At 66.2% G+C, this 56,502-nt stretch carries 52 protein-coding genes, 1 tRNA gene and 1 pseudogene (1 of these 54 cut by a window edge); 38 read left to right on the top strand and 16 right to left on the bottom strand.

Going from position 1 to position 56,502, the window contains the following annotated elements; translation table 11 throughout:
- Positions 1-56 precede the first annotated feature (56 nt).
- The gene (locus AC2A1N_RS10950) at positions 57-554 is read left to right on the top strand and encodes a pyridoxamine 5'-phosphate oxidase family protein (RefSeq protein WP_005416015.1); all 498 of its coding nucleotides are present in this window, start codon (positions 57-59) and stop codon (positions 552-554) included.
- Between the two features lie 112 nt (positions 555-666).
- On the opposite strand, the gene AC2A1N_RS10945 is transcribed toward AC2A1N_RS10950, so the two are convergent.
- Together AC2A1N_RS10945 and AC2A1N_RS10940 are read right to left on the bottom strand one after the other, a co-directional pair.
- Positions 667-1,326, bottom strand: coding sequence for an exopolysaccharide biosynthesis protein (locus AC2A1N_RS10945; protein ID WP_053501113.1), 660 nt, complete (start codon positions 1,324-1,326; stop codon positions 667-669).
- Positions 1,310-2,614 (bottom strand): hemolysin family protein, encoded by a 1,305-nt coding sequence (locus tag AC2A1N_RS10940; protein WP_005416017.1) that lies wholly within the window; start codon positions 2,612-2,614, stop codon positions 1,310-1,312. The genes AC2A1N_RS10945 and AC2A1N_RS10940 overlap by 17 nt, the downstream gene beginning before the upstream one ends.
- A 292-nt stretch (positions 2,615-2,906) precedes the next feature.
- On the opposite strand from AC2A1N_RS10940, the gene AC2A1N_RS10935 reads away from it, so the two are divergent.
- Both AC2A1N_RS10935 and AC2A1N_RS10930 read left to right on the top strand, forming a co-directional pair.
- Positions 2,907-3,533, top strand: a complete 627-nt coding sequence (locus AC2A1N_RS10935; protein WP_484372245.1) for a DUF47 domain-containing protein — start codon at positions 2,907-2,909, stop codon at positions 3,531-3,533.
- Between the two features lie 13 nt (positions 3,534-3,546).
- On the top strand, positions 3,547-4,668 hold the full coding sequence (locus AC2A1N_RS10930) for an inorganic phosphate transporter (protein ID WP_014646691.1): 1,122 nt from the start codon (positions 3,547-3,549) through the stop codon (positions 4,666-4,668).
- A gap of 381 nt (positions 4,669-5,049) precedes the next feature.
- Here the strand turns inward: AC2A1N_RS10930 and AC2A1N_RS10925 are convergent, their stop codons facing one another.
- The 3 genes from AC2A1N_RS10925 to parE all read right to left on the bottom strand — a co-directional run bounded on the left by AC2A1N_RS10925 (position 5,050) and on the right by parE (position 9,279).
- The gene (locus tag AC2A1N_RS10925; protein WP_061478451.1) at positions 5,050-6,546 is read right to left on the bottom strand and encodes a S10 family peptidase; all 1,497 of its coding nucleotides are present in this window, start codon (positions 6,544-6,546) and stop codon (positions 5,050-5,052) included.
- A gap of 111 nt (positions 6,547-6,657) precedes the next feature.
- On the bottom strand, positions 6,658-7,236 hold the full coding sequence (locus tag AC2A1N_RS10920) for a GNAT family N-acetyltransferase (protein WP_061478450.1): 579 nt from the start codon (positions 7,234-7,236) through the stop codon (positions 6,658-6,660).
- Between the two features lie 153 nt (positions 7,237-7,389).
- Complete coding sequence (gene parE / locus AC2A1N_RS10915) at positions 7,390-9,279, bottom strand: DNA topoisomerase IV subunit B (protein WP_061478449.1); 1,890 nt, start codon at positions 9,277-9,279, stop codon at positions 7,390-7,392.
- A gap of 170 nt (positions 9,280-9,449) precedes the next feature.
- Here parE and AC2A1N_RS10910 point away from each other — a divergent pair, with 170 nt between their 5' ends.
- The 10 genes from AC2A1N_RS10910 (at position 9,450) to truD (ending at position 17,349) form a co-directional block, all read left to right on the top strand.
- Complete coding sequence (locus tag AC2A1N_RS10910) at positions 9,450-9,683, top strand: hypothetical protein (RefSeq protein WP_019658885.1); 234 nt, start codon at positions 9,450-9,452, stop codon at positions 9,681-9,683.
- 400 nt (positions 9,684-10,083) lie between these two features.
- Positions 10,084-11,748, top strand: coding sequence for a CTP synthase (locus tag AC2A1N_RS10905; protein WP_484372242.1), 1,665 nt, complete (start codon positions 10,084-10,086; stop codon positions 11,746-11,748).
- Between the two features lie 89 nt (positions 11,749-11,837).
- Positions 11,838-12,668 (top strand): 3-deoxy-8-phosphooctulonate synthase, encoded by an 831-nt coding sequence (gene kdsA, locus AC2A1N_RS10900; RefSeq protein WP_049412800.1) that lies wholly within the window; start codon positions 11,838-11,840, stop codon positions 12,666-12,668.
- Positions 12,665-13,012, top strand: a complete 348-nt coding sequence (locus AC2A1N_RS10895) for a hypothetical protein (protein ID WP_484372240.1) — start codon at positions 12,665-12,667, stop codon at positions 13,010-13,012. Before kdsA ends, AC2A1N_RS10895 begins: the two co-directional genes overlap by 4 nt.
- The gene (locus tag AC2A1N_RS10890) at positions 13,012-13,347 is read left to right on the top strand and encodes a hypothetical protein (RefSeq protein ID WP_484372238.1); all 336 of its coding nucleotides are present in this window, start codon (positions 13,012-13,014) and stop codon (positions 13,345-13,347) included. The genes AC2A1N_RS10895 and AC2A1N_RS10890 overlap by 1 nt, the downstream gene beginning before the upstream one ends.
- A gap of 96 nt (positions 13,348-13,443) precedes the next feature.
- The gene (eno, locus tag AC2A1N_RS10885) at positions 13,444-14,736 is read left to right on the top strand and encodes a phosphopyruvate hydratase (protein ID WP_134968047.1); all 1,293 of its coding nucleotides are present in this window, start codon (positions 13,444-13,446) and stop codon (positions 14,734-14,736) included.
- A gap of 4 nt (positions 14,737-14,740) precedes the next feature.
- Entirely contained in the window at positions 14,741-15,094 is a 354-nt protein-coding gene (gene ftsB, locus AC2A1N_RS10880) for a cell division protein FtsB (RefSeq protein ID WP_005416028.1), read from the top strand.
- Positions 15,091-15,789: a 2-C-methyl-D-erythritol 4-phosphate cytidylyltransferase gene (ispD, locus tag AC2A1N_RS10875; RefSeq protein WP_005416029.1), complete on the top strand. Its 699-nt coding sequence runs from the start codon at positions 15,091-15,093 to the stop codon at positions 15,787-15,789. Before ftsB ends, ispD begins: the two co-directional genes overlap by 4 nt.
- A 34-nt stretch (positions 15,790-15,823) precedes the next feature.
- Positions 15,824-16,321, top strand: a complete 498-nt coding sequence (gene ispF / locus AC2A1N_RS10870) for a 2-C-methyl-D-erythritol 2,4-cyclodiphosphate synthase (protein WP_061480165.1) — start codon at positions 15,824-15,826, stop codon at positions 16,319-16,321.
- Entirely contained in the window at positions 16,318-17,349 is a 1,032-nt protein-coding gene (gene truD, locus AC2A1N_RS10865) for a tRNA pseudouridine(13) synthase TruD (protein ID WP_061480164.1), read from the top strand. The genes ispF and truD overlap by 4 nt, the downstream gene beginning before the upstream one ends.
- Positions 17,350-17,419: 70 nt before the next feature.
- On the opposite strand, the gene AC2A1N_RS10860 is transcribed toward truD, so the two are convergent.
- Entirely contained in the window at positions 17,420-17,959 is a 540-nt protein-coding gene (locus AC2A1N_RS10860; protein ID WP_072166690.1) for a Smr/MutS family protein, read from the bottom strand.
- A 209-nt stretch (positions 17,960-18,168) separates the two neighbouring features.
- On the opposite strand from AC2A1N_RS10860, the gene surE reads away from it, so the two are divergent.
- From surE to AC2A1N_RS10840, 4 genes are read left to right on the top strand one after another with little or no spacing between them, the layout of a single operon-like run.
- The gene (surE, locus tag AC2A1N_RS10855; protein ID WP_061480162.1) at positions 18,169-18,948 is read left to right on the top strand and encodes a 5'/3'-nucleotidase SurE; all 780 of its coding nucleotides are present in this window, start codon (positions 18,169-18,171) and stop codon (positions 18,946-18,948) included.
- Positions 18,945-19,622, top strand: coding sequence for a protein-L-isoaspartate(D-aspartate) O-methyltransferase (locus tag AC2A1N_RS10850; RefSeq protein ID WP_061480161.1), 678 nt, complete (start codon positions 18,945-18,947; stop codon positions 19,620-19,622). Before surE ends, AC2A1N_RS10850 begins: the two co-directional genes overlap by 4 nt.
- An 18-nt stretch (positions 19,623-19,640) precedes the next feature.
- On the top strand, positions 19,641-20,255 hold the full coding sequence (locus tag AC2A1N_RS10845) for a YqaA family protein (RefSeq protein WP_005416033.1): 615 nt from the start codon (positions 19,641-19,643) through the stop codon (positions 20,253-20,255).
- Positions 20,252-21,034 (top strand): peptidoglycan DD-metalloendopeptidase family protein, encoded by a 783-nt coding sequence (locus AC2A1N_RS10840; protein ID WP_005416034.1) that lies wholly within the window; start codon positions 20,252-20,254, stop codon positions 21,032-21,034. The genes AC2A1N_RS10845 and AC2A1N_RS10840 overlap by 4 nt, the downstream gene beginning before the upstream one ends.
- Before the next feature lie 138 nt (positions 21,035-21,172).
- Here the strand turns inward: AC2A1N_RS10840 and AC2A1N_RS10835 are convergent, their stop codons facing one another.
- Together AC2A1N_RS10835 and yhbY are read right to left on the bottom strand one after the other, a co-directional pair.
- Positions 21,173-21,547, bottom strand: a complete 375-nt coding sequence (locus tag AC2A1N_RS10835) for an Mth938-like domain-containing protein (protein WP_061480160.1) — start codon at positions 21,545-21,547, stop codon at positions 21,173-21,175.
- Positions 21,548-21,560: 13 nt separating this feature from the next.
- Positions 21,561-21,866, bottom strand: a complete 306-nt coding sequence (gene yhbY / locus AC2A1N_RS10830) for a ribosome assembly RNA-binding protein YhbY (RefSeq protein ID WP_057495897.1) — start codon at positions 21,864-21,866, stop codon at positions 21,561-21,563.
- Between the two features lie 65 nt (positions 21,867-21,931).
- Between yhbY and rlmE the strand changes: the two genes are divergently transcribed.
- The 15 genes from rlmE to AC2A1N_RS10755 all read left to right on the top strand — a co-directional run bounded on the left by rlmE (position 21,932) and on the right by AC2A1N_RS10755 (position 37,268).
- Entirely contained in the window at positions 21,932-22,564 is a 633-nt protein-coding gene (gene rlmE, locus AC2A1N_RS10825) for a 23S rRNA (uridine(2552)-2'-O)-methyltransferase RlmE (RefSeq protein WP_006431652.1), read from the top strand.
- Between the two features lie 69 nt (positions 22,565-22,633).
- Complete coding sequence (ftsH, locus tag AC2A1N_RS10820; protein ID WP_005416038.1) at positions 22,634-24,568, top strand: ATP-dependent zinc metalloprotease FtsH; 1,935 nt, start codon at positions 22,634-22,636, stop codon at positions 24,566-24,568.
- 102 nt (positions 24,569-24,670) lie between these two features.
- A complete protein-coding gene (locus AC2A1N_RS10815; RefSeq protein ID WP_061480158.1) occupies positions 24,671-24,856 on the top strand; it encodes a hypothetical protein in 186 nt (61 codons plus the stop codon).
- A gap of 588 nt (positions 24,857-25,444) precedes the next feature.
- On the top strand, positions 25,445-26,341 hold the full coding sequence (gene folP / locus AC2A1N_RS10810) for a dihydropteroate synthase (protein WP_242891888.1): 897 nt from the start codon (positions 25,445-25,447) through the stop codon (positions 26,339-26,341).
- Positions 26,341-27,294 carry a tRNA (adenosine(37)-N6)-dimethylallyltransferase MiaA gene (gene miaA / locus AC2A1N_RS10805; protein WP_242891886.1) on the top strand — a complete coding sequence of 318 codons (954 nt, stop codon included), beginning with the start codon at positions 26,341-26,343 and terminating at the stop codon, positions 27,292-27,294. Before folP ends, miaA begins: the two co-directional genes overlap by 1 nt.
- A 97-nt stretch (positions 27,295-27,391) precedes the next feature.
- Positions 27,392-27,667, top strand: coding sequence for an RNA chaperone Hfq (gene hfq, locus AC2A1N_RS10800; RefSeq protein ID WP_004152891.1), 276 nt, complete (start codon positions 27,392-27,394; stop codon positions 27,665-27,667).
- A gap of 14 nt (positions 27,668-27,681) precedes the next feature.
- Positions 27,682-28,992: a ribosome rescue GTPase HflX gene (hflX, locus tag AC2A1N_RS10795; protein WP_154350533.1), complete on the top strand. Its 1,311-nt coding sequence runs from the start codon at positions 27,682-27,684 to the stop codon at positions 28,990-28,992.
- A gap of 122 nt (positions 28,993-29,114) precedes the next feature.
- Complete coding sequence (locus AC2A1N_RS10790) at positions 29,115-29,609, top strand: CinA family protein (RefSeq protein WP_484372232.1); 495 nt, start codon at positions 29,115-29,117, stop codon at positions 29,607-29,609.
- Positions 29,610-29,643: 34 nt separating this feature from the next.
- Positions 29,644-31,326 carry a 2-polyprenylphenol 6-hydroxylase gene (gene ubiB / locus AC2A1N_RS10785; RefSeq protein ID WP_242891962.1) on the top strand — a complete coding sequence of 561 codons (1,683 nt, stop codon included), beginning with the start codon at positions 29,644-29,646 and terminating at the stop codon, positions 31,324-31,326.
- Between the two features lie 182 nt (positions 31,327-31,508).
- Entirely contained in the window at positions 31,509-32,144 is a 636-nt protein-coding gene (lexA, locus tag AC2A1N_RS10780) for a transcriptional repressor LexA (protein ID WP_005416045.1), read from the top strand.
- Positions 32,145-32,348: 204 nt separating this feature from the next.
- Entirely contained in the window at positions 32,349-33,386 is a 1,038-nt protein-coding gene (recA, locus tag AC2A1N_RS10775) for a recombinase RecA (RefSeq protein ID WP_005416046.1), read from the top strand.
- A 110-nt stretch (positions 33,387-33,496) separates the two neighbouring features.
- On the top strand, positions 33,497-33,988 hold the full coding sequence (gene recX / locus AC2A1N_RS10770; protein WP_061480154.1) for a recombination regulator RecX: 492 nt from the start codon (positions 33,497-33,499) through the stop codon (positions 33,986-33,988).
- A gap of 109 nt (positions 33,989-34,097) precedes the next feature.
- The gene (alaS, locus tag AC2A1N_RS10765; RefSeq protein ID WP_242891884.1) at positions 34,098-36,746 is read left to right on the top strand and encodes an alanine--tRNA ligase; all 2,649 of its coding nucleotides are present in this window, start codon (positions 34,098-34,100) and stop codon (positions 36,744-36,746) included.
- Between the two features lie 147 nt (positions 36,747-36,893).
- Positions 36,894-37,097, top strand: coding sequence for a carbon storage regulator CsrA (gene csrA, locus AC2A1N_RS10760; RefSeq protein ID WP_004152909.1), 204 nt, complete (start codon positions 36,894-36,896; stop codon positions 37,095-37,097).
- Between the two features lie 78 nt (positions 37,098-37,175).
- A tRNA-Ser gene (locus AC2A1N_RS10755) sits at positions 37,176-37,268 on the top strand.
- A gap of 119 nt (positions 37,269-37,387) precedes the next feature.
- On the opposite strand, the gene AC2A1N_RS10750 is transcribed toward AC2A1N_RS10755, so the two are convergent.
- Positions 37,388-39,718 (bottom strand): TonB-dependent receptor, encoded by a 2,331-nt coding sequence (locus tag AC2A1N_RS10750; protein ID WP_242891882.1) that lies wholly within the window; start codon positions 39,716-39,718, stop codon positions 37,388-37,390.
- A 223-nt stretch (positions 39,719-39,941) separates the two neighbouring features.
- Here AC2A1N_RS10750 and AC2A1N_RS10745 point away from each other — a divergent pair, with 223 nt between their 5' ends.
- Positions 39,942-40,424, top strand: coding sequence for a hypothetical protein (locus AC2A1N_RS10745; protein ID WP_061480151.1), 483 nt, complete (start codon positions 39,942-39,944; stop codon positions 40,422-40,424).
- 68 nt (positions 40,425-40,492) lie between these two features.
- Here AC2A1N_RS10745 and aceE read toward each other — a convergent pair.
- Positions 40,493-40,790 (bottom strand): annotated as a pseudogene (aceE, locus tag AC2A1N_RS10740) (pyruvate dehydrogenase (acetyl-transferring), homodimeric type); the annotation flags it as partial.
- A gap of 245 nt (positions 40,791-41,035) precedes the next feature.
- Complete coding sequence (locus AC2A1N_RS10735; RefSeq protein ID WP_242891878.1) at positions 41,036-41,434, bottom strand: hypothetical protein; 399 nt, start codon at positions 41,432-41,434, stop codon at positions 41,036-41,038.
- Between the two features lie 38 nt (positions 41,435-41,472).
- On the opposite strand from AC2A1N_RS10735, the gene AC2A1N_RS10730 reads away from it, so the two are divergent.
- The 4 genes from AC2A1N_RS10730 (at position 41,473) to AC2A1N_RS10715 (ending at position 47,694) form a co-directional block, all read left to right on the top strand.
- Entirely contained in the window at positions 41,473-41,988 is a 516-nt protein-coding gene (locus AC2A1N_RS10730; RefSeq protein WP_134967737.1) for an RNA polymerase sigma factor, read from the top strand.
- Entirely contained in the window at positions 41,985-43,007 is a 1,023-nt protein-coding gene (locus AC2A1N_RS10725) for a FecR family protein (protein WP_242891877.1), read from the top strand. Before AC2A1N_RS10730 ends, AC2A1N_RS10725 begins: the two co-directional genes overlap by 4 nt.
- 141 nt (positions 43,008-43,148) lie before the next feature.
- Positions 43,149-46,088: a TonB-dependent receptor gene (locus AC2A1N_RS10720; RefSeq protein ID WP_484372229.1), complete on the top strand. Its 2,940-nt coding sequence runs from the start codon at positions 43,149-43,151 to the stop codon at positions 46,086-46,088.
- 10 nt (positions 46,089-46,098) lie between these two features.
- The gene (locus AC2A1N_RS10715) at positions 46,099-47,694 is read left to right on the top strand and encodes an alkaline phosphatase D family protein (protein ID WP_242891872.1); all 1,596 of its coding nucleotides are present in this window, start codon (positions 46,099-46,101) and stop codon (positions 47,692-47,694) included.
- A 109-nt stretch (positions 47,695-47,803) separates the two neighbouring features.
- On the opposite strand, the gene AC2A1N_RS10710 is transcribed toward AC2A1N_RS10715, so the two are convergent.
- The 4 genes from AC2A1N_RS10710 to AC2A1N_RS10695 all read right to left on the bottom strand — a co-directional run bounded on the left by AC2A1N_RS10710 (position 47,804) and on the right by AC2A1N_RS10695 (position 54,684).
- Entirely contained in the window at positions 47,804-49,912 is a 2,109-nt protein-coding gene (locus AC2A1N_RS10710; protein WP_242891864.1) for a phosphocholine-specific phospholipase C, read from the bottom strand.
- Positions 49,913-49,920: 8 nt separating this feature from the next.
- Positions 49,921-52,299: a TonB-dependent receptor domain-containing protein gene (locus AC2A1N_RS10705; RefSeq protein ID WP_242891862.1), complete on the bottom strand. Its 2,379-nt coding sequence runs from the start codon at positions 52,297-52,299 to the stop codon at positions 49,921-49,923.
- Positions 52,300-52,414: 115 nt separating this feature from the next.
- Positions 52,415-53,341, bottom strand: coding sequence for a c-type cytochrome (locus tag AC2A1N_RS10700; protein ID WP_242891860.1), 927 nt, complete (start codon positions 53,339-53,341; stop codon positions 52,415-52,417).
- Complete coding sequence (locus tag AC2A1N_RS10695) at positions 53,338-54,684, bottom strand: c-type cytochrome (RefSeq protein WP_242891858.1); 1,347 nt, start codon at positions 54,682-54,684, stop codon at positions 53,338-53,340. The genes AC2A1N_RS10700 and AC2A1N_RS10695 overlap by 4 nt, the downstream gene beginning before the upstream one ends.
- Before the next feature lie 185 nt (positions 54,685-54,869).
- On the opposite strand from AC2A1N_RS10695, the gene AC2A1N_RS10690 reads away from it, so the two are divergent.
- The gene (locus AC2A1N_RS10690) at positions 54,870-55,988 is read left to right on the top strand and encodes an alpha/beta fold hydrolase (RefSeq protein ID WP_242891856.1); all 1,119 of its coding nucleotides are present in this window, start codon (positions 54,870-54,872) and stop codon (positions 55,986-55,988) included.
- Positions 55,989-56,069: 81 nt separating this feature from the next.
- Here AC2A1N_RS10690 and AC2A1N_RS10685 read toward each other — a convergent pair whose 3' ends face one another.
- Positions 56,070-56,502, bottom strand: partial view of an MFS transporter gene (locus tag AC2A1N_RS10685; protein ID WP_151354883.1) — the final stretch only. 707 nt of this gene lie beyond the right edge of the window; 433 of the gene's 1,140 nt are visible here — the last part of the coding sequence; its start codon lies beyond the right edge, outside the window; the stop codon is at positions 56,070-56,072.

The following is a 56,502-nucleotide window of genomic DNA, read 5'->3' as shown; positions in this document are numbered from 1 at the left end:
GGCCCGTTGCGGCCGATCCGCGTCTGATGGGAGCTCCCCTTTCTGGAGTTCCCACCATGGCCGAGACCCGTGCCGAACACATTGCCCAGCTGGCTGAACTGATCAAGGACGTGGAGGTGGCGATGTTCACCACCACCGGCGTCGACGGGCGACTCTACAGCCGGCCGTTGGCCACCCAGCAGGTCGCCTTCGACGGTGACCTGTGGTTCGTGATCACCGCCGACAGCCCGAAGGTGGCCGAGATCGCGCTCGACCCGCGCGTCAATGTGGCCTATGCCTCGCCATCGAAGAACACCTATGTGTCTGTGGCGGGGCGGGCGCGGGTTGTCGATGATCGCGCGAAGATCGAAGAGCTGTGGTCGCCGGCGATGAAGCTGTTCTTCCCCGCCGGCAAGGAAGACCCCAACCTTCGCCTGATCCACGTGCGCGCCGATAGCGCCGAATACTGGGATGGCCCGGGCACCTTGCTGGGCAAGGCATTGAGCTTCGTGCTGTCGGCGGTGCAGGACGATCCGGCACCGCTGGCGGACAACGGATTCGTCGACCTTCGGTGATTGCCGCATCCACGCGTTGCGTGGATCTAGCGGATGCCGGTAGTGCCGGCCGTTGGCCGGCGACCCTGGAAACGTGGCAGCCGGTCATCGGCCGGCTCTACCGGATGCCGCTTCAGAACCAGCGCTGGAAAAGTTCCACTGTATAGCCCACCAGCTGCCCCGAACTGAAGCCGAAGAACGCGATCGCCACCAGCGCTGCGATCCAGTTGAACAGCATCAATGCACCATCGCGCTCCAGCAGCGCCAGCGAGAACAGCAGCAGCTGGAAGCCGAACAGGAAGTTGGTGAACGGAATCGGCAATGACAGCAGGATGCCCAGCAGCACCAGCAGCAGGCCGCTGAAGGCGTGCGCGGGCAGCGGTGTCAGCAACTGCGGCAGGCGAGGTTTCAGCATCCTGTCCAGCCGCCGCAACGGGCGATCGATACGGTCCAGGAAGCGGTGCATGGTGCCGCGCTTCGGCCCGCGTCGGGCAATGAAACCCGGCAGCCAGGGCCGGCGCAGGCAACACAGCATCTGCAGTCCGATCAGGACCACGAGTGGGCCGCTGACCGCACCCCCCATGCCCGGGATCGGGATGAACGAGGGCAGGATCGCCACGAACAGGAACACGCCAAACGCGCTCTGCTGCAGGTTGCTGAGGATCTGGCCAAGCGGCATGTGCTCGGCAGGATCGCCGGAGGCGAACATCTCCAGCAGGGTGCGGATGCCCTCGTTGCGGTAGGTCGGGCGCTGCGCGCCCTGGCCCTGGCCGGCCTCAGGCGGTGAGCTCATCGGCCTGCTCGTCGGATAACGTGCGCAGCAGCAGCTTGTCCACCCGCGCACCGTCCAGGTCGACCACCTCGAAGCGCCAGCCGGCCCAGTCGAAGTACTCGCCTGCGTGCGGGATGCGGCCGAAGTAATGGATGCACATGCCGGCCAGCGTGTAGTAGTCGCCATCCTCGGCATCGGGCAGGTCGTTGCTTCCGATCAGCTCGCGCAGGTCTTCGATCGGCAGCGAGCCGTCGACCAGCAGCGAGCCGTCCTCGCGGGTCACCACCAGTGCGTCTTCATCGGCATTCTCCACCGCCTGCAGGCGGCCGACCACGGCGCCCATCAGGTCGCTGATGGTCACCAGGCCCTGGATCTCGCCGTACTCGTCCACCACCAGCGCCATCGACTGCTGCTCCTCGCGGAAGATCTCCAGCAGCTTCATCGCGTGGGTCGATTCGGAGACGTACAGCGGTTCGCGCAGGGTCTGGAACAGCGCGTTGTCGCCGCGCGCCATGCGCGTGGCCAGCGATTTCAGCTCCAGCACGCCGACCACGTCCATGTCGTTGTCGCGGTACACCGGGTACCGCGAGAACTCGTGCTCGGCCATGATGTCCAGATTGCGCTCCAGCCCGGCCTGGGTGTCGAGCCAGGCAATGCGGTTGCGCGGGGTCATCAGGCTGTCGGCGGTGCGGTCGCCCAGGCGCATGACGCGGTTCATCATGTCGCGCTCGTGGGCGTCGATCACGCCAGCTTCGTGGCTCTCGGCCACCAGCATCCGGATCTCTTCTTCAGTCACCTGCGCGGCCTCGTCCTTGCCCAGGCCCAGCACCTTCAGTACCAGCTGGGTGGTCTTGGACAGGAGCCAGACGAAGGGCAGGGCCAGCCTGGCCAGCCAGCTCATCGGCATCGCGACCAGGCCGGCAATGGCCTCGGAGCGGGTCAGGGCCAGACGCTTGGGCACCAGTTCGCCGAAGATCAGCGTGATGAAGGTGATCAGCGAGACCGCCAGGGCGGTGCCCACTTCGCGCGCGTACGCAAAGCCGGGCATCAGGCCCTGCAGCCAGCCGGCGATCGCGTCGCCGATCGCATCACCACCGAGGTAGCCGGTCAGCACGCCGATCACGGTGATGCCGATCTGCACGGTGGACAGGAAGCTCTCTGGCTTCTCCGAAAGCTCCAGCGCCTTGGCGGCGCGCTTGGAGGTGGCGGCCATCTGCTTCAGGCGGCTCTTGCGCGAGGTCATGACCGACATCTCGGACATGGCGAAGAAGCCGTTCAGTAGAACCAGCGCGAAGACAATCAGGATCATTTCAAACACGGGCGTCGTCCCCGGTTGGTGGCAGGGAGGGCGGGTGCTTGCGATGGCGGCTGGCGCTCAGGAACAGGGTCCGGCGCGGCGCAGGGGGATAAGGGTCGTCGTCCATAAGGTGCGCCCGGAGGCGCGCTGGCATCTTAGCAAAGGGGCGTGGCAGGGTGGCAACCGCCTGTTCAGGTTGGGGGTCCCAGAGCCCGGAAAGGGCGCGGGGATACCCGTGATGGTCATCTAGCCGTCATAATTCGCTCTGGTGCCGTCCTTCCCGCGACGGCTGACAGGTTTCTCAATGTTCTCTCTGCAGACCATTTTCGGTTCCGGCAAACAGTTCTACACCCTGCTCGATGAGGCTGCCGTCGCGGCTTCCGATGCCGCCAAGGCGCTGCATTTCATGCTGCGCGAGGCCGACCGCCAGCCCGCGCTGGACGCCTTCAAGCTGGCCCGCCTGCGCGAACGCGCGGCCTCGGACAAGATCAGCCAGGCGCTGGTGGACAGCTTCATGACCCCGATCGAGCGCGAAGACATCGAAGCGCTGGGTTCGGCCCTGTACAAGATTCCGAAGCAGATCGAGAAGTTCGCCGATCGCTATTCGCTGGCCACGACCCACCTGGAGCACATCGACTTCGCGCCGCGCGCGGCGATGCTGGAACAGGCCGCCGGCGTGGTGGTGGAGATGGTGGCCGACCTGCGCCACATGAACCTGGACCGGATGACCGCGCTGAACGAGAAGCTGCGCTCGCTGGAGAACGAGGCCGACCGCCTGATGCTCGAGCTGTACCGCGACATCTACTCCGGTCGCCTGGACAACCTGCAGATGTTCCTGCTGAAGGAATTCTTCGAGATCCTGGAAAAGGCCATCGACCGTTGCCGCGAGGCCGGCGTGGTGGCGTACCAGATCGTGTTGAAGAACAGCTGACGGACGCCGCCGCATGTTGACCCTTGTCCTGGTGGTGATCCTGGCCGCGCTCGTCTTCGAGTTCATCAACGGCTTCCACGACACTGCCAACTCCATTGCCACCGTAGTGGCGACCAAGGTGCTCTCGCCCGGCTGGGCGGTGATGCTGGCCGCCTTCATGAACCTCATCGGTGCGCTGACCGGTACGGCGGTGGCGCTGACCATCGCCTCGGGCCTGCTCAACACCAACGTGGTCGAGGTTACTCCGCAGGTGATCCTGTGCGCCCTGCTGGGCGGCATCATCTGGAACCTGATCACCTGGTGGAAGGGCCTGCCGTCCTCGTCTTCGCACGCTCTGATCGGTGGCCTCTGCGGCGCCGGCCTGGCCGCGGCCCACAACAACTGGGACGCGCTGATCTGGTCCGAGCGCCTGGGCAGCTGGGCGCAGAACAAGGGCCTGCTGTGGAAGGTGTTCGTGCCGATGATCACCTCGCCGATCGCCGGTTTCCTGCTGGGCATCGTGGTGATGGTGCTGCTGTGGGCGCTGATCGCCGGCCTGGCCAAGATCGGTGGCGCCATCGGCCGCCTGGCCCGTCCGCGCATCGTCAATGCCTTCTTCGGCAAGGCGCAGATCGCCTCGGCGGCCTACATGGGCTTTGCCCACGGCCACAATGACGCGCAGAAGACCATGGGCATCATCGCGATGACCCTGATTGGTGCCGAAGCCACCGGCGCACTGAACGATCTGCCGTCCTGGCTGGCCTTCATGCACCCGGACGCGCACGCCGGAGACGGCATCGCCATGTGGATCGTACTCACCTGTGCGGTGGTGATGGCTGCCGGTACCGCCTCGGGTGGCTGGAAGATCATCAAGACCCTGGGCCACAAGATGGTCAAGCTGCACCCGATCCACGGCTTCGCCGCAGAGACCAGCTCGGCCACCATCCTGACCCTGGCGGCCCACTTCGGCATGCCGGTCTCGACCACGCATAGCATCTCCACCGCGATCATGGGCGTCGGTTTCGCCAAGAACCCGCGCTCGCTGAAGTTCGGCGTGATCGAGCGCATCGTCTGGGCTTGGATCCTGACCATTCCCGCGGCAGGCGGCTGTGCGTACCTGATCCTGAAGCTGTTCGAGCTGTTCGGCTGGACCTGATCGCCACGCCAAGGTGCACACGAAAAAGCCCGCCGACTACCGGCGGGCTTTTTTCATGGGCAGTGAATCCTTCCGGACACATCGTGTCGACCAAGGTCGACACCTTGCCAGAGCAGAAACAGGGATCCGATCCCGTGCCGACCAACGGTCGGCACCCACCAACAGCGCACGGAAACTGTCGAAGGCGGGGTGGGATGGGCAGGCGGGGGCGCAGAGCGCCATGGATGGCGCTCTACGAGGCACGCAGGAGCAGTTTTTGCCGTCCCCCGCCTGCCTATCCCACCCCGCCAACCCACGGAAACCCTGCTTTTGCCGTTGCAGTAGCAGTTGCAGTTGCCGTTGATCCGGCGGGTGCCGGGCCGCAGGCCCGGCCGACCGTCCTCAATTGCGTTGGAACAGCGCCTGCACATCCCTGCGGAACGCCGCCTGGCTGTCCGCCCGGCTGTAGAACATGTGCCCGCCCGGGTAGCTCCGCACCTGCACCCGGTCCGGATTGCTGCCCATCGTCGGCATCTGGTCCACGGTCAGGATCGAACCCATGAACGGGCACGACAGGTCATTCCAGCCATGCACGATCAGCACCTGCAGGTTCGGGTCGATCGCCACGGCCTGGCGCAGCTGGGTCACCGCGCCATCGCGCAGCTCGCCATTGCGGTCCCACAGCCGGTTCACGTCGTAGTTCAGCGCCTGGTACCGCGCATCCACCTTCCAGCCGACCACGCGCGTCACGAAGTCGACCATCGCCGTGGTGGTCGGCGCAATGATGCTGTCCAGCAGCGGATCGTTGGCGCGCTGCTCCGGATCGTTCGGGAATGGATCGAACGCGGTCACGTTGGAATCGTAGCGGCTGCCCAGCGTGCCCTTGTCGCGGAACACTTCACGCAGGTAGGCCTGGGTTTCCAGCCGGCCACCGGCACGGCGCACGAACTGCGGGTCCAGCCCGGTCAGTTCGGTCACCCGGCGCAGCATTGCCTCGGTCGCCTGCGGATCGCTGCGGCCCTTCATCAACGCGGTGGCGTAGTCGCCACGGGTGTACTCCACCACGTCGCGCATCGCTGCATCGGTCAGCTTGCCCTGGCGCTCCAGGTGCGCGGCGGCGATCGACGGCAGGGTCTGCATCCACGCCATCGGCGAGACATCGGCGTTGTCTTCCAGGGTCGGGCTCAGGTACGGCGAGACCAGTACCAGGCCGTTCATCGCAACTCCCAGCCGGGTCTGCAGGTAGTGGGTGATGCGCGGGCCACGGTAGCCGCCGTAGCTCTCGCCGGTCAGGTACTTGCGCGACGCCATGCGCTGGTTGCGCAGCAGCCAGTCGTAGATCGAGCGTGACAGGTATTCGATGTCGGCGCTGGGGTTGTACAGCGCCTTCTTCGCTTCGTCGTCGCCGATGCGCGCGCGGCTGAAGCCGGTGCCGACCGGATCGATGAACACCAGATCGGTGAAGTCCAGCCAGGTGCCGGGGTTGTCGTGCAGCGTGGCCGGCGCCGACGCGCTGTCACCCTCGGAGCCGAAGGTCACCACCTTGGGCCCGATCGCGCCCATGTTGAGGTAGACCGAAGATGCCCCGGGGCCGCCATTGAGCGCGAAGGTCACCGGCCGGTCCTTGCCCGGCATCGTGTAGGCGGTGAACACCACGTCGGCGATCACCTTGCCCTTGGCATCGCGTACCGGCAGGGTGCCGACGGTGGCGGTGTAGTCCAGGGTGCGGCCGGCCAGGCGCATGCTCTGGCGGGCCGAGGCGTCTGCGGGCAACGCAGGTGCCTCGGTCTTGTCGTCTTTCGGATCGGGCTTGGCGTCGGCATCAGGCGCGGCCAGCACGCTGGCTGGGGCGATGAGCAGGCCGACGCAGAGCGCGGCAGTGTGCAACAGGGACTTCATGGCACCGGCTGGGCAGCGGAAGGGGATTCCGATGCTAGGCCGGTGGCGGCCCATGCCGTATGTGTCCAAAGGCATGGCCCAGGCGTTGCGGCCGCGATTGGCCAGCTTGGGTCAAGCGGGCAGGGCGGCTGCCGCTTTGTCATCGGCAAGCAGGCCGTAGACGGCCGAGTCGGCCAGTTCCCCCTGGATGCGCCAGCGCTGGCGCAGCACTCCCTCGCGGCGGAAGCCCAGGCGTTCGAGCACGTGCGCGGAGGGTGCGTTGCGCGGGTCGATCTCGGCTTCCACGCGGTGCAGGTGGAGGGTGCCGAACAGGTAGGCCAGTACCTGCTGCAGGGCCTCGTGCATGTAGCCCTGGCCCTGGCGATCCGGTGCCAGCAGGTAGCCGATCTCGGCGCGGGCTGCAGTGCGGTCCACTGCAAACACCACGCAGATGCCCAGCAGTGGACCTTCCAGTGATTCGCGCACGGCCAGCTTCAGCTGGGTACCGATGGCATGGGCTGCGAGATCATCGTCGATCTGCTCGCGCGCCTCGGCCTGTCGCGTCCAGGCCGGATGATTCCACCAGCGCATCACATCGGGATTGGACTGCAGCGTAAACAGCGCGGCGGCGTCGTCACGGCGGATCGGGCTCAGGACCAGCCGTGCACTGTGCAGCGGCAGGTCGGGGAACAGCAGCGAGTGGCTGGCCAATACGGTGGTCCACGCGGATGGACGCGCATTATGGCGCCGCCGGGTTTGCCGATGGGGGTGGGATCTCTGTAGAGCCGAGCCGATGCTCGGCTGCCCGGCACGGCGCGGAATGCAGCCGAGCGTGGGCTCGGCTCTACAGGAGGGCTGCGGGAGTCAGACTTCCAGCGAAGCCAGGTCGCCCTTCGACTCCAGCCAGCCCTTGCGGTCGGACGCGCGCTTCTTGGCCAGCAGCATGTCCATCAGCGAGCGGGTCTGCTCGCCATCGTCCACGGTCAGCTGTACCAGGCGGCGCGTATCCGGGTGGATGGTCGACTCGCGCAGCTGCGGCGGATTCATCTCGCCCAGGCCCTTGAAGCGGGTCACGTTGATGGCGCCCTTGATCTTCTCGCGTTCGATCTTGTCCAGCATCGAGCGCTTTTCTTCTTCGTCCAGGGCATAGAACACCTGCTTGCCTACGTCGATGCGGAACAGCGGCGGCATCGCCACGAACACGTGGCCGGCATCGACCAGCGCCGGGAAGTGCTTCAGGAACAGCGCGGTCAGCAGCGTTGCGATGTGCAGGCCGTCGGAGTCCGCGTCGGCCAGGATGATCACCTTGCCGTAGCGCAGGCCGCTGATGTCGTCCTTGCCCGGATCGCAGCCGATGGCGATGGCCAGGTTGTGTACTTCCTCCGAGGCCAGCACGCTGTTGGACGAGACTTCCCAGGTGTTCAGGATCTTGCCACGCAGCGGCATGATCGCCTGGAAATCCTTGTCGCGGGCCTGCTTGGCGCTGCCGCCTGCCGAGTCACCTTCCACCAGGAACAGCTCGGTGCGCGACAGGTCCTGGCTGATGCAGTCTGCCAACTTGCCGGGCAGGGCCGGGCCCTGGGTGACCTTCTTGCGGACGACCAGCTTCTCGGTCTTCAGGCGCGCGCTGGCACGCTCGATGGCGATCTGCGCGATCTTCTCGCCCAGCTCCACATTCTGGTTGAGCAGCAGGCTGAAGGCATCATGGGCGGCACCTTCGATGAAGCCGGCCGCCTGGCGCGAGGACAGGCGCTCCTTGGTCTGGCCGCTGAACTGCGGGTCGGTCATCTTCAGCGACAGCACGAACGACACGCGGTCCCACACGTCTTCCGGGGCCAGCTTGACGCCACGCGGCAGCAGGTTGCGGAAGTCGCAGAACTCGCGCAGCGCCTCGGTCAGGCCGGTACGCAGGCCGTTGACGTGGGTGCCGTGCTGGGCGGTGGGGATCAGGTTGACGTAGCTTTCCTGCACCAGCTCGCCTTCCGGCAGCCAGGCCACTGCCCAGTCCACGACCTCGGTGTCCTTCTTCAGGCTGCCGACGAACAGCTCTGCCGGCAGCATCTCGCGATCACCCAGCTCCAGCTTCAGGTAATCGCGCAGGCCGTCTTCGTAGTACCAGGTATCGACTTCACCGGTGGCTTCATCGGTCAGCTTCACAGTCAGGCCCGGGCACAGCACGGCCTTGGCGCGCAGCAGGTGCTTGAGCGCGCGCACCGCGAACTTCGGCGTATCGAAGTACTTCGGGTCCGGCCAGAAGCGCACGCGGGTACCGGTGTTCTTCTTGCCGACGCTGCCGACCACTTCCAGCGGCGTGGCACGGTCACCGTTGCGGAAGGTGATGCGGTGTTCGGCACCGTCGCGCTTGATGTGCACCTCCACCAGGGTCGACAGCGCATTGACCACGCTGACGCCGACGCCGTGCAGGCCGCCGGAGAAGGTGTAGTTGTTGTTGCTGAACTTGCCGCCCGCATGCAGGCGGGTGAGGATCAGCTCGACACCCGGGATCTTCTCTTCCGGGTGGATGTCCACCGGCATGCCGCGGCCGTCATCGCTGACCTCCACGCTGCCGTCCTTGTACAGGGTGATCTCGATCGAACGGGCGTGGCCGGCGAGGGCTTCGTCCACCGAGTTGTCGATCACTTCCTGCGCCAGGTGGTTCGGGCGCGCGGTGTCGGTATACATGCCGGGACGGCGCTTGACCGGGTCAAGGCCGGACAGGACTTCAATATCGGCGGCGTTATAACGGGCGTTCATCTGTCTTCGAAAGCTTGGAGCGACGGGCAAGTGTGGGGTCTGGCACGGGATTTTGCACGCCTGCGGTTCAGTCTCGGCGACGCAGAGGGGGTAAAATGGCAGCCGCTGGAATCTGAACGCCGGCGCTCCGTTGGATCAGAACGTCCAAGCCATACCGCGAGGAGGACTCCATGAAGAAGTTGCTGACCATTGCGATCCTGGCCGCTGCCGCTGTTGCAGTGCCGCTGGTGGTGGCGCAGAACGCCGGCCAGTCGGCCCCGCAACAGGGTGATCAGGCCGACAAGGCCCAGGCCGAGGCCGATGCCAAGGCCAAGCGCCGGGCCCAGGCCAATGCCCAGATGAAGGCGCAGGGCCAGCCGGCCCCGCAGCAGGAAGAGGAAGAGGAAGCGCGCAAGAAGCGCTGATCCTGCGGCCTGCCAGGCGCCCTTGCGACAAGGGTTGCGCTCCGGAACGCCCCGCTCAGCGGGGCGTTTCTTTTTAGGAACGTGGCGTCAGCCTCTTGGGTTGGCGGCCATCAATCTGTAAACTATGGCTTTCCGGGAGTAAGTGCGTGTCCACCCTTCGCGAATGGGCTGGAGCGGCCAAGCGTGGCTTCCAGCAAGGCGGGTCGCAGGTGACGGTCGATTTGACCGGCACGGCCGCCCCGACCTCGCACGATGGTTCCCGTCCGGCCCCCGCTGCCGCACGGATCCGCACCTCCCTCGCTGCCTCAGCGAACCGGAAAACCCCCTCTGAGCACCATGCCCGCCCTCCGGGGGCGCGTGGTGCTGCCGTTTTCCATTTCCAGACAGGATGCTTGCAGCCATGACTCCCTTGATTTTCGTAACCGGCGGCGTGGTGTCCTCGCTCGGCAAAGGCATTGCCGCCGCGTCGCTGGCCGCCATTCTCGAAGCCCGTGGCCTGAAGGTCACGATGATGAAGCTCGACCCGTACATCAACGTCGACCCGGGCACCATGAGCCCGTTCCAGCACGGTGAGGTCTATGTCACCGACGACGGCGCGGAGACCGACCTCGACCTGGGCCACTACGAGCGCTTCGTGCGAACCCGCCTCAGCCGCAAGAACTCGGTCACCACCGGCCGCATCTACGAGAACGTGATCCGCAAGGAGCGCCGCGGCGACTACCTGGGCGCGACCGTGCAGGTCATTCCGCACATCACCGACGAGATCCGTCGCTGCATCGACGAAGCCACCGAAGGCTACGACGTGGCACTGGTCGAGATCGGCGGCACCGTTGGCGACATCGAGTCGCTGCCGTTCCTGGAGGCGATCCGCCAGGTGCGCACCGAACGTGGCCCGGAGAAGGCGCTGTTCATGCACCTCACTCTCGTGCCGTACATCGGCGCCGCCGGTGAGCTGAAGACCAAGCCGACCCAGCACTCGGTGAAGGAGCTGCGTTCGATCGGCATCCAGCCGGATGTGCTGCTGTGCCGCTCCGAGCAGGCGGTGCCGGATTCGGAGCGCCGCAAGATCGCCCAGTTCACCAACGTTTCCGAGCGTGCGGTGATCAGCGTGCCGGACGTGGACGTGCTGTACCGCATCCCGTCCGGCCTGCATGCACAGGGCCTGGACGAAATCGTGGTGAACCAGCTGAAGCTGGCCGACAAGGCCGGTCCGGTCGATCTGTCGATGTGGGAAGACGCGGTCGATGCGACCCTGCACCCGCTGGACGAAGTGACCATCGCCGTGGTCGGCAAGTACGTCGATCACCAGGACGCCTACAAGTCGGTCGGCGAAGCACTGAAGCACGGCGGCCTGCGCCAGCGCACCAAGGTCAACCTGAAGTGGCTGGAAGCACAGGACCTGGAAGGCACCGACATGGCCGCACTGGCCGATGTCGACGGCATCCTGGTGCCGGGTGGCTTCGGTGACCGTGGTTTCGAAGGCAAGGTGCTGACCTCGAAGTTCGCCCGCGAGCAGCAGGTGCCGTACTTCGGCATCTGCTACGGCATGCAGGCGGCGGTGGTCGATTACGCGCGCAACGTGGTCGGGCTGGAAGGTGCCAACAGCAGCGAGAACGATCGCCAGTCGCCGAACCCGGTGATCGGCCTGATCACCGAATGGCGCACCGCCAGCGGCGATGTCGAGAAGCGTGACGACAAGAGCGACCTCGGCGGCACGATGCGCCTGGGCCTGCAGGAGCAGCGCCTGAAGCCGGGCACGCTGGCCCGCGAGCTGTACGGCAAGGACGTGGTCGCCGAGCGCCACCGCCACCGCTACGAGTTCAACAACCGCTACCGCACCCAGCTGGAAGATGCGGGCCTGGTGATCGCCGGCAAGTCGATGGACGACACCCTGGTGGAAGTGGTCGAGCTGCCGCGCGACGCCCACCCGTGGTTCCTGGCCTGCCAGGCGCACCCGGAATTCCTGTCCACGCCGCGTGACGGCCATCCGCTGTTCATCGGTTTCATCCGTGCCGCGCGCGAGCGCAAGGCCGGCGGCAAGCTGCTTTCCGAAGCGCGCGCCTGACTTGTGAATGGGGGCTTCGGCCCCCATCCTGCATGCTTCAACCCCCAGCGCACCGGCCTGTCCGGTGCTGCGGACAACAAGGAAACGCCATGAAACTGTGTGGATTCGAGGTCGGGCTGGACCAGCCCCTGTTCCTGATCGCCGGCCCCTGCGTGATCGAGTCGATGCAGCTGCAGCTCGATACCGCCGGCAAGCTGAAGGAGATTACCGACAAGCTCGGCGTCAACTTCATCTTCAAGTCCAGCTTCGACAAGGCCAACCGCACTTCGGGTACCGCCTTCCGCGGCCCGGGCATGGAAGAGGGCCTGAAGGTCCTGGCCGAGGTCAGGAAGCAGATCGGCGTGCCGGTGCTGACCGACGTCCACGAGTACACCCCGATGGACGAAGTGGCCTCGGTGGTGGATGTGCTGCAGACCCCGGCGTTCCTGGTCCGCCAGACCGACTTCATCCGCAAGGTGTGCTCGGCCGGCAAGCCGGTCAACATCAAGAAGGGCCAGTTCCTGGCGCCGTGGGACATGAAGCCGGTCGTGGAGAAGGCCAAGGCCACCGGCAACGAGCAGATCATGGTCTGCGAGCGCGGTGCCAGCTTCGGCTACAACAACCTGGTCAGCGACATGCGTTCGCTGGCGGTGATGCGCGAGACCGGTTGCCCGGTGGTGTTCGACGCCACCCATTCGGTGCAGCTGCCGGGCGGGCAGGGCACCAGTTCCGGTGGCCAGCGTGAGCACGTGCCGGTGCTGGCCCGTGCCGCCGTGGCGGTGGGTATCTCCGGCCTGTTCGCCGAGACTCATCCGGACCCGTCCAAGGCGCTGTCCGATGGTCCCAACGCGTGGCCGCTGGACCAGATGGAGGCCCTGCTCGAGACGCTGATGGAACTCGACGCGGTGACCAAGAAGCACGGTTTCTCGCGCTTCGCGTGAGTCGTGACCCGTGGCTGGCGCTGGAAACCCAGCGTCACCGCCGGCACTGGAGACAGTGGCCGTGGGGCCTGATCGCGCTGGGGCTGTCCGTGGTGTTCACCGTGGGCATGTTCTGCCTGGTGCTGATCGGTGCTGCATCGGTGCGGCCACCGGGTGATGGCAGCAGCGCGCCCGATCTTCGGGCGTACTTCATTGCGCTGCTGGTGGCAGAGCTGGTCGGCGCCGTGGGGTGCGTCGCTGCCGCCGTACTGGCCTGGCGCCTGGACCGTGGCAAGGTGGCCGCCGGGTTGGCGATCGTCCTGCTGTCGCTGTGGCTTGGTGCCCTGTTCTACGGGCTGTTCTGATGAATGCGACCCTGGCAACCCGTGATCGGCCCTGGGGCCTGATCGCGCTGGCGCTGGCTGTTCTTGCCTGGGCCGGCCTGATGGCAGCTGTATTCGCCTTCGCCGCCAGTTTCGGTTCGCCCGGGGATGGCAGCCATGGCATGCAGGCCATGCAGTACTGGATCCTGGCTGCACTGACCATGCTCGTGCTGTCCTTTGTTGGCAGCCTGGTGGCGATGGTGATGGCCTGGCGTTGCCGCCGCGGCGGCGTATTGGCCTTGGCCGCCATTGCCGGTGGCCTGCTGGTGGTACTGGTGTCGTTGATCCTGATGGTGATCGGGGCCACTCTGGCCTGACGGCGCCTGCGCCATTTGGCAAGTGGCGGGCAGCCGGGGATAATCACGCGGCATTCGTTTTGTCGCCCCCTCTCCAGACAGGTAACCGGCCCGACCATGAGTACGATCCGCAGCATCCACGCCCGTGAAATCCTCGACAGCCGTGGCAATCCCACGCTGGAAGCCGAAGTCATCCTGGAGGACGGTTCGTTCGGTCGCGCCGCGGTTCCCTCCGGCGCCTCGACCGGTACCAAGGAAGCGGTCGAGCTGCGTGACGGCGACAAGACCCGTTACCTGGGCAAGGGCGTGCGCAAGGCCGTGGACAACGTCAACACCACGATTGCCGCCGCGCTGAAGGGCTTCGAAGCCACCGACCAGGCCGGCCTCGACCGTCGCCTGATCGATCTGGACGGCACCGAGAACAAGGGGCGGCTGGGTGCCAACGCGCTGCTGGGTGTTTCGATGGCCGCCGCGCACGCCGCCGCCGCATCCAGCAAGCAGGCGCTGTGGCAGTACCTGGCTGCCCGGACCGGCGTGGCGCCGTCGCTGCCGGTGCCGATGATGAACATCATCAACGGCGGCGCGCATGCCGACAACAACGTCGACTTCCAGGAGTTCATGGTGCTGCCGGTGGGCTTCACCTCGTTCTCCGAAGCATTGCGCGCTGGTACCGAAATCTTCCATTCGCTGAAGTCGGTGCTGAAGGGCCACGGCCTGAGCACGGCGGTGGGCGACGAAGGCGGATTCGCGCCGGACTTCCGCAGCAACGTCGAAGCGCTGGACACCATCCTCGAAGCGATCGGCAAGGCTGGCTACACCGCCGGTGAAGACGTGCTGCTGGGCCTGGACGTGGCCTCCAGTGAGTTCTTCGAGAACGGCAAGTACAACCTGGTCGGCGAGAACAAGCGCCTGACCTCCGAACAGTTCGTCGACTTCCTCGCCGACTGGGCCGCGCAGTACCCGATCATCACGATCGAAGACGGCCTGGCCGAGAACGACTGGGCGGGCTGGAAGCTGCTGACCGACCGCATCGGCAAGAAGGTGCAGCTGGTCGGTGACGACCTGTTCGTGACCAACCCGAAGATCTTCCAGGAAGGCATCGACTCGGGCACCGCCAACGCGATCCTGATCAAGGTCAACCAGATCGGCACCCTCAGCGAAACCCTGGAAGCGATCGCCATGGCCGACCGCGCCGGCTATGCCGCCGTGGTCTCGCACCGCTCGGGCGAAACCGAAGACACCACCATCGCCGATATCGCGGTGGCCACTACCGCCACCCAGATCAAGACCGGCTCGCTGTGCCGCAGCGATCGCGTGGCCAAGTACAACCAGCTGCTGCGCATCGAGGAAGCCCTCGGCGCCGGCGCGCGTTACGCCGGTCGTGACGCGTTCGTTTCGCTGAAGCGCTGAGCCGATGCGCGACTGGCGCTGGATGCTGCTGGTGCTGGCCCTGTTGCTGGGCTGGCTGCAGTACCGCTTCTGGTTCGGTCCGGGCAATTCGGGTGAAGTGATGATGCTCGAAGCCCAGGTCGCCAACCAGGAGCGGGACAATGAGGGCCTGCAGCAGCGCAACGACGCGCTGGCCGCCGAAGTGAAGGACCTCAAGGAAGGCCAGTCCGCCATCGAGGAACGCGCGCGCAGCGAGCTGGGCATGATCAAGCCCGGCGAGAAGTTCTACCGCGTGGTCGAGGATGCGCCGGTCCGTCCGGCGCAGCCCGCTGCAGGCGTCACTGTCCAGGCCGGCGATCACCCGGCGGACGTTCCATGAGCGCGGCGATCTGGGTGGTGGTTCCGGCTGCCGGCCGTGGCGCCCGCTTTGGTGCGCCGCTGCCCAAGCAGTACCTGCAGGCGGGCGGGCAGATCCTGCTCGCCCATACCCTGGACGCGCTGCTGGCGCATCCGGCCGTGGCCGGCGCAATGGTGGTGATCGGCCAGGACGATGGCGACTGGCCGGGCTGGAGCGAATGGGCCGGCAAACCGGTACTGACCTGCATCGGTGGCGCGACCCGTGCCGCCTCGGTGCTGGCCGGGCTGCAGGCACTGCCGGACTCGGTGCGCGCCGACGAATTCGTGCTGGTCCACGACGCCGCGCGACCCAACCTGTCGCTGGCCGATCTTGGCCGCCTGCTTGAAGTCGGGCGTGCCGATCCGGTCGGGGCGATCCTGGCCGCACCGGTGCGCGACACCCTCAAACGTGCGGGCGACGACGGTGGCATCGATGGCACCGAACCGCGCGAGCGGCTGTGGCGTGCGCTGACACCACAGCTGTTCCGCCGCCACCAGCTCAGCCGCGCGCTGTCTGACGCCGCCGCTGCCGGTGTTGAAGTCACCGACGAGGCCATGGCCATGGAGCGCCAGGGCCAGCGCCCGCTGCTGGTGGAAGGCAGCGAGGACAACTTCAAGGTCACCACCCCGGCCGATCTGGACCGGTTCGAATTCGTACTTTCCCGCCGCGCCGGCTGACTGCCTGCGCGGCCCTGCTGCAAGGGCTGCATCCATGAGCACCGCACCGTTCCCGCCCGTCCGTATCGGCCAGGGCTACGACGTCCATGCCTTCGGTGAAGGCGATCACATCATGCTCGGCGGGGTGAACGTGCCGCACAGCTGCGGCGTGCTGGCGCACAGCGACGGCGACGTGATCCTGCACGCCTTGTGCGATGCGATGCTCGGTGCGCTGGCGCTGGGCGATATCGGCCAGCATTTCCCGCCGAGCGATGATCGCTGGAAGGGCGCCGACAGCAGCGATTTCGTGCGCCATTGCGACAGCCTGCTGCGCGAGCGTGGCTGGCGCGTTGGCAACACCGACATCACCGTGATCTGCGAGCGGCCGAAGGTTGGCCCGCATGCGCTGGCCATGCGTGAGCGCATTGGTGGGTTGCTGCAGCTGCCGCTGGACGCGGTCAGCGTCAAGGCCACCACCTCGGAGAAGCTGGGCTTCACCGGCCGCAGTGAAGGCATCGCCGCGCAGGCGGTCGTGTTGCTGGTGGCGGCATGATCCCGCTGCCGTTGGCGTTTGGTGCGCCGCTGTTGACGGCACGCATCCGCACCACGCCGGACGATTTCCAGGTGGATGAACTGCCGGCCTTCGAGGCCACCGGTGAAGGCGAGCACCTGCTGCTGCACATCCGCAAGCGCGGCGCCAACACCGTGCATGTGGCCAAGCTGCTGGCCAAGTGGGCGGGCCTGCCGGAAATGGCGGTGAGCTACGCCGGCATGAAGGATCGGCATGCGGTCACCACCCAGCGTTTCAGCGTGCACCTGCCCAAGCGCATCGCACCGGACCTGGCCGAGCTGGCCAGCGACGAGATCGAGGTGCTCGACGCGACCTGGCACAACCGCAAGCTGCAGCGCGGCGCACTGGCCGGCAACCGCTTCAGGCTGGTGCTGCGCGAGGTGCAGGGCGATGCTGCGGCGATCAGCGAGCGCCTGCAGCAGATCGCCGGGCGCGGCCTGCCGAACTGGTTTGGCGAGCAGCGCTTCGGCCGCGACGGCGGCAACGTGCCTGCGGCATTGGCGATGTTCGGTGGCCGCCGCATGCGCAAGGACCAGCGTTCGCTGCTGCTGTCAGCCGCGCGCTCGGCGCTGTTCAATCGTGTGCTCGCCGCGCGCGTGGAGCAGGGCAACTGGGATCAACCGCTGGACGGTGAAGTGTGGATGCTCGATGGCAGCCGCAGCGTGTTCGGCCCCGAACCCTACACCGACGTGCTGGCCGAGCGCCTGGCGCGTTTCGACATCCATCCCAGCGCGCCGCTGTGGGGCGAAGGCGAGCTGCGCAGCGCCGACGCTGCACGTGAGCTGGAGCTGGCCGCGCTGGACGACGAGGAATCGAAGGCGCTGCGCGCTGGCCTGGAAGACGCACGGCTGAAGCAGGAGCGCCGCGCGCTGCGCCTGCGCCCGGCATTGCTGCAGCATCAATGGCTGGCCAGTGATGTACTGGAACTCTCGTTCGCGTTGCCGCCGGGCTGCTACGCCACCGCCGTGCTGCACGAACTAGGCCCCGTCGAAGACGCCGCGCAGGCCTGACAGAAAAAGGGGACGGAGGGAGTCAACTCGTTTGTGGCACAAACGACTTGATTCCCTCCGTCCCTGTTTCTCAACGCCGTGCCAGCAGCACCAGCACCGCGCCGGTGCCGCCTTGCCCGGCCGGCGCCGAATGAAACGCCAGCACGTCGTTGCGCAGCCGCAGCAGACGATCGACCAGGTTCTTCAGCACCGGTGCACCGCCATCGGACTGCAGGCCCTTGCCGTGGATGATGCGCACGCAGCCATACTCGTGTGCATGCGCTTCCAGCAGGAACTGGCGCAGCAGGGTTTCCGCCTGCGCGGCGGTGGCGCCGTGCAGGTCCAGCTCATCCTGCACCGAATACTGGCCGCGCTTGAGACGCTGGAACAGGCGCGGTGGCAGGTTGTCGCGGCGGTAGCTGGCCACGTCGCCCGCTTCCAGCGGCGTACTGTCGCGCAGCAGCCGGGCGAACTCGCCCGCGGCTTCGGCGTCGTCGCGTTCGGCCATGCGTGCGCGCGGCTTCGGCCGGGGCGCAGCAGGTGCCGGTTCGGCATCCTTGCGCAGCGGCGTCACTTCACCGATGGCCGCACGGAACAGCGCGGCCGGATCTTCGTCTTCAGGGTGCGACATGCGCACAGGGTAAACCGCCGGCGCGGGTCTGCCTATGACGGTTCGATGTCGGCCGTGACCGCCGGCAGGGTAGGACCGGCGGCTCGCATGCGGCACAATAGACGATGCCCTTGCAGGGTCGACGGCTTCCGCAGGGGAGTACGACGGTCCCGCCCACACTGCACGGTGACGGAATCGAATTCTTGGAAAATCAAGCGGTTAAATCGAAGATGCGAATCCTGGTCAGTAATGACGATGGTGTCGACGCCGCAGGCATCCGGATGCTTGCTTCGGTGCTGCGCGAGGCTGGACACGAAGTCACGGTGGTCGCGCCTGATCGCGATCGCTCCGGTGCCAGCAACTCGCTGACCCTGGACCTTCCGATCCGGCTCAAGCGCATCGACCATTACACCGTCTCGGTGGCGGGCACGCCGACCGACTGCGTGCATCTGGCGCTGACCGGCCTGCTTGAATTCGAGCCGGACATCGTCGTGTCAGGCATCAACAACGCCGCCAACCTCGGCGACGACGTGATCTATTCCGGCACCGTCTCGGCGGCGATGGAAGGCCGCTTCCTCGGCCTGCCGGCGGTGGCGGTCTCGCTGGTCACCCGCAACCACGATCCGAAGCACTTCGACACCGCCGCGCGTGCCGCAGTGGAGATCGTGGCCCGGCTCAAGGCCGATCCGCTGCCGGCCGACACCATCCTCAACGTCAACGTGCCGGATCTGCCGTGGAGCGAGGTCCAGGGCTTCGAGGTCACCCGCCTTGGCAACCGCCATCGTGCCGAAGGCTGCATCGCGCAGAAGGATCCGCGCGGCAACGACGTGTACTGGATCGGCCCTGCCGGGCGCGAGCAGGACTCCGGCCCGGGTACCGACTTCCACGCGGTGCGTACTGGCCACATCTCGATCACCCCGATCCAGGTGGACCTGACCCGCTACCAGGCGCTGGAGAAAGTGGCCAGCTGGGTGGGTGGCCTCAGCGCCGCGCTGGACCGGCCGGCATGAGTCCACGCCTGCGACTGCAGCCGGAAGCTGTCGGCATCGGCATGACCTCGCAGCGCGTGCGTGACCGTCTGGTCGATCGCCTGCGCGAAGCTGGCATCGTCGACGAGTCCACCTTGAACGCAATCCGGGTAGTGCCGCGCCACCTGTTCATCGATGAAGCACTGGCCTCGCGTGCCTATGAGGACACCGCGCTGCCGATCGGCCATGGCCAGACCATCTCGCAGCCCTGGGTGGTCGCCCGGATGACCGAGGCGGTGCTCCAGGTCGCGCCGAAGCGCGTGCTGGAAGTCGGCACCGGCTCGGGCTACCAGGCCGCCATCCTGGGCGCGCTGGGCCTGGAGGTCTACACCGTGGAGCGAATCGGTGACCTGTTGCGGCAGGCACGCAAGCGCTTCCGCGCACTGGGCATGAACATCCGCACCAAGCATGACGACGGTCGCGCCGGATGGGCCGAGCACGGTCCGTTCGATGCCATCGTGGTCACCGCCGCGGCGCCTGCACTGGTCGATGAACTGGTCGGGCAGCTGGCTGAAGGGGGGCGCCTGGTGGCGCCGGTGGGTGGCCCGGGCGGACAGTCGCTGGTGCAGCTGGACCGCAAGCCCGATGGCAGCATCGAACAACACGTGCTGGCGCCGGTCACGTTCGTGCCGCTGCTGTCTGGCATGCTCGACTAATCCACGGAGCAGGGTTGCATGAAGATTTTCGGGCCGCTGTACGAGCGGGCGATGAAGTGGGCGGCGCACGAACGCGCGCCGACCTATCTGACGGTATTGAGTTTCTTTGAAGCGATCATCTTCCCGGTGATGCCGGAAGTGATGCTGGCACCGATGTGCGTGGCCCAGCCCAAGCGTGGCTGGTGGTTCGCCACCCTCAGCCTGGCGGGCTCGATGGTCGGCGCGCTGGTTGGTTATGCGCTGGGTCATTACGCTTTCGAGGCGATCAAGCCAGTGTTCGAGGCGCTGGGCATGCTTCCAGCGATCGAGCAGGGCATCACCACCGTGCAGGCGAAGATGGCCGAATCACCGTGGGCGGTGTTCACCTTCCTGGTGCTGGGCGGCTTCATGCCGATCCCGATGAAGGTCTTCACGTGGGCATCGGGTATCGTCGGCGTACCGATGCCGCAGTACCTGTTGAGCATGTTGATCGGTCGTGGCAAGCGCGTGTTCGTGCTGGCCGCGGTCATCCGTATCGGTGGTGCGCGTGCCGAAGCGGCGCTGCGTCGCTGGATTGAACCGCTGGGCTGGATCGCCACCGTGCTGGTGGTGGTGCTGATCGCCTGGCTTGTATGGAGGTCGAAGTTCGCATGAATCCTGATCGTCTGAGCAAGGGAGTGCGCATCGGCGCGCTGGCGTTGCTGGTTTCCACACTGGCCGCCTGCGGTACCGCCACCGTGGTCCGCCCGGGCGGCGGCAACGCTGGTGGCGTGACCACGCCGAAGACCTCGGTACCCAAGCCTGGGCAGACCGTGGTGGTGCGCAAGGGCGACACCATCTATGCGCTGGCCCGCATCCATGACATCACCCCGGCCGACCTGATTGCCTGGAATCGTCTGGACAACCCGTCGACCATCTACCCCGGCCAGGTGATCCGCCTGTATCCGCAGGGGGCCACCAGCGGCCGTGCGCCGACCACGGTGGTCACCCCGCCGCGTTCGGCTGGCAGCAGTGGCGGCAGCACCGCGCCGGCCCCGGCGCCGGTCGGGCCGGTGAAGAGCAACATCGCCTGGCGCTGGCCAGCCGATGGCGCGATCGTCGGCCGCTACGTGGCCGGTGACGCGACCAAGCAGGGCGTGGACATCGCCGGCACCAGCGGCCAGCCGGTCAAGGCAACCGCCAACGGTGTGGTGGTGTACTCCGGTGCCGGCCTGGTCGGCTACGGCGAACTGATCATCATCAAGCACAGCGACCAGTGGCTGTCCGCCTATGGTCACAACCGCAAGCGCCTGGTGAATGAAGGGCAGAGCGTGAAGGCTGGCGAGCAGATCGCCGAAATGGGCCGCACCGGTGCGAACCGCGACATGGTCCACTTCGAGATTCGCTACAACGGCAAGCCGGTCGATCCGCAGCAGTACCTGCCGGCACGCTGATCACCGTGTGATCGGGTAGCGCCGGGTCACGCCCGGCGGCTTTCCGCGCCGCGTCGCGGCGCCGCCCGAGCATGGGCTCGGGCGCTACAGAGTACGTGTGATCCAGGGTACCGCCGGGCCATGCCCGGCGACGCCACGTCAGCCTTCGAGAATGAAGGCGGCGGCGACCTTGCGGCCTTCGCCGGCCAGGATGTTGAAGGTGCGTGCGGCAGCCGGATTGTTCATCACTTCCAGGCCGATGCCGCGGGACAGGCAGGCGGCCATTACCACCGCCGGCGGGAACACCTGGCGGTCACCGGTACCCAGCACGATCAGCGCCGGGTTCAGCGCCAGGATCGGCTCGAGGTCCGCCAGCTGCAACGCAGCGGCACTCGCCACCGGCCAATGCGCGACCAGCTGGTCCGGGGTCAGGAAGAAGCTGCCGTCCAGCACCTGGTCATTGACCTTGGCCGAGCGGCCATCGGCGGCGCGCAGGCTGTAGGCGTAGTCGGGCGGTTCGTGGTTCAGCTGCATGACGGTAGGGCGATCAGCCGCGCGGCAGCACGATCTGGCGCTGTTCCCTGCTCGGGCGGTACAGCACGGCGACGTGGCCGATGCGCTGCACCAGCGCGCTCCCGGTGGCTTCGACGATCTCGCCGATCATCACGTCACGGGCGTCGCGATCCTCGGCGGCGACCTTCACCTTGACCAGTTCGTGGCGCTCCAGCACTTCGTTCAGCTCAGCGATGAAGGCCGGGGTCACGCCCTTGCCGCCGGTCTGCAGCAGGGCCTTCAGGTCGTGGGCTTGGCCGCGCAGGAAACGGGTCTGGGAGGCGGTCAGGGCGATGGACATGCAGGAAAACACGGTTGAATGGGGCGATCAGGGTATCATGAGGACCCCATCAGCCCCTATTTTCAATGGCTACCCGCAGCAAAAGCAGCCAGCGCTGGCTCAAGGAACACTTCTCCGACCCCTTCGTGAAGAAGGCGCAGGCCGAAGGCATGCGCTCGCGCGCCGCCTACAAGCTCGAAGAGCTGCTTGAACGTGACCGGCTGCTGAAGCCGCACATGGTGGTGGTCGACCTCGGCGCGGCACCGGGCGGCTGGTCTCAGCAGGTTCGGAGACAGATTGGCGACACCGGCCGCGTGCTGGCCCTGGACATCCTGGACATGCCGCCGCTGGCCGGCGTGGAGTTCCTTCATGGTGACTTCAGGGAAGAAGCCGTCCTATCGCAGTTTGAAGCCATGCTCGGGGATCAGCCGGTAGACCTTGTGCTGTCGGACATGGCCCCCAATAAGAGTGGTGTAGGCGCGGTCGACCAGCCGCGGATGATGCACCTGGCGGAGCTGGCCCTGGATTTTGCCGACAACCACCTGAAGACCGGTGGGGCATTCCTGATCAAGCTGTTCCAGGGCGAGGGCTTTGACGACTACGTGCGCGAGATGCGCCGCCGGTACGACAAGGTCTCCATCCGCAAGCCGGAAGCCTCGCGCAAGCGCTCTCCCGAGGTGTACGCCTTGGGTCAGGGAAAACGCGCCCACATGAAGTAAGCTCGCAATGTACGCAAGTTCGACCCCCACGCAACGCCAGCACTGAGAGGAACACCGGAGCCAATGAGGATGAACGACTTGACCAAGAACCTCCTGCTATGGGTGGTCGTCGCCGTCGTGCTGATGGTGGTCTTCCAGAGCTTCTCGCCGAAGTCCTCCGGAGCCGGCGCGCAGGGTGCGTCGTACTCGCAGTTCCTGGACCAGGTGGACAGCGGCAACGTGCAGAAGGTCGCCTTCGGCGGCGACATGCGCGGCGGTACCAGCCAGCTGACCTACACTACCCGCGGCGGGCAGACATCCACCATCACCGCACCGTTCGATCGCGACCTGATCAACGTGCTGCGCACCAAGAACGTGGAGATCGTGCAGGAGGAGCCGTCCAGCGGCATCTCCCTCGGCGCGATCCTGATGAATTTCCTGCCGGTCATCCTGATCATCGGCTTCTGGTTGTTCATCATGCGCCAGATGCAGGGCGGGGGCGGCGGTGCCAAGGGTGCGATGTCCTTCGGCAAGTCGCGCGCCAAGCTGCAGGGCGAAGACCAGATCAAGGTCACCTTCGCCGACGTCGCCGGCTGCGACGAGGCCAAGGAAGAAGTGGGTGAACTGGTCGACTTCCTGCGCGACCCGTCCAAGTTCACCAAGCTGGGCGGCAAGATTCCGCGCGGCGTGCTGATGGTGGGCCCGCCGGGTACCGGCAAGACGCTGCTGGCCAAGGCCATTGCCGGCGAAGCCAAGGTGCCGTTCTTCTCGATCTCCGGTTCGGACTTCGTGGAAATGTTCGTGGGCGTCGGCGCCAGCCGCGTGCGTGACATGTTCGAGCAGGCCAAGAAGCATGCCCCGTGCATCATCTTCATCGACGAAATCGACGCCGTCGGTCGCCACCGTGGCGCCGGCCTGGGCGGCGGTCATGACGAGCGCGAGCAGACCCTGAACCAGCTGCTCGTCGAAATGGATGGTTTCGAGGGTGGCGAAGGCGTGATCGTGATCGCCGCGACCAACCGCCCGGACGTGCTGGACCCGGCGCTGCTGCGTCCGGGCCGTTTCGACCGCCAGGTCGTGGTTGGCCTGCCGGACGTGAAGGGCCGTGAGCACATCCTGAAGGTCCACATGCGCAAGCTGCCGCTCGCCGACGATGTCGAGCCGATGGTGATCGCGCGGGGTACCCCGGGCTTCTCCGGTGCTGATCTGGCCAACCTGTGCAACGAGGCGGCCCTGTTCGCCGCGCGTGGCAACGAGAAGGAAGTCCGCATGGACCACTTCGACCGTGCCCGTGACAAGATCCTGATGGGTGCCGAGCGCCGCTCGATGGCCATGAGCGAAGAAGAGAAGACCCTGACCGCCTACCACGAAGCCGGCCACGCCATCGTCGGCCGCCTGGTGCCCGAGCACGACCCGGTCTACAAGGTCACGATCATCCCGCGCGGCCGTGCGCTGGGCGTGACCATGTACCTGCCGGAAGGCGACAAGTATTCGATGAACCGCGTGGCGATCAAGTCGCAGCTGTGCTCGCTGTACGGTGGTCGTGTGGCCGAGGAGCTGATCTTCGGTGCCGACAAGGTCACCACGGGCGCTTCCAACGACATCGAACGCGCCACCAAGATGGCCCGCAACATGGTCACCAAGTGGGGCCTGTCCGACCAGCTCGGCCCGATCGCCTATGGCGAAGAGGATGACGAGGTGTTCCTGGGCCGATCGGTCACCCAGCACAAGAGCGTGTCCAACGACACCGCGCGCCGCATCGATGAGGAAGTGCGCAAGATCCTCGACGAAGCCTACGCGCGCACCACCGAGCTGATGACGGCCAACCTGGACAAGCTGCACGCGATGTCCCAGCTGCTGCTGCAGTACGAGACGATCGACGCGCCGCAGATCGACGCCATCATGGAAGGCCGCGATCCGCCGCCGCCGGCCGGCTGGAGCAAGTCGAACAAGGATGGTGGCAACGACAAGGGCGGCGACGCCCGTCCGCTGCCGCCGATCGCGGGCCCGGCCGAATCGCACTGACGGTCCGCTACGCGTGACACCAGACGAGGCCGGGGCAACCCGGCTTCGTCGTTTCCGGGCTACTGGCCCATTCCGAAGAACCGAACTGACGCTGGAGCCCGCATGTCCGCCCCGAAGCCCGAACCGATTTCCCACACCGCCGAAATGGTCATCGCCACCGTGGTCGGCGTGGGTGTGGGCCTCGGAGCCGACAATCTGCTGCTGGGCTGCGTGGTGGGTATCGCGGTCGGCATCGTGCTGAGCATCGCCAGGACCCTGTACGTGGACCGCAGGCGCCGCCGCCGTTGAAGGGTGTCGGCAGGGCTGCGCCCTGCACCCGTGGTAGTGCCGGCCGCTGGCCGGCAACCTCAATAGCAAAAGCAAAAGCAAAAGCAAAAGCGGGCTTTCCGCGGGATGGCGGGGCGGTGTCGGAGTGCGGGGACGCTGCAAGTACGTCCCTGTAAGCTTGGCAGCCGCATCCATGCGGCTGACACCCCGCCCTCCGACACCGCCCCACCTCTGACAGATTCCGGGAGCTGTTGGTAGGTGTCGACCTTGGTCGACACGGCAGATCCACGCCATGCGTGGATGCATTTCGATTCCAATTCGAAATATTCGATTCCGATGGAGATTCATCCACGCATGGCGTGGATCTACTGCAGATCGCGGAAATCTGTCGAAGGCGGGGTGGGTCCGGTTGCGGGGGCGTGAGCCGCATGGATGCGGCGACCGAGCTTACATGGACGTACTTGCAGCGGCCCCCGCAACCGGACCCACCCCGTCATTCTTCAGTGAACCCGCTGTTGCTCCGGCTGTTGCTGTCGCTCTGGCCTCTGCGGGTGCAGGGCGCAGCCCTGCCGAACTAAACTACCTTTCGTTGTCCCAGCAGGATTGCCCATGTTCGATACCTCGCCCCAGCTTGACTGCGCCGGCCGCATCCTGCGCCTCGACCGTGCCCAGGTCATGGGCATCGTCAACGTCACCCCGGACTCGTTTTCCGATGGCGGCGCGCATGACACCACCGAGGCCGCAGTCGCTCATGGCCTGAAGCTGGTCGAGGAGGGCGCGGACCTTCTCGATATCGGCGGCGAATCGACCCGCCCGGGCGCCACGCCGGTATCGGTCGAGGAGGAGCTGGGCCGGGTGATTCCGGTGGTCGAGCAGCTGGCGGCCCGGACCCACGTGCCGATCAGCATCGACACCTTCAAGCCGGAAGTGATGCGCGCGGCCGTGGCCGCTGGCGCCGGTATGATCAACGACATCTTCGGCCTGCGCCAGGAGGGGGCGCTGGACGCCGCCGCGGAAACCGGCGTGCCGGTAGTGCTGATGCACATGCAGGGCGAACCGGGCCACATGCAGGCCGATCCGCACTACGACGATGTGGTCGCCGAGGTGCACGGCTTCCTGGTGCAGCGCCTGTTCGCTGCCGAGATGGCAGGCATCGCGAAGAAGAACCTGCTGATCGACCTCGGTTTCGGCTTCGGCAAGACCACCGGCCACAACATGACCCTGCTGGCGCGTTCGGAGCGCTTTCTGGAGCTGGGCGTGCCGATGCTGGCCGGCCTGTCGCGCAAGCGCAGTCTCGGTGAACTGACCGGTCGCGATACGCCGTCCGGGCGGGTAGCGGCCTCGGTGGCCGCGCACCTGATCGCAGTCCAGCGTGGCGCGCGCATCGTACGCGTGCATGACGTGGCGGCCACAGTTGATGCGCTGAAGATCTGGCAGGCGGTGCAAGCCGTACCGACGCCGCGCGCCGACGCTGCGCCGACGATCCGCTGGCCGGACGAAGACTGATGGGTATCGATCGGCGGCCACTGGCGATCGCCGTGATGGGGCCGACCGCCAGTGGCAAGACCGCCACTGCGATCGCCCTGGCACGGCAGCTGGGTGGGGAAATCGTCAGCGTCGACTCGGCACTGGTGTACCGCCACCTGGACATCGGTTCGGCCAAGCCCGATGCGACGGAGCGCGCGCAGGCGCCGCACCATCTGCTGGACCTGCGTGACCCCTGGCAGACCTACTCGGCGGCCGAGTTCGCCGCCGATGCCGGGCGGGTCGTGGCCGACATCGTGGCGCGTGGCAGGACGCCGATCCTGGCCGGTGGCACCGGCCTGTACTTCCGGGCGCTGCTGCAGGGCCTGTCGCCGATGCCGGAGGCCGACCCGGCAATGCGCGAAGCGCTCAGCGCCGAGGCGACCGAGCGTGGCTGGGCGGCACTGCACGCCGAGCTGGCCAAGGTCGACCCGGCCGCCGCCGCACGCATCCATGCCACCGATCCGCAACGCATCCAGCGGGCGCTGGAGGTCTATCGCCTGACCGGTATCCCCATTACTGAATGGCAGCGCCGGCCGGGCGTAGCGCCATTGCCGGTGCGCACCCTCAAGCTGATCCTCGCCCCACGCGACCGTGCGGTTCTTCACCAGCGCATCGAGGCGCGCTTCGACGCCATGCTGGGGCAGGGGTTTCTCGACGAGGTGCGGGCATTGCGCGCGATGCCGGAAATGGCTGCCGTGGCGGCGCCCCTGGACCTGCCGGCAGTGCGCGCGGTCGGCTATCGGCAGGCCTGGGAGTACCTGGATGGGGAGGGGGACGCCGCCCGTTTCCGTGACAAGGCGATCTTCGCCACCCGGCAACTGGCCAAGCGCCAGCTGACCTGGCTGCGCGGCGAGCTTGATGCGCGCTGGTTCGACCCCCATGTTGATGGGGAGCGCCTGGCCAGCGCGGTGTCGACCTTCGTCGCACGCTGAATCCCTGCCAGCCGTGTAACATCCATCGGTCGGCGGGCGGCTCGGGGGCCGCGGCAACCGTCGGCAACCCAATAAGAACAATAATCAGGAGTGTGCAATGTCCAAGGGGCAATCGCTGCAGGATCCTTTCTTGAACGCACTGCGGCGCGAACGCGTGCCGGTTTCGGTGTACCTGGTGAACGGCATCAAGCTGCAGGGCACGATCGAGTCGTTCGACCAGTTCGTGGTCCTGCTGCGCAACACGGTCAGTCAGATGGTCTACAAGCATGCCATTTCCACCGTCGTTCCGGCACGCAACGTAAAGGTCGGTCCGGGCGGTGGGTACGTGCAGTCGGGTGAAGGTGGTCAGGCAGGTGATGAAGCAGACGAGTAATACCGGAGCGGTGAATGTTTGACCGCTCGAAAAAGGGTGAACACGCCCTGTTGATCCAGCCCCATTTCGGCAAGCTGGAAGACGATGTGCTCGAAGAATTCGGTGATCTGGCCCGCTCGGCCGGGGCCAGCATCGCCGCGACGATCACTGCGCGCCTGGACCGTCCGAATCCGTCGACCCTGATCGGCAGCGGCAAGCTGGACGAGATCAAGGCTGCGGCCGACGCCAGCGGGGCCGACCTGATCCTGGTCAACCATGCATTGAGCCCGGGCCAGGAGCGCAACCTGGAACGTTTCCTCGAGCGCCGGGTGATCGACCGCACCGGCCTGATCCTGGACATCTTCGCCCAGCGTGCGCACAGCCACGAAGGCAAGCTGCAGGTCGAACTGGCACAGCTGCGCCACCTGGCTACGCGGCTGGTGCGCGGCTGGACCCATCTGGAGCGCCAGCGCGGCGGTTCGATCGGCCTGCGCGGCCCGGGTGAAACCCAGCTGGAAACCGACCGCCGCCTGCTGCAGAAGCGGGTGGAGCAGCTGCAGAAGCGCCTGGAAAAGGTCGAAGTGCAGCGCACCCAGATGCGCCGTGCGCGTGTGCGCAGCGAGCTGCCGCGCGTGGCCTTGGTGGGCTACACCAACGCCGGCAAGTCGACTCTGTTCAACGCCATGACCGGCGCTGAGGCCTATGCCGCCGACCAGCTGTTCGCAACGCTGGATCCGACCGTGCGCCGCATCGCGGTGCCGGGGGGCAACGTGGTGCTGGCCGATACCGTCGGCTTCGTCCGCGATCTGCCGCATGATCTGGTCGCGGCGTTCCGCTCGACCCTGTCCGAGGCGCGCGAGGCCGACTTCCTGCTGCATGTGGTCGACGCTGCCGATCCGCACCGCGAGGAGCGCATCGCCCAGGTTGACGAGGTGCTGACCGCAGTCGGTGCCGGTGACCTGCCGCAATTGCTGGTGTTCAACAAGATCGACCGCATCGACGGCGCCGACGTGCGCCACGATGGCCAGGACGGTATCCCGGATGAGTCGCGTCGTGAGCGGGTCTGGATTTCCGCGCGTGACGGGCGGGGGCTGGAGCTGCTGCAGGCGGTGCTGGGCAAGCGCCTGGGCCTGCAGCATGTCTCCGGCGAACTGCGCCTGCCGCCGGATGCCGGCCGCCTGCGCGCGCGCCTGCACCAGCTGGAAGTGATCCGCAGCGAGCAGGCTGATGAAGACGGTTGGCTGTTGCAGGTCGACCTGCCGATCGCCGAAGCTGAAAAGCTGGCCGCCAGTGCCGATGGCGCGCCGATCCGCGCGCTGCTGCCGGAGAAACTGCCGGAGTGGTGAGGTAGCGGCCGATGCCCGGTAGTGCCGGCCGCCGGCCGGCAGCGCAACCATCCCGGATGGGCGCGACATCTGGCTGTCATCTGCGGTACAACGTGCAGGTTCTTCACCCGACCGTCATGCCGATGTCCATCCCCACCGACGCTGAACTCAATATCCAGTCCGCCGCGCTTGGGCAGCGCCTGGAGCAGGCCTCGCTGCAGCTGGTGACCGCTGAAAGCTGCAGTGGTGGCTGGATTGCAAAGTGCATGACCGACATCGCAGGTTCGTCGGCATTCTTCGACTGCGGCATGGTGGTCTACAGCTACGAAGCCAAGCAGCGGCTGTTGGGCGTGAGGGCGCAGACCCTGGAGCAGTACGGTGCGGTCAGCCGCGAAACCGTGCTGGAGATGGTGTCGGGTGCGCTGGTCAATTCCGGTGCCGGCATCGCGGTGGCGGTGACCGGCATTGCCGGACCGGGCGGTGGCAGCCCTGGCAAGCCGGTCGGCAGCGTCTGGATCGGCTGGAAGCGGCGCGGCGGCTACGCCCGCGCCGAGCTGTTCCAGTTCGAGGGCGACCGCGAAGCCATCCGCCGGCAAACCGTAGCGGCGGCATTGCGCGGCATCGACGCCCAGCTGTGACATGCTGCTCCGGTAATTGTCCGGAGCACGCATGATGTGGGAAACGCTGGGCACGGTCCGTGACCTGGGCCGACTGCAGGAAATTGCGGTCGTCCTGATCCGCTATGGCTTCGGTGACGTGGTGCGGCGCATCGGCCTGGCCACCACGCTGGAGCGCGCAGGGCGCCTGTTGCACTGGAACGAGGATCGCCAGGAACTGCTGCGGATGACCGCGCCGGTGCGCGTACGCAGCGCGATGCAGGATCTCGGCCCGACCTTCGTCAAGCTCGGTCAGGTGCTGGCGACGCGCGTCGACCTGCTGCCGCCGGAATGGATCGCTGAACTGTCCGAGCTGCAGAACGCGGTACCCGCGCTGCCGTATGCCGATATCCGCGAGCAGCTGGAGGCCGACCTGGGTGCCTCGCCTGCAGACGTGTTCGCCTTCCTCGATGAAATCCCGATGGCCGCCGCATCGCTGGCGCAGGCCCATCGCGCGCGCCTGCATGACGGCCGCGAGGTGGTGCTGAAGGTGCGGCGTCCCGGTATCCGCGACGTGGTCGAGGCCGACCTGCGGCTGCTGGCGCGCCTGGCCGAAATCGTCGAGGCGCGGCTGCCGGACCTGCGCCGCTATCGTCCGGCCGAGGTCGTGCAGCAGTTCACCGTGTCGTTGCGACGCGAGCTGGATTTCGCCGCCGAATGCCGCAACGCCGAGCGCATCGCGCGCAACTTCAGTGGTCGTGACGACATCCTGATCCCCAGCGTGCACTGGCAGTGGACCTGCGAAAGCCTGAACGTCCAGGACTTCGTCGACGGCATTCCTGGGCGTGACCTGGCCGGCGTCGATGCGGCGGGCCTGGACCGGCGCGAACTGGCTCGGCGCGGTGCCGGCATCGTGCTCAAGATGGTGCTGGAGGACGGCTGCTTCCACGCCGACCCGCACCCCGGCAACATCCTCTACCTGCGTGACGGCCGCATCGGCGTGATTGACTTCGGCATGGTCGGCGCGCTGTCTGAAGTGCGCCGCTTCCAGGTCGCGCAGCTGCTGCACGGGCTGGTCGAGCAGGACCCGCAGGGCGTGGCCGATGTGCTGCTGGACTGGGCCGGCGGCGTGGAAGTGGACGAGAACCGCCTGCAGCACGACATCAGCCAGTTCGTCGACCAGTATCGCGGCGTGCCGCTGAAGGACCTGCGCATCGGCCTGATGCTGGGTGACATTACCCAGCTGCTGCGCAGCTACAGCCTGACCCTGCCGGCCGATCTGGCGCTGATGATCAAGGCGTTCCTGACCCTGGAAGGCATGGGTCGCCAGCTGGACCCGGATTTCGACATGGCCAGTGCCGCGCGCCCGTTCCTTGAACGGGTGGTGCTGCAGCGCTATGCGCCCAAGGCGCTGCTCAAGCGTGGCCGACGCAGCCTGCTGGGCCTGGTCGACTTCGCCGGGGAATTGCCGCGCGACCTGCGCAAGCTGGTCCAGGCCGCACGCCGCGGCCGCCTCCAGCTGAAGGTGGAAACCACCGCGCTGCAGGGCTTCGGCGAACAGGTGAATCGGGCAGCGAACCGGCTGGTGATGGGTATCGTCACCGCCGCGCTGATCATCGGGTCCTCGATCGTCATGCACAGCGTTGGCGGGGTCTCCAGTCGCTGGCTGCTGGCGCTGGGGGTGTGCGGGTTCATCGGCGCCGGCTTCTGTGGCGTGTGGATCCTGTACTCGATATGGAGGAGCGGCAAGCACACATAGTGTGCTTGCCGCAGCGGTTCCCCACTGGAACCGCGGAATCGTTGCGCGATTCCTGTAGGGCCAATCGCTGGTCGGCTGCCTTTTGCCTTTGCCGCCCGGCCATTGGCGCAACTGCCGAGCATGGCTCGGCACTACAGACCCGGCACTTGCAGTTGTGCGCATTAGTAGTAATACTACTAACCATGGACCTGACCGACACCCAGCAGGCGATCCTGCAGTTGATCGCCGAGCGTATCGAGAGCGAAGGCGCACCGCCGTCGCAGACTGAAATCGCACGTGCGTTCGGCTTCAAGGGCGTGCGCGCGGCCCAGTACCACCTGGAAGCCCTGGAGCAGGCCGGTGCGATCCGTCGCATCCCGGGCCAGGCTCGCGGCATCCGTCTGGTGCAGGCACCGCCGGTCGAAAAGCTCGCCGAGCCGGGCCTTCCGGACAGCGTGCTGCGCTTGCCGGTGCTGGGCCGGGTCGCTGCCGGCCTGCCGATCGGTGCCGACATCGGCTCCGACGATTTCGTGGTGCTGGACCGGGTGTTCTTCTCGCCGGCGCCGGACTACCTGCTGAAAGTGCAGGGCGACTCGATGATCGACGAGGGCATCTTCGACGGCGACCTGATCGGCGTACACCGCACTCGCGACGCCCGTTCCGGGCAGATCGTGGTGGCCCGCATCGATGACGAGATCACCGTCAAGCTGCTGAAGATCGCCAAGGACCGCATCCGCCTGCTGCCACGCAATCCCGATTACAAGCCGATCGAGGTGCTGCCGGACCAGGATTTTGCGATCGAAGGCCTCTATTGCGGCCTGCTTCGGCCCAATCGTTGACCCGCTCCATAGTGCATTACCCCGCGGTCTTTTGTGGCGATTCTCTGGTTCCACTGAGGTTGGTACGGATGTCCGATAATTCTTTTCAGAGCGCCGGGCAGAATCTCAGCCTGTGCGATACGTCCGACTTAAAGTGAACCCATGGCAAAGAAGACCCCCAAAGACAGCACCCCCAACGACATGACCTCTGCAAGGACCAATACGATGGACGAGAACAAGAAGCGCGCCTTGGCTGCTGCTCTGGGCCAGATCGAGAAGCAGTTCGGCAAGGGCTCGGTGATGCGCATGGGCGACCGCGTGGTCGAGCCCGTCGAAGCCATCCCGACCGGTTCGCTGATGCTCGACATCGCACTGGGCATTGGCGGTCTGCCGAAGGGCCGTGTCGTTGAGATCTACGGCCCGGAATCCTCGGGCAAGACCACCCTGACCCTGCAGGCCATCGCCGAATGCCAGAAGATGGGCGGTACCGCAGCCTTCATCGACGCCGAGCACGCGCTTGACCCGATCTACGCCGCGAAGCTGGGCGTGAACGTGGACGACCTGCTGCTGTCGCAGCCGGACACCGGTGAGCAGGCGCTGGAAATCGCCGACATGCTGGTCCGTTCGGGCTCGGTTGACATCCTGGTGGTCGACTCGGTCGCCGCGCTGACCCCGAAGGCCGAAATCGAAGGCGAAATGGGTGACCAGCTGCCGGGCCTGCAGGCCCGCCTGATGAGCCAGGCGCTGCGCAAGCTGACCGGCAACATCAAGCGTTCCAACACCCTGGTGATCTTCATCAACCAGCTGCGCATGAAGATCGGCGTGATGATGCCGGGCCAGAGCCCGGAAACCACCACCGGTGGCAACGCGCTGAAGTTCTATGCCTCGGTCCGCCTGGACATCCGCCGTATCGGTGCGATCAAGAAGGGCGATGAGATCATCGGCAACCAGACCAAGATCAAGGTCGTCAAGAACAAGCTGGCGCCTCCGTTCAAGCAGGTCATCACCGAGATCCTGTACGGCGAAGGCATCAGCCGCGAGGGCGAACTGATCGACATGGGCGTGGATGCCAAGCTGGTCGAGAAGGCCGGCGCCTGGTACAGCTATGGTGAAGAGCGCATTGGCCAGGGCAAGGACAATGCCCGCGGCTACCTGCGCGACAACCCGACCGTCGCCGCCAAGCTCGAGGCCGAGCTGCGTGAGAAATTCCAGCCGGCCGAAGCGGCCCGCGAGGAAGGCGACGACGAAGGCGACGACGAGTAAGGCTTGCTGTGGGGCAGGGCGGCGCCGTCAGTGACGTCGCCCTGTCCCGCAGGTTCGAATCGCCCAGGGATGGGCAGGGCGCCAAGGACGGCGCCACCCTTGGAGCACCGATGTCCGACGCCGAAGACATTCCCACCGGCCGCAAGCGCCGGCAGCGTGAGCAGACTCCCGTCCAACGGGCGCTGGGCCTGCTGGTCCGCCGCGAGCACTCGCGCAAGGAACTCACCCGCAAGCTGACCGCCCGTGGCATCGAAGACGAAGCCGCGCAGGCCGCTGTCGCCAAGCTGACCGAGGCGGGCTGGCAGGACGACACCCGTTTTGCCGAGAACCTGGTGAGGATGCGCGCCAACACCGGTTATGGGCCGATCCATGTCCGCGCCGAGCTGGGGACCCACGGCCTGGACAGTGCCGCGATTGCTGCAGCGATGGACAGCTACGAAGGCGACTGGCAGGAGAACGCCCGTGATCTGGTCCGCCGACGCTTTGGCGAGGCCGGTCCGCAGGACCTGACGCAGCGGCGCAAGGCCGCCGATCTGCTGGCCCGACGGGGCTTCGACGGCGACAGCATCCGCCGTGCGACCCGCTACGACCCGGATGACTGAGACTGGCGGCGCCGGGCCTGATACCCTTTAGGTTTTCGGCGGTCCCTCGCGACTCTGGCCAACACGGCCGGTGGTCCGGGTCCGCCGGCCCGCAGACTGCCAGCCCCCAATGAACGCATCCGCCAAATTCACGACATCCCAGATCCGCAGCGACTTCCTTGAATTCTTCAAGGGCAAAGGCCACACCATCGTGCCCTCGGCGGCGCTGGTGCCGGGCAATGATCCGACCCTGCTGTTCACCAACTCCGGCATGGTGCAGTTCAAGGACGTGTTCCTCGGCGCGGAGAAGCGTAGCTACGTGCGCGCGGCCGACGTGCAGCGCTGCCTGCGCGCGGGCGGCAAGCACAACGATCTCGACCAGGTCGGCTACACCGCACGCCACCACACCTTCTTCGAAATGCTGGGCAACTGGTCGTTCGGCGACTACTTCAAGAAGGACGCGATCGCCTGGGCCTGGGAACTGCTGACCCAGGTCTGGAAGCTGCCGGCCGAACGCCTGCTGGTCACCGTCTACCAGACCGATGACGAAGCCTATGCGCTGTGGCGCGACATGGTCGGCGTGCCGGAAGAGCGCATCGTGCGCATCGGCGACAACAAGGGTGCGCCGTTCGCTTCGGACAACTTCTGGCAGATGGCCGACACCGGTCCGTGTGGTCCGTGCACCGAGATCTTCTACGACCACGGCGACCATATCGCCGGTGGCCCCCCGGGTTCCCCGGATGAAGACGGCGACCGCTTCATCGAAATCTGGAACCTGGTGTTCATGCAGTTCGACCGCCAGCCCGACGGCACCCTGGTGCCGCTGCCGGCGCCGTGCGTGGATACCGGCATGGGCCTGGAGCGCCTGGCTGCGATCCTGCAGCACGTGCACACCAACTACGAGATCGACCTGTTCCAGGCGCTGATCCGCAAGGCCTCCGAGCTGACCGGCACCGCCGACCTGGAGAACAAGTCGCTGCGCGTGATTGCCGACCACATCCGCGCCTGCTCGTTCCTGATCGTCGACGGCGTGCTGCCGTCCAACGAAGGCCGGGGTTACGTGCTGCGCCGTATCATCCGCCGCGCCCTGCGCCACGGCTGGATGCTGGGCGTGCGCCAGCCGTTCTTCAGCAAGCTGGTGCCGACGCTGGTCGAGCAGATGGGCGAGGCCTATCCGGAACTGCCGGCGGCGGTGGACACCGTCATCCGTGCGCTGCAGGCCGAGGAAGAGCGTTTCGCCGAAACCCTCGATGCCGGCATGAAGATCTTCGAGGACGTGGCCGGCAAGGCCAGCAATGGCGTGATCCCGGGCGTTGACGCCTTCCGCCTGTATGACACCTATGGCTTCCCGCTCGACCTGACCCAGGACATCGCCCGCGAGCGCGACCTGACCGTCGACATCGCCGGCTTCGATGCCGCGATGGAGCAGCAGCGCGAGACCGCGCGCGCGGCCGGCAAGTTCGGTGGCGGCGTGACCCTGCCAGCCGAGCTGGTGGCGACCCTCAGCCCGACCCAGTTCCTGGGCTACGACCGCCTGCAGGCCGACGGCCTGAGCGTGCTGGCCCTGCTCAAGGACGGTCGTCCGGTGCAGTCGGCCGATGCGGGTGACGCAGTCATCGTCATCACCAACCAGACCCCGTTCTACGCCGAGTCCGGCGGCCAGGTCGGCGACACCGGCGTGCTGACCGGCAACGGCGTGCGCATGGTCGTGGAAGACACCCAGAAGTTCGCCGGCCAGTTCCATGGCCACGTCGGCACCCTGTCCGACGGCGGCCTGAAGGTCGGCGACGTGCTCTCCGGCCAGGTCGATGGCGAGCGCCGCGGCGCCACCATTCTCAACCATTCGGCCACCCACCTGCTGCACGCCGCCCTGCGCGAAGTGCTGGGCACCCACGTGCAGCAGAAGGGCTCGCTGGTCGCCCCGGACCGCCTGCGTTTCGACTTCTCGCACTTCCAGCCGATCAGTGCCGACGAACTGGCGGTGATCGAGCGCAAGGTCAACCAGCAGGTGCGCGCCAACAACGCCGCCGAAGTGCACACCATGGGCATGCAGGAAGCGCTGGACTTCGGCGCGATGGCCCTGTTCGGCGAGAAGTACGGCGAGCACGTGCGCGTGCTGAAGATGGGTGACTACTCCACCGAGCTGTGCGGTGGTACCCACGTCAACCGTACCGGCGACATCGGCCTGTTCAAGATCACCTCCGAGAGCGGCGTCTCCGCGGGCGTGCGCCGCATTGAGGCCGTGACCGGCCAGGGCGCGCTGGACTACGTGGACGCCGAAGAGGCCCGCCTGGCCGAGGCCGCTGAGCTGCTCGGCGGCAGCGCCGCCGACGTGGTCGAGAAGATCCGTGCCCTCGGCCAGCGCCAGAAGCAGCTGGAGCGCGAACTGGAGGCCGTGAAGGCCAAGGTTGCTGCGGGTGCCACGGCCGACCTGTCCGGCCAGGCCGTCGAGGTCGCTGGCGTGAAGGTGCTGGCTGCCCGCCTGGAGGGCTTCGACGCCAAGGCCCTGCGTGACGCCATGGATCGCCTCAAGCAGCAGCTGGGCGACGCGGTGATCGTGCTGGCCGGCGCCCAGGACGGCAAGGCAGCCCTGGTCGCAGGCGTGAACGGCAGCGCAATGGGCAAGGTCAAGGCCGGGGAACTGTTGTCCCATATCGCCGGTCAGATCGGGGGCAAGGGCGGCGGACGCCCGGACCTCGCCCAGGGTGGTGGCGAGGACGGGCCCGCCCTTGCCACTGCGCTGGCTGCAGTCGTCGAATGGGTCAGCCCCCGCCTGTGATGAACCTGGCCGTCCCCCTCCTTGTAGGAGCGGGACGGCTGACGGTACCATTGCGAATCTTTTCCCTTTGTCGTGGTAGCGCTTCTTGACGGAGCGTCAAGCCGGTGGGGGATACCCTTCCACACGGTTCCATGGAGACTTACAAAAATGTTGATCCTGACTCGCCGCGTCGGCGAAACCCTGATGATCGGAGACTCGGTGAGCGTCACCGTGCTTGGCGTCAAGGGTAACCAGGTGCGTATCGGCATCACTGCGCCGAAGGACGTCGCTGTGCATCGCGAAGAGATCTATCAGCGCATCCAGCGTGGTGATGAAGCCGGTGGCACCGGTAGCGAAAATTCTGCCGAATAACGCTTTACCTTCGCACTCGATTAACGTTATGATTCACGCCCCGCTGAGGTGCGACGCACCAGACGCGGAGAAAACCCCGGAGTGATGCCCGAGTGGCCGAAGGGGCTCCCCTGCTAAGGGAGTATAGGGTCAAAAGCTCTATCGAGGGTTCGAATCCCTCTCACTCCGCCAGATACAAAGAAGCGCCTGCAGATCCTCGATCTGCAGGCGTTTTTCTTTGCGCGGGTGCAGGGTCCCGGCGTGCCATCCAGCGATCATTGATCGCTGATGGCGACCGAATCAGGCTCTCCTCAGAGCTTTACCGTCACACCCACCTGGAAGCCCCGCCCCGGCAGCGGCGCGATGTACTTCAGCGGCGAGTTGTGTGGACGCGCTTCCTCATTGAGCAGGTTGCTGCCGTTGACGAACACTTCCATGCCGGCGATGTAGCTGCTGCGCACCGGCAGTTCGCGGCTGACCTGCAGATCAACCAGGTTGAACGCGTCCAGCGGGATTTCCTCGCTGACGTTGCGGCCGAGGTACTTCTGCGTGTCGTAGCAGGTGCTCGACAGCTGCGCCTTCCAGCCTTCGCGCTGCCATTGCAGGTTGGCACCGTAGCGGTTGGTCGGCATGTTCGGGAGGTACTCGCCATCGTTGTGGGCGCGCAGCGGATCGGGGTGGTCGGCCTTGTTCTTCACCAGATCGGCGAAGGCAGAGATGTTCAACGTGCCATACCGGCCCAGGTCCAGCACCTGAGATGCGTCGATCTCGAATCCCTTCACCGTGGTGTCGGTCTGCTTCCAGTACTTGAGCGGCAGACGGTTGGCGGTCTGCAGGCCGGAATGGCCGAGGTAGAGATAGTTCTCGTACTTCATCCGGTAAGCGGTGGCCGACAGCTCGAAACCGCCGATGTGGAACAGGCCGGTCAGCTCCAGGTTCTTCGCGTGCTCAGGCTTGAGGTTCTGGTTGCCTTCTTCCTGGGTCATCACCGAATAGTGTGCGTTGCTGGCATACAGCTCGTTGATCTCCGGTGCGCGCTGCGAGGATGCGTAGCGCACCTTGGCGGCGAACAAGGGGCCTAGCTCGACATACGATCCGAGGGTGTAGCTGTTGAGCCGGTAGTCGCGGTCCTGCAATTTCGTGTTGGCGGCATTGCGCGCTGTCTTGAAGCGGCTTGGTTGCAGGTCATGGTCAACGCGCTCGTGGCGCACGCCTGCATCGAAACTGGCCCAGCCGAAGTCCAGCGTCTCCTTCAGGAACACCGCGTTGCTGCGGGTGTCGACGTCGGGCAGGTAGCGCAGTGAACCGCTGCCGGTGACCTGGCGCGACTGGTGGCTGAAGCCGAGCAGGCCGCTGAGCGGACCGACGCGCTGATGGCTCAGAAGCAGCTCGGCCCGGGAGCTTTCGAAGTCGTAGTCATTGGCCTTGGATGCACCGAGGCGCTCGCCTGATGTGTTGTCCAGCCTGGAAACTCGCAGCTCCGCGCGCTCGAACCACGGCAGCGGATCGCGCAGCAGGGCTTCCAGTGCGTAGCGTTCCTGTTTGATCACCACGCCCACCGGCAGGCCATCGGCATCGTTCGAACCGAACGACAGGTTCTGCATCGAGAATCCCGGCACGCCGTATTCGCTGTCCTTGGTATCGATGCTGACACCCACGTAGCCACGGTCGAAAAACAGCGTCGAGCCGAAGGCCACCTGCGCGTTGCGTGCGTAGCTGTTGCCCAGCCGGTGATGGTAGTCGGGCGTGACATCGTTGTTGAACTGCTTCTGCACGTACGACGGCGTGCCGGGCACGTAGGCCGGGTTGGCCGGATTGATGTAGGTGCGGCGCTGCCAGACCGAGGTCGGGTTGTTGGTGAAGAACGAGAAGTCACCATCGGCCCAGTCCGGATTTTCGCTCATGAACTGGTCGATGTAGGGCTGCGAGGCCTTGTTGTAGATCTGCTGGACGCGCGCCTCTTTCTGGCAGCTGTCGGCCAGCGCCGAGTTGACGCCGCCGGTCGGCGGGAACAGGCGGGTGTTGCAGACGGCGGCCTTGCTGTTGCCCGGGATGTCGTAGTGCGAGATGCGCTGACGCGAGACCTGCAGGTTGGTCGAGAGGTTGCGCTGGTTGTTGAAGTTCATGCGGAAGCCCTGCGCGTCGGCGGCATTGAAGCCCTTGCGCAGGACCAGTTCCATCGACTGGTCCTTGTCTTCCATGCTGCGCGGGATCAGGCCCGAATCGATCTCAACACTGCCGCCGATCGCATTGCCGCCATAGCGCACCGTGTCCGAGGACTTGTTGACGGTGACGCTGCGCACGAACAGTGGATCGAACGGAATGTTGATGTCGCCGCTGATCGCGTTCATGCCCAGAATCGACTGGCCGTCCTGCAGGATCTGCACGCGGTTGCCACTGAGGCTGCGGATGACCGGGGCGCCCGCGTTCGGCCCGAAGGCGCTGCTCTGCACGCCGGAGACATGTTCGAGCAGGCTTCCGAGGGTACGGTTCTGCGCCTGTGGATTGTCGACGGTGACCCGGCTGTCGATGCGCGAGGGCGGGGAGGCCTGGACCTGGAGGGTGGGGAGGGTGGGCTCGTCCGCGGCCTGGGCGGTGTGGACGGCGAGCAGGATGGCAGCAGCAAGCAGGTGGCGACGCATAGCAGGACTCGTGAAATAGGAATGAAATGTTATAACGTAACGATTTGTATCGACAAGGACGTGATGAGGCCATGCCGCCAGACCTGAATCGCGGGAGGCGCGAACGAGGTTGCCGCGCGTTCAGCGCCCTGCCTTGTGCGGGGCCGCGACGCTGTGCACGATCCGAAGCGCTGCGCCCCACAACGCGTCACGCAGCACCTTCTTCACTGGAACGGAGCAACGTATGAAGCTGTTGTCCGCTGTGTTGTTGTGTGCGTGTTCGCTGCCGGCCGGGTTGGCGCTGGCGGTGGAAGCGTCCCCGTCGCCGCTGCTGGGGCGCTGGTCGCTGGACACCGCGACCTCGGCACTGCCCGAGGCGCAGCGTCCGAAGCGGGTGGTGCTGGAGTTCAAGGACGCCGGTGGTGGCCGCTGGAGCTCGCACGTGGATATCGTCCTGCATGATGGCAATACCATGAAGTCCGACGGCACGCTGGCGCTGGACGGTACGCCGGGCCCTTTGTCCGGCACCTATGGCGCGGACAAGGCCAACCTGAAGCTGCCGGCGCCGAACACCCTGGTGATGCAGCTGGTGGACCACGGTACGCCGGCCTCCACCCGTATCTACACCGTCGCCGATGACCAGGCAACGATGACCGAGACCAAGGCGTTCTACGCTCACGACGGGACGCCGATCCTGCAGACCAACCTGTTCAAACGCATGCCGTAGCGATCCTGCGTTCACCACGCCCGCACAACGGGCGTGGTGAACACCGCCGCCTTACACCGGGGCCCGGTCGCGCTTGCCGGTGTCGATGCCATACCTGCCCATGGCGTCCTGCATCCAGCACGCAGCACCATGACCATCACGTTCCAGCGGATCATCGCGTTCAGGCGGCGCTCGACGGCCAGGTCGCCCGGCCGTCCATGCGCGGGTATGCAGGTCGTCGTGCTGCTGGGCGTCCAGCCCGCTCAGCTGATCGATCAGGTAGTGCGCGCGTGGCCGGCCACCGGCTTGCATCACCTCCCGCAGCGATTCACGCCACTCCTGGGTTTCCAGCGGATCGGTATCGAAGGGAATGAGGGCTTGGTTCATGGCTGTCTCCAGAGGGCGCCGGTCGGACGTCTGCATGGGCGACAACACCGGCAGGGCGCACAGCACTGGAGCGGGGTCGCAACGGCGGGCGCCGTGACGCGAAGGGCGACCGTGGCGGCCACCGAGAAGACAAGCGTAGGCCTGCCCCCCGCGCTTGGGTAGGCGGGCGGGGCTTGGGTCTCTGGCAAGCAAGGGTTGGTGCCGCGCGCCGTATCATGGGCCGATGCGCTGGGCGCTGCCGCTGATCAGGCCGGGGACAGCCCCGGCAGGAACACCGGGATGATCGCCACGCCGATGCCCAGCAGGCACCAGGCGACGATGGGCAACCAGCGCGCCAGGCGTTGGGCGGGTTCCGGCGCACGACGACCGCCGATCCACAACAGCAGCGTGAGCACACCCAGCGCATAGGCGAGGATGACGATTACCGGATGCACATGGATGACCCGGCTGGGTGGCCACATCTGCTGCTGGTAGGCGGTGGTGTGGGCGACCAGCAGCAGGAACAGCAGGCTGCTGAAGGTGTTGATGGCGGTGCGTGCGTTGATGGGAGCACTCCTTGTGCGGGCTGCCGGGACATTGCAGGGGCCGCATTCTAGCGGCTGCCTTCCCGTCGTTGAAACGCCACTGTCATCGATGGCGGTCACCCTGCTGGGCTTTCCAGCCTCGGGGTGGTTGGCCGGCCGTGAACAGCGTGAGGATCTGGGAGAAGAGCTACGAACTGCGGCGCCGGCTGCTGCGTGGCTTCTTCCTGCGTCGCGGTTCGGCCAGCGAGGATGCCGAAGACCTGGCGCAGGAGGTCTACCTGCGGCTGCTGCGCAGCACCGGCGAGGATGCCGACGCGGTCGAGAACCCGGAAGCCTACCTGTTCACCGTGGCGGCCAACCTGGCACGCGAGCACGCCCGCGTGCGGTCGTCGCTACCGCCGCTGGAAGACGTCGATCTGCTGGCCGAAGTGCTGAAAAGCGAAGAAGACATCGAGGGCGAATTCGAGCGTGCGCAGCGCTGGAACGATATCCGCAGCACCATCGCGCGGTTGCCGGCGACCACGCGCCGGGTGATGGAGCTGCACTACCGCGACGGGCTGGACTGCCCGGGAATCAGCCAGCAGCTGCAGGTGTCGGTGCACATGGTGCGCAAGCATATCGGCAAGGGGCTGGAGGCCTGCAGGAAGGCGCTGGGCGCCAGGGAGCTCACATGAATCGGTATCCATCACGCAGGCCTGACGACGCGATCGAACGTGAGGCGGCGCACTGGTTCCTGTGCAATCGCGAGGGGGGGCTGGACAAGGCCGGGCGTGTCGCGTTCCTCGACTGGATGAAGCGCTCGCCCGAGCATGTTCGCGCCTACATGCGCGCGCTCGCGCTACACCGGCAGGTGGGCGAGGCGCTGCAATCGCCGTTGGCTGATGCGGCGCTGGTGCCACCGCAGCAGGTCGCCGCCAAGGTGGTGCCGCTGTTCGGTCGTGCGCACGCGCCGCCCCGCGCCGTGCTGCGTCGCGGTCGCGTGCGCTGGTGGACGGTCTCTGCCGCGGCCTGTGTTGCCCTGCTCGGCGTGGGCCTGGTTTCGCAGATGATGCCCACCCAGCAGCTCTACAGTGCCGGGCATGGTGAACTCCGCGACCTGGTGCTGCCCGACCAGACCCAGGTGCGGCTCAACGCGGACAGCCGACTGCGGGTACGCATGAGCTGGTTCAGTCGAAGGGTGGAGCTGCTGCAGGGGGAGGCCACGTTCGACATCGCCCGCGACCGCCGTCCGTTCGAGGTGGAAGTGAACGGCCTGGAGATCCGGGATATCGGCACTGTATTCGATGTATCGCGACGGCTGCAGAGCACCCGCATCGGCGTGGTCTCCGGCGAGGTCGAGGTCTGGAGCCAGGGCGCGGATGCCCGCCGCCTGGCCCAGCTGGAGCAGGGCCGGGTGGTGCAGGTCGACGCGCGAAGCCATGCCGTCGAGTCAGTGGACATGCCGCTGTCGATGCTGCTGGACTGGCAGCAGCGCAAAGTGTCCTTCCTCGATGAGCGGCTCGATGAGGTGGCAGCTGCCTTCAACCGGCACAACCAGGTGCAGGTGCGCGTACTGGACGAAGGCGCGGCATCGGCACGGTTATCCGGCAGCCTCGACGCGCATCGCATCGGTGCGCTGCAGGCTTTCCTTGAACGCGACCCACGCTTCGTGGTGAGGCGCGAAGGCGACACAGTGCGGGTCGGCAGTCGCTGAGGCCCGCGCGGTCGTGAGCTGTCAGAAAAAATTCATCGAATCCGCGTTCTCCACTTCGGTGGAAGCGGGCTCTTACTTGGAAGAAGCCGCTGCCGAGCCACGCAGCTGCGCCTGCTGCCTTCTCTCTTCCAAGGACCCGTGATGCGCAACACGCTCTACCTGTCGATCATCCTCGCCCTGTCTCCATGCAGTGTGCCAATGGCGGCCGCGGCCGCGGCCACTGCCGATGGCCTTGAAACCCGCGTGTCAGCGGCGATCGCGGCGCAACCGCTGGCACGTGCACTTGAGCAGCTGTCGCGCAGTTCCGGCGTGCAGTTCCTGTACTCGGGCAGCGGCGAAGCGCACATGGCCGGGGCTGTGCCGCGGGGCGCCACCGTCAAGCAGGCGTTGGACGCACTGCTGGCGGGTACCGGCCTTGGCTACACCGTGGTGGATGGCAATGTCATCGCCATCGATCCGGCACCCGCACGCAATGCGCCGAAGCCAGCCGCGCCGATGCCGCGCGAGGCCGGGGCGGTGCTGGCGCCGACCCTGGGCACGGTGAAGGTGATTGCCGCGCATGAGGTCATCGACCAGAAGAAGTCGTCGCCGGTGATCAAGGATTCGGTGGTCTACGACGAGATGGACAGCTACGGCGACGAGACCCTGGCCGAGAGCCTGATGGCCGCTCCAGGCCTGAGTGCGGTGGAGGATGCCGGCGAACCACGCTACGTGACCGTGCGCGGCGTGCAGGCCAACCTCAACTACACCACCATCAATGGCATCGCGATCGCCAGCGTGGGGGGCAGTGGCTCCGGGGAGCGCATGAACAACCTGCAGCTGATTCCCAGCGACATCGGTACCCGAACCGACATCTACAAGAGCTTCAGTGCGGAGCAGGCACCGGATGCGATCGGCGGTGTGATCGACATCATCAGCCGTAGTGCCTTCGACCGGTCCGGCAGGTACGTGTTTGCCGATGTGGCAGGCATCTATTCCACTGCCGAGACCAACGTCGAGCGCAGCGCCGGCGGCAACCACGAGACCCTGGGCCATTTCGGCAAGAGCGCCAAGATGGTGTTCTCCAACCAGTTCGGCGCCGACCAGGAATTCGGCATCGTTGCGGTGGCACGCTATGAGCAGCGTTCACGCAACAGCGTCAAGCGCTGGGTGGAGTCGAACTACTACTACAACGACGCTGGAAAATACCTCACCGACGGCACCACGGGTCCGGACGAGGCCAAGGGCTGGAACGGCCTGCGTGCGCCTGGCAACTTCAGTACCGGCACCTATACCAACTTCATCACCAACTTCGGTGGCTCCGCCAAGCTTGAGTGGAAGCCCTCGGATGATCCGTTCTACGCATCGCTGCTGCTGTACTCGTACCGGTTCTACGAGAACTCGACGATGAACAAGACGGATCTGTATGGCAACGCCAAGTTTCCGATCCGCAACCAGACCGAGGACAGCGGCACCACCCAGATCAACAGCATCTACATCAAGAACCGTCACGACCGCTGGGACCGCAGCAACCGTGGCGCCATCGCCAGCTTCAACTGGGACGTCGACGACCGTTCGCGCCTGACCCTGCGTGGTGGCCACACCGAAGAGACCTTCCACAACAACCAGGTCTACTGGGGTGTGCGTGCCTATCCAAGCAATCTGTTCGTCGACTACGAGAATGACAGTCACGGGTTCCCAAACGCGGTAGCGGTTTCTGATTCCAGCCTGTTGACCAGCTCCGCGTTCAAGCTCAATCCGGCGCAGGCCTATGTCTCCCCGCGCGATGCCAAGGAGAGCATCGACAACCTGCGCGCGGACTTCAGCTACAACATCGACGCCGATGCGCGTGGCTTCGGCCTGGCCACCGGTGCCGAGTACCGCCACCTGAAGATCTGGCAGGACATCGACTTCGACTACTTCAGGAGCAGTGCCACGCTCAACGACTACCTGTACCCGGGGTCGACGCTGCTGGGCAGCGTGCCGGGCTTCCCTCTGATCGACAACCGCAAGTGGAACGAGGAACTGCTGCCGAAGCTGGGCAACAACAATGCGGCGTATCCGAATGCCAACTTCACCAGCGACTACAAGTACGTGGAGGACATCACCAATGCCTATGTGTCCGCTCACTACGCCTGGGACCGGCTGCTGCTGATCGGCGGCCTGCGTTACGACCACACCCGCTTCGATGCCTACAGCCCGTTCAGCGATGATGGCGGCAGTACGTATACCTCCGCCTTCCGCAACACGAGCGGTGGCTACAACAACCTGCTGCCTTCGTTGAATGCGACGTTCAAGCTGAGCGAGGACCAGCGCCTGCGCTTCTCCGCCAGCCGTACGCTGGGCCGGCCGACGCCGAGCAACATCGCCCAGGCCACCAGCACCAGCTGTGGCGATGACGAGGAGGGCAGGGGCTTCTGCACCATCAAGCAGGGCAATGCCAACCTGCAGCCGCGCCGTTCCACCAACGTCGACCTGGCGTGGGACCTGTATTTCAACGGCAACAATGGCCTGGTCTCGGTGGCGCTGTTCGACAAGGTGATCAAGGACGATATCTACACCCTGACCACGTTCGAGAACGTGGGGGACACCCGCTACCGGGTCACCCAGCCGATGAACACCGACGAGTCGAAGCTCCGTGGCGTTGAGTTCGCGGTGGCCAATCGCAATCTGCAGTGGGGCCGCCAGCGCTTCGACATGTACTTCAACGCGACGCGTCTGGAAGGCCAGACCAACTACCGCATCACCGATGGCACCGAGCGGCGCCTGGACCGCCTGCTGTACCAGCCGGACTGGTCGCTCAATGGGTCGGTGATCTGGCGCATGCCGTGGAAGAGCTCGCAACTGCGCCTGTCCGGAACCTACCGCAGCCGGATGCTGGTCGACTTCGGTGACACCGAATGGCTGGATTCGTACTACGACCCATACATGACGTTCAACATGGCTTTCAGCCACAAGGTCGGCAAGCACGTAACGCTGAAGTACGAGGCCAAGAACCTGTTCAACACCCAGCCAACCTACAGCACCGGTCCGAACGGGCGTTTCCGAACCGAGATCGACGACTACGGCCGCTTCTTTTATTTCCACATCATCTACAACTGAGGGGTCATCCGTGGAGACGATCAATCGCAGGCGATTCCTGGCCTTGGCCGGCCTGTCGGCCGCAGGGGCCTGGATGGGCACGGCGCGCGCACTGGCCGCGCAGACCGACGCCACTGCACTGAACCCACGCAACCTGCTGGCCTCGCCGCGCTTTGCCAGCACGCCCTTCACCCTGGGCGTGGCCTCGGGTGATCCCTCGGCCGATGGCATGGTGCTGTGGACACGGCTGGCGACCGAGCCGCTGGTGTTCGGTGGTGGCATGCCGGCCCGGCCGATGGTGGTCGAGTGGCAGCTGGCAGCAGACGAAGGCATGCGCAGGGTGGTACGCCAGGGCTCGGCAATGGCGCATCCCGAACTCGGCCACGCGGTGCACGTGGAGCTGGAAGGGTTGGCACCGGGCCGACCCTACTGGTATCGCTTCACCGTAGGCGGCCACGCCAGCGCAGTGGGTTGTACGCGCACGCTGCCGTCAGCCACGGCAGCGGTGGACCGGGTGCGCTTTGTGGTGGCTGGTTGCCAGCACTACGAAGAAGGCCACTACACCGCGTGGCGACGCATCGCCGAGGAACCGCTGGATTTCGTCTTCCACTACGGTGACTACATCTACGAAGGCGAAAGCCAGCCGGGCCTGCGGAAGATGAACGGCCAGCCGTTCACCAACCTGCGCAACCACGTCGGCCCGCAGATCTACACGCTGGATGATTACCGCCGCCGCTACGCGCAGTACAAGAGCGATCCCGACCTGCAGGCCGCGCATGCGGCGGCACCGTGGTTCGTCACTTTTGACGACCATGAAGTGGACAACAACTGGGCCGGTGCCGAAGACCAGGATGACACGCCCAGCGAAGTGTTCCTGCTGCGTCGCGCACAGGCGTTCCAGGCCTACTACGAGAACATGCCACTGCGCCGCTCGGCATTCCCGCGCGATGGCCACATGCAGATGTACCGGCGCGCACGCTACGGCACGCTGATGGACCTGCACCTGCTCGATACCCGTCAGTACCGCAGCAAGCAGGTGAACATGGCGTTGCGTGAGGAGGTGGAATCGCCAGAGCGCAGCATTGTGGGGGCGAAGCAGGAGCGCTGGCTGTTCGAGGGCCTGGCCGATGCTGCACCACGCTGGCACACGATCGCCCACCAGGTGGCGCTGGGCAACTACATGCGCGAGAAGGACGGCGTGGTGCAATCGTCCGACGACCAGTGGTCAGGCTATCTGGACAGCCGCCGGCGCCTGCTTGACCACATCCAGAAGGTGGGCTTCGGCAACGTGGTGACTGCCTGCGGCGACGCGCATCGCCACTATGCGAGCGATCTGGTGCAGGACCACCGTGACTCGGGCGTGATCTCCAGCGAGTTCCTCGCCACGTCGATCACTTCCGGCGCCGATGGCCAGGGTGTGGACGCGTATGCCAGCAACCAGATTGCGCACAGCCCCTATCTGAAAGCGACCACCGACAAGCGTGGCTACGTGCTGTGCGATGTCACCCGCGATGCGTGGATCGGCGATATGAAGACGCTGGATACCGTAATGCAGCCGAATGGCGCGCTGCAGAGCTGGAAGCGCTACGCGGTGGAGCACGGCCGGCCGGGGCTGCAGGAGGCCTGAATCTACCGGTCTGCGCTGTAGAGCCGAGCCCACGCTCGGCTGCTTTTTCGGTGCAATGCGACCACGGCGAGAAGTAGCCGAGCGTGGGCTCGGCTCTACAGAGGGCTCCTCAATCGTGCTCGAACCGCAATGGCTCGCTGCCCATTGCCGGGTCACTGGTGCCGGGGCGCCCATCCTCGGCGCGGCCGGCCAGTCGCAGTGCACTGTCGCCCGCACCGATGCGCAGGTCGTACCACCCTGCGGTGGGCGCCGCGTCCCACGCCACCGTGGCCTCAGCATGCGCCGGCAGCACCAGCGCCTGCTCCGGCATGTGCCCGGCATAGGCGCCGGCCTGCACCCGCACATTCTGCGCGCTGTTGTGCAGATTGCGCAGGTGCAGCCGTAGCTGGCCGTCCGCGCGCTCGATCGAAGCCTGCACGGCAGGCGCCTTGACCGCACCCTGGAAGTGGCGGTGGAAGCCGTTCGGACCAAGCAGCCAAAGGTCATAGCGGCCCTGGGCGTCCAGCGGCCAGCGCTCGCGCAGTGGCGTACCTGGCAGCAGCGTGTAGCGGCGTGGTACCGCATCCAGCCGCAGCCGATCGTAGACATGCAGCACGGCCGCCGCGCCTTCGCAGGACAGCGTCAGATCCACACCCGAGGCATCGACTGCGGCAATCGATGCCTGCGGACGATAGGGTAGGGCGCGCGCCGGGCGTACACCGCTTTCCTGTTTCGCTGGTTTCAGCCCCTCTGGCAGCGTGGGCACGGTGCGTCCCGGCAAGGCAGCGGCGCGTGCGGCAACCGCACTCACGTCGGGCAGGCCGCAGACGAACGGGCGGGTATCGCGCTGGGCAAAGTCGAACGCAGTGCTGAGGTCGCCGCAGACCGCGCGGCGCCACGGCGAGATGTCCGGTGCGGCCACGCCAAAGCGGCGCTCGATCAGCCGTATGACCGAGGTGTGGTCGTACACCTGCGAATCGACCCAGCCGCCGCGACTCCACGGCGAGATCACGTACAGGGGCACGCGCGGTCCCAGACCGTACGGGCGCCCGCGCAGTTCGGCGAGATCGTACTTTTCGTCACCCGGTGCCGGGTGCCGGTGGTACTCGCCTTCGGTGCTGACCGAGGACACACCCGCCCAGCCACCGTCCACCGGCGAAGGCGGGGCAGGGGGCGGCATGTGGTCGAAGAAGCCATCGTTCTCGTCGAACATCAGCAGCAGGGCGGTGCGGCTCCACACGTCCGGATCGGCGGTCAGCGCATCCAGCACGCGTGCGGTATAGGCCGCGCCCTGTGCCGGGCTGGACGGGCCGGGATGTTCGCTGCCGGCCGCGTCGGCGATGATGAAGCTGACCTGCGGCAGGCGCCCGTCAATGACGTCCTGGCGCAGCTGCGTCAGGCCCCGCGTGCTGACCCCGCGCGCGCGCAGCTGCGGGTCATGCCCTGGCGCCGCGCGGTGGGCCTGACGGAAGGCCTCGAAACCCGCCAGCGGGTTGTCGGTGAAGTTGTCGGCCATGTCCTGGTAGATCTGCCAGGACACGCCGCCCCTCTGCAGGCGCTCGACATAGCTGGTCCAGCGGTACGACGCCGGGTGCCCACCCTGTTCAGGGAAATTGTCGTGCGAGTTGGCGATCACCGGGCCACCAGCGTGGGCCTGCGGATCGTTGTGGCCGGTCCACAGGAACACCCGGTTCGGGTTGGTGCCGGCCTGCATTGCGCAGTGGTAGGCATCGCAGATCGTGAAGGCATCGGCCAGCGCGAACTGGAACGGTAGGTCGCTGCGCTGGAAGTAGCCCATCGAGTGGTTCTGCTTGGCCTTCGGCCATTGCCCCATGCGACCTTGGTCCCAGGCGCGCTGCGCATCGGGCCAGGTATGCGGCGTGCCTTCCACGCGCATGTAGCCGAAGTGCGCGGCGGTATCCAGCGGGAACGGCGCGATCGCGCGCTTGCCGCTGGCATCGGGCTGCAGCCACAGGCTGCGGACGCGGCCACCTGCTTGCAGCGCGGCGGCCGGGGCGACGAACCGATCACCGAAGCCACGTACGCCCGGCAGCGTGCCGAAGTAGTGGTCGAACGAACGGTTCTCCTGCATGAACACCACGATGTGCTGCAGGTCTTCCAGGCTGCGCGTCTGCGCGGCGGGGGCGATCGCTGCGGCCCGGGCGATGCTGGGCAGCAGTGGAGAAAGGCCGGCGGCAACGCCGGCCTGCAACAACCGGCGTCGGCCGATATCGGTCACGGGCTCACTCACAGGTCCACGCGGAAAGAGATCCCGACGGTGCGCGGAGCGCCGATGAAGGCGTTGTCGCGGCCGTCCACCCCTGCAAGATACCGCTTATCGGTGAGGTTGCTCACCACCAGGTTGGCGCCCATGCCCTTCAGGCGCGGCGACAGGCCCTGCAGGTCGAAGCCGATGTTGGCGTTGAACACGGTGGCCGACGGCAGCTTGTTGACGTTGGCGGCGTCGAGATAGCGCGTGCCCAGGTAACGGCCGGACAGGCCGAAGTTCCAGTTCTCACCCTGCCAGTCCGCCGACAGGACGAGGGTCTGTTCGGGCTGGCCGATCACCTTGGCGCCGTCGACGATGCCCAGCTGGGTATCACGCGCGGCATCGCCACTGCCCAGGTACTTGGAGCGGTTGTAGGTATAGGCGGCGTTGAGGCGCCAGCCGTTGTCCCAGCCATAGCCGAACGCCGCTTCCAGGCCGTTGCTTTCCACGCCGCCGAAGTTCTCGTAGACACCGTCGGTCTCGCCCAGGTAGTCAATGCCGCTGACGAAGCCGGCCGGCAGGTAGACGATGCGGTTGTCGAACTTGATGTTGTACAGCGTGACCGAGGCGGTCAGCGGCCAGCGGCTGATGCGCATGCCCACTTCAATGTTGTCAGCGGTCTCCGGCTCGACGTTGCGGAAGCGTTGCGGGTCGGTCTCGCCGAGCACGCCGGAAGGAATCGCGGCGAAGTTCTGCGAGAAGCCGGCGAACAGCTCCATGCCTTCCACGCCCGGCGCCCAGGTCAAGCCGGTGGACAGCAGCGGGTCGGACCTGGAATCGGATCTGACGTGCTCGCTGGCACCGATCACGCGGCGGCGCGACTGGTCGACGAAGAACTGCTTCACGCCCAGGCGTGCGCTGAACGGCCCGAAGCGCGCCACGTCCTCGACGTAGTACATCTGCTCGTCAACCTTGTACTTGTCCTCGAACTGTACCCAGTACGGTTGATGGTCGAAGGCGATATCCTGGCCGACGTTGACCAGGCGATGCCAGTCGCGGCGTGCCGATCGGTCCAGCTTCTCCACCCACAGGCCGCCACGGATCGTGTTGTCGACCGTGCCGAAGGTCTGCCGCCACTCGACGTCGGCGGTCACGCCCATGCGGTCGTTGTCGTAGTGCGTGTGGCGATACGACTGCGCGCCCAGCACGTTGCCGGCGTAGCAGTTCGGATCATATTCGGCAGTGAAACCCAGCCGCGGTGTGCAGTTGGCCAGGCGCTGCGCGGCGCTGCCGTCGGGATTGACGAAGAAGATCTGGCCACGGTTGCTGCCGCCGTACACGGTCTTTCCTCCGATGTACTCCGATTCGGGGCGGCCGGCACCATCGTCGCTGACCTGTGCCAGGTAAGGTGGCAGCCAGTCGCCACGACCTTCCATGCGGTGTCCGTAAGCCGCCACCGAGGCCTTGAAGCCGTTGCCACCGTCGAAGGCCGCGCGCAGGTAGCCGAAGGTGTTCTCGCGCAGCGCACGCGAGCCGGAACGGTAGTTCTGGTCCAGGTAGGGAATGCCGGTGAGGGTGCCGACCAGGTTGTCACGATCAGGATTGGTGGCGAAGCCCTTCGGTGAGACGCTGGTGTATTCCGGCTCGTCCGCATCGTTGTAGGACAGGTAGCCGGTCAGGGTCCAGCGATCCAGTTCGGTGATGAACTTGCCGGCGATGTGGTCGTTGCTGGCGTGCCCGGTGCCGTCGATCCAGTCATGCACCTTCGACGAGGAGGCGCTGACCCAGGCGCGGGTGTGGCCGCCGAGCAGGCCGGTGTCGTAGCGCACGTAGTACTTGCGCGCCTCGTTGTCACCGGCGCCGACCACGAAACGCAGGCGGCTGTCCTGCAGCGGGTCGCTGGTGAGGAAGTTGAGCGTGCCGCCCAGCGCTTCGTTCGAGCGCGAGGAGATATCAGCGGTGCCCTGGCTGACTTCCACTGTCTCCAGATCGAGGGTGTCGATGTAGCGGTTGGCCAGCGAGCCGCCGCCGTAACCCGAACCGCCGTTGGGCAGGCCGTCGATGGTAGTGCCGATCTGCTGTGTGTCGCGGTTGGTGACGAAGCCACGCATGCTGATCTGCGTGCCCCACACCGATGAGCCGGTGGCATCGGCTTCGCTGACCACCACGCCGGGCACTTCATTGAGCGCGTCGTTGACGCTGCTCATCACGGTCTGCCGGTTCAGCGTTTCCGCGCGCACCGCCGTCTTGGCGTAGCTGGTGGCCTGGCCGATCACCTGTACCTGGTCAAGGGTTCGCGCATCGCTGCTGCGCGCTTCGGCAGTCTCGCCCTGCGGTGCTTCGGCCAGGGCGTCCAGTGCGGGGGCGATCAGCAGGGCAAGCAGCGAGACACGGGGAAAGCGCGCAGACGTTCGCATCGAGACCGGACCTTCAGAAGAGGGAAGCCCCGGAGTGTCGGCAGTGCCAATGACATCGGCATGACGTGGCGATGCAGGAATCGTGTTGTGCGACGGCCGGCACCTGCTGCCGGCATCAGTACCGCGCGTCCTTGGGTTTCGGGTCGCGTGGCCAGTCCTTGCCCTTGTTGGCGAAGTCCGGCCGCGGCTGGTTGATGAAGTAGCTGGCGATGTCCACCGCATCCTGGTCGGGCATCACCTGCTGCCCCAGCGGAGGTTCGCGGGTCACTGCCGGTGGCATGTTGTGCTTGACGAAACCGGCCGCCTTGTACAGGCGCGCCATGCCGGCGCCGATGTTGAAGCTGTGGTCGCCCCACAGCGGCGGGAAGGCGATGTCACCACTGGCGTCGCGCCGGCCTTCGCCGTTGTCGCCGTGGCAGGCAGCGCACTGCGCGGCGTACAGCGCCTGGCCGCGGATCGGATCCGGGGCCAGCGTGCTGTCGATGGGCCCTTCGCTTGGCGCGGCGACTTTTGCACCGTCCGGCACTGCACTGTTTAGCCACGCCATGTAGTCAAGCATCGCGCGCATCTGTGGCGCGTCCTTCGGCAGCGGCTTGCCGTTCATCGAACGCTGCAGGCAGCCATTGATGCGTTCGGTCAACCCGATCACCTTGCCAGGCCGCGGCATGTAACGCGGATAAGCGCCGCCACCTGTGTTGAAGTAGTGGTTTCCGAAGGGACGCTTGCCCTCGGCCATATGGCACGAGTTGCAGTTCAGATCGTTGCCGACATTGTCCGGCAGCAGCCGTGCGGTCTCGTTGAGGAGGCGGCGGCCGAGCATCACCGACTCGGCATTGCCGAGCCCGGCGATTTCTTCGGCGCTGGGCGCGTGGTAGTGGCCGACCACCTTGCCCTGTGCATCGAGGATATCGATCGTGCCGGTCACGGCGGCATCCAGATCCGGGTACAGATGACGGTAAGCGAGGGTACCGGCGCCGGCCAGCAGCACGATGGTGATCGCACTGCCGATCAGCAGGCGGGAACGCGTGCGCGAACGCTTCATTGTGCGGTCTCCTGCGGAACGTAGTGCACCGGCTTGTCGCGCACCACCCGGCGCATACGCGCCACGTCGACCTCGCTCACTGCGCTGGCCTGATTGCCCCAGCTGCTGCGGATGAAGGTCAGGATCTGTGCCAGCTGCGCATTCGGCAGCTGCTCGAAGCCTGGCATGGTGAAGGCCATGCGGTCGTGCGGGGTCTGTGGCGTGCGGCCGCCGATCAGGGTCACCTGCACCAGCGAGCTGGGATCGTCAGCGAACACGATCGAGTTGCCGGCCAGGGCCGGATAGACGCGAGGCATGCCGCGGCCGTCGGCGCGGTGGCAGGCCTGGCAGTGCTCGGCATAGGCCAGCGAACCGGCCACGCGGTAGTCGCCGCTGCGCAGTGCGGCGGTGGTGGTGTCGGTGCCGGGCGACCACTGTGCGCTGCGACCTTCGCGGGCGGGCAGCTGCTTCAGGTAGCGCGCCATCGCCAGCAGGTCCGCGTCGGACAGGTACTGCGTGCTGTGCTCGACCACGTCGGCCATGCCACCGAAAGCCGCAGAGCGTTCGGTGCGGCCAGTGCGCAGGAAATCGACGATCTCACCTTCGCTCCAGCTGGCCAGGCCGGTCGATTCGTTGCGCAGGTTCTTCGCGTACCAGCCTTCCAGCACCGAACCGGACAGGAACTGGCGGCTGCCATCATCGGCCATCGCCTTTTCCTGGAACGCCAGCCCGCGTGGCGTGTGGCAGGCACCGCAATGCGCCAGGCCTTCCACCAGTTCGGCACCACGCTGCTGGCCGGTGTCCAGCGACGGATCCGGGCTGAAGCTGCGTGGGCGTGCGAACAGCAGTTGCCACCATGCCAGAGGCCAGCGCATGTTGGCGGGCCATGGAATCGTGCTGTCGGCGTTGTCCTGCTTCACCGGCTGCACCGAGCCCATGAAATAGGCGTACAGCGCTTTGATCTCGGCGTCGCGGGTAACCACGTACGAGGCGTACGGCATTGCCGGATACAACGGCTGGCCATCGTGACGGATGCCGCGACGTACCGCGCGTTCAAAGTCGGCATAGTTGTAGGCGCCGATGCCGGTTTCCGGATCGGGGGTGATGTTGGTCGAGTAGATCGTGCCCATCGGCGTCTGCATGCCGAGGCCACCGGCGAACGGCTTGCCGCCCGGCGCGGTGTGGCAGGCCGCACAGTCGGCGGCGCGCGACAGGTACTGCCCCTGTGCGATCAGCGCCGGGTCGTGGATGTCGACCTGCGCCGTCTGTCGCGATGCGAACCAGTAGGGCGTGCTGCGGGCGATGCCGTAGGCGGCGGCCAACGTGGCGGCCAGGGCAATGGCGAGCTTGAACGAGGTGCGCATGGCGGCACTGTGGGCAATCCCGCGCGCGTGTTCATTGATCCGGATCAATGACTGAACGGATACAGCTTTTACACCAAGCTGAATCGTTCCTGCGCTGTCATCAAGTCGTCATCCGCGCGCGATAGATGACCGGTCTATCGGGGCGTTAACGTCCCAGCCTGTCTGATTCATCCCTATGACGTGATATGAAGCGCCTGCTGCTGCTGTTGCTGGCGTGCGCCGGCCTGTGGCTGGCTGCATGCTCCTCCTCCATCAATGCTTCGTCCACCTCGCTCGCCGACAGGCTGATCGCGCCAGGTGGTGTATCGACCCTGCTCGATCGCCCGCGCATCGCCGCGGCCATCGCCGAACTGCCCAACCGCCATGGCTTCGCGCCGGGCCGCGATGGCGTGCCGATCTTCTGGCGTGTGTTCGATCCCGGCGATTACGGCGCGCGTTACCACTACCTGCCGCAGCGCCACGAGAACGGCCTGCCGCTGGATACCGGCCTGAGCCTGGCGGTGCCGCAGCCGTTCCGTGCGCAGACGCCGCGCGGCACCGTAGTGCTGCTGCACGGCTGGATGATGAACGGTGATTCGATGCTGCCATGGTCGCTGCAGCTGGCCGAGTCCGGCTACCGCGTGGTCACGCTCGACCTGCGCAACCATGGCCAGTCCGGTGCAGGACCGTCCGGCTATGGCACCTATGAATCGGATGACGTGGTCGATGTCATCGGCGAGCTGCGCGCGCGCGGCGAAGTGACCGGCCCGCTGTACCTGTTCGGTGTGTCCTATGGTGCGGCCACGGCGGTGTTCACCGCCGACAAGCTCGGCGACCAGGTGGAAGGCGTGGTGGCGATGGAATCGTTCGCCAATGCCGGTGTAGCGATCCGCACGATGATTCCGCACCTGATGGGGCTGCAGCCGGAAGGCCTGAAGGCGCAGGCGGTCGCCTCCTACGCGCGCTGGCGCTACGGCTGCCAGGACATCAACCAGGTGATCGCCGCCGCCAGCCGCCGTATCGATGTCGATCTGGACCGCGTCGACGTCGCGCGTGCGCTGGCCGATACCCGCGCCTGCGTGCTGTTGCTGCACGGGCAGGGTGACCAGCATATTCCGGTCAGCCAGGGCCGGCAGCTTGCGCAGGCCAACCCGCGCGCGCACTACATCGAGATGCGCGGCGAGGACCACATCACCCTGCCGCTGCGGCTGGACCTGCTGGCCGGCGTGGTCGACGACTGGATGGCGCGTGACGAGCACCACCCGCAGAGCACGTGCCCAGCCCCACAGCTGCCGGCCCAGGCCGAATGGCTGGCACATGGCTGAAAAATGGGGACGGAGGGGATTAAGTCGTTTGCAGCACACTCGGGGCAGATGCGACTTAATCCCCTCCGTCCCCTTTTTCTGTCAGGCCACGCGTCGGGCCAGTGAGCGGGCGGAGGCGGCTACGCCCAGCAGCAGTACGGCGACGCACAGGAAGGCAAAGCCGAGGCTGGTGGCGTGCGCCACGGCGCCGATCGCAGCCGGGCCAGCGAGGATGCCGGCGTAACCCAGTGTGGTCACGGCAGTGATTGCGATGCTTTCCGGCATCACCCGCTGCTGGCCTGCCATCGAGAACAGCGCCGGCACGATGTTGGCGCAGCCCAGCCCGACCAGTACGTAGCCGGCCAGCGCCACCGGAAACGAGGGCACCAGTGTGGCCAGGGTGAAGCCTGCCGCGGCCGTGATACCGCCAAAGACCAGGGTGCGGGTGCGGCCGAGGTGCTCGACGATGCCGTCACCGAACAGGCGCATTGCCGTCATCGCCAGGGTGAACAACGCGAAGCCGGCCCCGGCCTGG

Source organism: Stenotrophomonas maltophilia group sp. SKK55 (assembly GCF_057179845.1).
This window is presented reverse-complemented; position numbering and strand designations above follow the sequence as displayed.

Bases quoted from the DNA above. Each gene is read 5' to 3' on its own strand.
- ispD (WP_005416029.1), top strand. From the start codon at position 15,091: ATGAGCGCGGCGATCTGGGTGGTGGTTCCGGCTGCCGGCCGTGGCGCC.
- ubiB (WP_242891962.1), top strand. From the start codon at position 29,644: ATGTGGGAAACGCTGGGCACGGTCCGTGACCTGGGCCGACTGCAGGAA.
- AC2A1N_RS10725 (WP_242891877.1), top strand. From the start codon at position 41,985: ATGAATCGGTATCCATCACGCAGGCCTGACGACGCGATCGAACGTGAG.
- csrA (WP_004152909.1), top strand. From the start codon at position 36,894: ATGTTGATCCTGACTCGCCGCGTCGGCGAAACCCTGATGATCGGAGAC.
- AC2A1N_RS10930 (WP_014646691.1), top strand. From the start codon at position 3,547: ATGTTGACCCTTGTCCTGGTGGTGATCCTGGCCGCGCTCGTCTTCGAG.
- truD (WP_061480164.1), top strand. From the start codon at position 16,318: ATGATCCCGCTGCCGTTGGCGTTTGGTGCGCCGCTGTTGACGGCACGC.
- recA (WP_005416046.1), top strand. From the start codon at position 32,349: ATGGACGAGAACAAGAAGCGCGCCTTGGCTGCTGCTCTGGGCCAGATC.
- AC2A1N_RS10945 (WP_053501113.1), bottom strand. From the start codon at position 1,326: ATGAGCTCACCGCCTGAGGCCGGCCAGGGCCAGGGCGCGCAGCGCCCG.
- AC2A1N_RS10790 (WP_484372232.1), top strand. From the start codon at position 29,115: ATGTCCATCCCCACCGACGCTGAACTCAATATCCAGTCCGCCGCGCTT.
- ftsB (WP_005416028.1), top strand. From the start codon at position 14,741: ATGCGCGACTGGCGCTGGATGCTGCTGGTGCTGGCCCTGTTGCTGGGC.
- kdsA (WP_049412800.1), top strand. From the start codon at position 11,838: ATGAAACTGTGTGGATTCGAGGTCGGGCTGGACCAGCCCCTGTTCCTG.
- AC2A1N_RS10835 (WP_061480160.1), bottom strand. From the start codon at position 21,547: ATGCAGCTGAACCACGAACCGCCCGACTACGCCTACAGCCTGCGCGCC.
- AC2A1N_RS10850 (WP_061480161.1), top strand. From the start codon at position 18,945: ATGAGTCCACGCCTGCGACTGCAGCCGGAAGCTGTCGGCATCGGCATG.
- AC2A1N_RS10890 (WP_484372238.1), top strand. From the start codon at position 13,012: ATGAATGCGACCCTGGCAACCCGTGATCGGCCCTGGGGCCTGATCGCG.
- AC2A1N_RS10860 (WP_072166690.1), bottom strand. From the start codon at position 17,959: ATGTCGCACCCTGAAGACGAAGATCCGGCCGCGCTGTTCCGTGCGGCC.
- AC2A1N_RS10705 (WP_242891862.1), bottom strand. From the start codon at position 52,299: ATGCGAACGTCTGCGCGCTTTCCCCGTGTCTCGCTGCTTGCCCTGCTG.
- hflX (WP_154350533.1), top strand. From the start codon at position 27,682: ATGTTTGACCGCTCGAAAAAGGGTGAACACGCCCTGTTGATCCAGCCC.
- AC2A1N_RS10905 (WP_484372242.1), top strand. From the start codon at position 10,084: ATGACTCCCTTGATTTTCGTAACCGGCGGCGTGGTGTCCTCGCTCGGC.
- alaS (WP_242891884.1), top strand. From the start codon at position 34,098: ATGAACGCATCCGCCAAATTCACGACATCCCAGATCCGCAGCGACTTC.
- AC2A1N_RS10815 (WP_061480158.1), top strand. From the start codon at position 24,671: ATGTCCGCCCCGAAGCCCGAACCGATTTCCCACACCGCCGAAATGGTC.
- rlmE (WP_006431652.1), top strand. From the start codon at position 21,932: ATGGCTACCCGCAGCAAAAGCAGCCAGCGCTGGCTCAAGGAACACTTC.
- AC2A1N_RS10925 (WP_061478451.1), bottom strand. From the start codon at position 6,546: ATGAAGTCCCTGTTGCACACTGCCGCGCTCTGCGTCGGCCTGCTCATC.
- AC2A1N_RS10750 (WP_242891882.1), bottom strand. From the start codon at position 39,718: ATGCGTCGCCACCTGCTTGCTGCTGCCATCCTGCTCGCCGTCCACACC.
- AC2A1N_RS10700 (WP_242891860.1), bottom strand. From the start codon at position 53,341: ATGAAGCGTTCGCGCACGCGTTCCCGCCTGCTGATCGGCAGTGCGATC.
- folP (WP_242891888.1), top strand. From the start codon at position 25,445: ATGTTCGATACCTCGCCCCAGCTTGACTGCGCCGGCCGCATCCTGCGC.
- AC2A1N_RS10840 (WP_005416034.1), top strand. From the start codon at position 20,252: ATGAATCCTGATCGTCTGAGCAAGGGAGTGCGCATCGGCGCGCTGGCG.
- eno (WP_134968047.1), top strand. From the start codon at position 13,444: ATGAGTACGATCCGCAGCATCCACGCCCGTGAAATCCTCGACAGCCGT.
- AC2A1N_RS10745 (WP_061480151.1), top strand. From the start codon at position 39,942: ATGAAGCTGTTGTCCGCTGTGTTGTTGTGTGCGTGTTCGCTGCCGGCC.
- miaA (WP_242891886.1), top strand. From the start codon at position 26,341: ATGGGTATCGATCGGCGGCCACTGGCGATCGCCGTGATGGGGCCGACC.
- surE (WP_061480162.1), top strand. From the start codon at position 18,169: ATGCGAATCCTGGTCAGTAATGACGATGGTGTCGACGCCGCAGGCATC.
- AC2A1N_RS10720 (WP_484372229.1), top strand. From the start codon at position 43,149: ATGCGCAACACGCTCTACCTGTCGATCATCCTCGCCCTGTCTCCATGC.
- AC2A1N_RS10940 (WP_005416017.1), bottom strand. From the start codon at position 2,614: ATGATCCTGATTGTCTTCGCGCTGGTTCTACTGAACGGCTTCTTCGCC.
- ftsH (WP_005416038.1), top strand. From the start codon at position 22,634: ATGAACGACTTGACCAAGAACCTCCTGCTATGGGTGGTCGTCGCCGTC.
- recX (WP_061480154.1), top strand. From the start codon at position 33,497: ATGTCCGACGCCGAAGACATTCCCACCGGCCGCAAGCGCCGGCAGCGT.
- yhbY (WP_057495897.1), bottom strand. From the start codon at position 21,866: ATGTCCATCGCCCTGACCGCCTCCCAGACCCGTTTCCTGCGCGGCCAA.
- ispF (WP_061480165.1), top strand. From the start codon at position 15,824: ATGAGCACCGCACCGTTCCCGCCCGTCCGTATCGGCCAGGGCTACGAC.
- AC2A1N_RS10950 (WP_005416015.1), top strand. From the start codon at position 57: ATGGCCGAGACCCGTGCCGAACACATTGCCCAGCTGGCTGAACTGATC.
- AC2A1N_RS10910 (WP_019658885.1), top strand. From the start codon at position 9,450: ATGAAGAAGTTGCTGACCATTGCGATCCTGGCCGCTGCCGCTGTTGCA.
- AC2A1N_RS10695 (WP_242891858.1), bottom strand. From the start codon at position 54,684: ATGCGCACCTCGTTCAAGCTCGCCATTGCCCTGGCCGCCACGTTGGCC.
- AC2A1N_RS10690 (WP_242891856.1), top strand. From the start codon at position 54,870: ATGAAGCGCCTGCTGCTGCTGTTGCTGGCGTGCGCCGGCCTGTGGCTG.
- parE (WP_061478449.1), bottom strand. From the start codon at position 9,279: ATGAACGCCCGTTATAACGCCGCCGATATTGAAGTCCTGTCCGGCCTT.
- lexA (WP_005416045.1), top strand. From the start codon at position 31,509: ATGGACCTGACCGACACCCAGCAGGCGATCCTGCAGTTGATCGCCGAG.
- AC2A1N_RS10845 (WP_005416033.1), top strand. From the start codon at position 19,641: ATGAAGATTTTCGGGCCGCTGTACGAGCGGGCGATGAAGTGGGCGGCG.
- hfq (WP_004152891.1), top strand. From the start codon at position 27,392: ATGTCCAAGGGGCAATCGCTGCAGGATCCTTTCTTGAACGCACTGCGG.
- AC2A1N_RS10935 (WP_484372245.1), top strand. From the start codon at position 2,907: ATGTTCTCTCTGCAGACCATTTTCGGTTCCGGCAAACAGTTCTACACC.